Raw genomic sequence first — 57,671 nt, forward strand, 5'->3', positions numbered from 1 at the left:
AAAAAAGATTTTTACACCTTGATTCAGGAAGAGTTTGATATAACCTATGATAAAACAGGAAAACCTTTCAGAATGGTTACAAATTACTCTAATCGTAAAAAGAAAATAATTAATACGGAAAAACCGAGAAAGAAAGAAGTTTACGAATCTGAAAGAGATTTTGCTAAATCGGTTGTTATGGAGATTTTTTATAGTAGTTCTAAATCAACTGTTTCAGAGATAAAAATTTTCAAAGATAAATTTCCAAGTGTGTTCAAGATTATGAGTTACATAAAAAATGAATGTGTTGAGCTTTATACGTTATTAAGCCATATAGAAGCCTGTTGTCTATTAGATTGTGTTGCATTACGATTCAGCAAAAAATATCCTGATATTCCTTTATGGAGCATTCACGACAGCTTGGTAACAACAGAGAATTACCTACCTCTATTGAAAGAAGAAATAGAAAGACTGTTGTATGATATAACAACTTTAAAAGTAAATACTAAAATGGAATATTGGTAACAATAATAATAATAATAATAATAATAATAATAATAATAATAAGGAGTACCTGTAAAGAATATACTTGTATAGTATATACTATTATATAATAATCCTTTTACCCCCTAATGTTGCAGTTTTTCAAAATTAGGAGAAATTTTAAAATGCTAAATATTGATAATCAGTATTTAGCATTTTTTATTTTGTAACAACTTCGATGAGGTAGCAAGTAAAGGTGCTAAAGCAATTTGCCGTAACCTAAATGGAAAAAATATATCAGACAGCTGTTTTATAAATAGTTTTTGGAGAAGATTTCAAGACACTACAAAGGTTGTTTTGTCAATAAGAGTATTGTTGTTTCACAAGAGCAGAAAACGGCTAAAAACAAATCAATTGAGGTTGGTCAAGTTACTGTTTCTGAAAGACAATCATTAACTCACGTTTATCTTTCAAGAGCTGGAGATAAACAGACTATAACCGAATTTATAGAAATTTTAAAAAATACATAAATAATGAGATAGCTGATAGATACAACAATATCTAACAGTTATACGAAATACATAAGCAGTTATTGTATGTATAGATCTGAATCAGAAACTTATATTACGATTTGGAAAAACACCTTTTTGAGATTGAAGAAAATTGTTTAGTTGGTTTGGGAAGAAAAATTTTACACATTGAAACTTTGTTTTTGTTAGTGAGAACTGACATAACATGTATCAAAATTCGTAAATTTACAGAAATGATAAAAACAGAAAATATAAGTAAAAGAAAATTTTAGATAGTAAAATATAGATTAGCATTAGTTATTATCTTGTTCAGAAAACTGGTAATTTTTAGACATACAAGAATAATAAACCCAATGTTCGTGGTTTACACGGACTTGGTTTATTTGTCTTTATGTATACCAGTACCTCTGTACAGTAGGCTAAAGTACCGTGCATTTTTTGTGTTCAAAACTTTAACTTCACTTTCGGTACTGGTGAGATATGAATCAATATTATGACAAGAAAAAAAATCACAATTTTTATTATACTTTGCTTTTCATACTCTTATTCCCAAAATTTATCAGTATTAGAAGAAAAGAATGGATTTAAAAATATAAAACTTGGACAGAAAGTAGATAACTATAACTTCTTAATAGAAGAAGAATATTTCTCCAAAGCTTATAAAATGACAATAGGTGGTAAAGACTACACATTTAACACAGGAAATAGCCACATAGCTGATTTCCAAAAAGAAATTACTCTAAGAAGTATAGGGGATTTTCAAGTTTTTAGAGTTTTTGTTGGAACAATAGATAATTATATTTACAAGATTCAGATAATAACAGAATATAACAGAAAGCTATATGAATATTTGTGTGTTATTTTCGGAGAACCAACTTATAAATCATTTGGGAAGAATCAAGATACTTTATCTTGGTGGGAAACAGAAAATTTACAACTTACAATTTCTGCAAATAATTTATTAAATGATTACGCTACCTATTATAGCCTAACATATACAGACAAAACTCTAGAGTTAAGATATAAAAAAGCAAGAGAAGAATCTATAAGAAAAGAAAGTGAAATAAAAAAAATCAAAGATGATTTATAATTTACCTTATTATAAGGAATTTAGATTATCAATAAAGTTCTTAAGTAAATTCATAAAACATACTCAAACAGTAACATCAAAATTAAATAAAAATGAAAACAGTTAATCTATTTTTAGCTTACTAATAACCTTATTAACAATCACAGCCTATTCAAGTGATGATAATAACACAAACAACGAAAACAGCCTAATTGTAGGTATTTGGTCAGAACATAGATAAAAAGCGAGTGACTTTAACAATCAGAACTGACACCTTACCGAACATTTCAGTCAAAAGGAACGCTTATAGACCGTTACAATGGAGTTGTTGAAGCAATTGGCACTTGGTCAATTTTAGAAAACCCTCTTACAGAGAATTGAGAAGATGAAGCAATATAATCTGAAATCCTGATTTTGAATGAAACTACTCTTCAAGTGAAAAAAAATTTGATGACGAAGAATGGCAAATTTACGAATATGTAAAATAATAATATAATGACAGATATTTCCAAAACTCTAAAGTTAGTTTATCAATCTTATTTTTACTCTGTTTATTAGACTGGAGTTACGGATATTATCAGTTTGTCCGTTTTGTAGGTGTGGTTGGCTTATCAGAAAAGAGGTAAAAAAGATAAGACTTGGCTTGTGATTTGGTTGGTTTCTGCTTTACTTATCAATCCGTTTGTTAAAGTAGTATTAGGAAGAACGATTTGGAACATTATAGATGTTATATGGGCTGTTTTACTAGCATTTTCGACATACAAGAATAGAGAAGCTTCAAAACCCAAATAAAAACCCTTCAAATAAAAGATAAAATCGACTTCAAGAATACAACTTACAAGATTTTTATCAGTTTATTGTCTTCTATTAGATAAGTTTTAGTTGTTTTAAGCATAATTCTGCTAAAGATGAAGAAGTATATAATACAACAATAGATGAGGAGCCAACGTTTCTAAATCTTCAAAATTCATTTACTAAAAATTATAATGATTTTGTCAATGCTGATTATTCAAAGTTTGAAACAAATACTTTGTTCACTATCATTTAATACGGAGATAAGCAATAATAACCACGGGGTCAAGAGCTGTAAAAAAGTTTGGAGATTGAAAAGATAAAGTTTTATGAATTTAATAATGATATAAATACAGAGCAGATTGAAATTTGCGATAAGGAAAGGATTAACTCATTAGGGATTTTATATTGGTCAAAAATTGAGTAAATGAAAGACAAAGGGGTAGGTGTGAAATCTACGCCCCTTTTTATTAGAAACAAATTCAATTTTTTTTATGGGGTGGCGGGCTTGCAAAAGACTTTTACAGATATATTTTTCAACTTCTTTCTCTGCTCAACTTGTTCAGGTAACTCTGTAAGGTGTTATATACCTATATATGAAATTACCCTTATTTTGGTTGATTGTCATCAGACAAAGAGGAAGAAGAACCTAATCAGAAAGAGGGTTAATAAACAACATCAGAATAATACAACTGGACAAAGGTTTAGTAAGAATGTTTTTAGCTATATATCCTTGTTTTTTATTGAGTGTTGGATAATTCGTTGGACAATAAAAACGATTATAAAAAATAAACCTCAGCAAATCAATGACTTACTGAGGTTATTTGCTCCCCCTCTTGGGCTCGAACCAAGGACCCTCTGATTAACAGTCAGATGCTCTAACCAACTGAGCTAAGGAGGAAGGTATCTTACCTTAAATGCAGTGCAAATATAACATCATTTTTTATTTCTGCAACTACATTCGCTTTATTTTTTATTTACTGAATATCGCTTTGTAAATATCATTTCCATTGGCAAACAATAACAACCCTATAAGTATAAAGAAACCAACCATTTGCGCATTTTCCAAGAATTTATCACTTGGTTTTCTACCTGAAATCATTTCATACAACAAGAACATCACATGACCTCCATCTAAGGCAGGAATCGGCAATAAGTTCATTACTCCTAACATGATTGACAATAAAGCAGTAATATTCCAGAAGTATTCCCAGCTCCATACTGATGGAAAAATATCATAGATGGCCTTAAATCCACCTACTCCTTTATAGGCTCCTGTTTCCGGTTTAATAATTTTCTTTAATTGCTGGAAGTAGCCTGCTACTTTTTCCGTTCCTTTACTTAATCCAACAGAAAAAGATTCTCCTAGTGTATACTTTACTTGGCTGATATTATATAATCCCATTTGCTTAATGGTGTCGATTGACAATCCTCCAGCTGGCGCTATGCCAGCAACGCCATCTGCATTGATCTGCAATTGAACGGTAACGTCTTTTCCGTCACGCTCAACAACAACGGGAACAGTCTGCCCTTTTAATCCAACGATTGCAGGCTGTACTTGATCCATAAACGGTGTTGCAATACCATTGATGCTCTTGATAACATCTTTTGCTTGAAATACTTCTGCCGCATTAGACCCTTGAATATCCTCCACAAACCCCATAATAACAAAGGGAATACGCAAGGAAATCCACCCTTCTTTTTTAGCTCCATCGCTCAATTGCCCGAGTAAGTTTACAGGTAAGTCAATATTTTCTATCACCCCATTGCGCTCAATTTCAATCTGATGCCCCATCATAACCTCATAACCAACATCGTTGAAACGCTCAATTTCCTTCCCATCAACCGCAACAATTTTATCTCCGGTTTTTAATCCTGCTTCTTGTAGGATAGGCGATTGCACCCAAACGCCATGATCCATATCTTTATTCGAAATATATAAATCACCATAAGCATAGGTCATCCCAATATAAATCACAAAAGCTAAGATGAAGTTTACCGTTACCCCACCTAACATAATGATTAAACGCTGCCAAGCTGGTTTTGAACGAAATTCCCACGGCTGTGGCTCACTTTTCAATTGCTCTGTATCCATGCTTTCATTCACCATTCCAGAGATCTTAACATATCCTCCTAAAGGCAACCAACCAATTCCATACACTGTATCGCCTATTTTCTTTTTAAATAGAGAGAACTTTACATCAAAGAAGAGATAGAATTTCTCCACACGCGTTTTAAATAATTTAGCTGGGATAAAATGTCCTAACTCATGTAGGATAATCAAGAAGGATAAGCTCAATAAGAATTGAGAAAGTTTAATCAATATTTCCATTGTACTAATTTCGTTTCAAATCTGAATAATAAGCAAAAATAAAATATTAGTTGAACTATCAACTATATTTTAGCAAACTATTATTGATAAAGATGCAAGCCTAGACGAATTCGCTAAATGTAAATCACTCATGCCGCTATATTTCGTTTTTTTTGTTGTTGTTGCTGTTGCAACAAAGCGAAAGGGGGCATAATTATGGGATAAAAGGCGATTTAACGTTACGTTCTCCTTTTTATAAGCGAGTAATCCGATGAAAAACAACAAAAAGACGAATAATAAAAAAGTATTTTCTAACTTTGTTATCTTAAACTATTATTTATACTATGTTACAGATAGCTTTTATTAGAGAGAATCAAGAACAAGTGATTAAAGGCTTGGCAAAAAGAAATCTTGATGTTACGGAGGTGCTAAACGAAGTGATTGCTTTAGATGAGAAAAGAAGAGCAACACAAGTTGAATTAGACAATGTCTTAGCGGAATCCAACAAGCTATCCAAAAGTATTGGAGAGTTAATGAAGAGTGGAGAGAAAGCAAAGGCAGAACTCATCAAAGAAAAGACATCAAATTTACGTGAGCAAAGTAAAGACTTGACGGAACAGTTAAATCAAATTTCAGCTGCGCTTACCGAGAAGTTATATACGATTCCCAACGTTCCAGCGGATATAGTTCCCACAGGAAAAGATGCTGAAGACAACATTACTGTTCACCAACACGGAGAGATCCCTACCTTACACGAAGGGGCATTACCACACTGGGAATTGGCTAAGAAATACGATTTAATCGACTTCGAATTAGGGAATAAAATTACGGGTGCTGGATTTCCTGTATACAAAGGTAAAGGAGCTCGCTTACAACGCGCTTTAATTTCTTACTTTTTAGATAAGAATACAGCAGCAGGCTATAGAGAATACCAAGTTCCTCACGTTATTAATGAGGCTTCAGGATTTGGAACAGGGCAATTACCAGACAAAGAAGGACAGATGTATCACATTGGCGTGGATGATTTGTATTTAATTCCAACAGCGGAAGTGCCAATTACGAATATGTTTAGAGATGTAATCCTTCAAGAAAGTGATTTCCCAGTGCTTTGTACAGGCTATACCCCATGTTTCCGCAGAGAAGCAGGATCGTATGGTGCACATGTTAGAGGGTTAAACCGCTTACACCAATTTGACAAAGTGGAAATTGTACGCATCGAACATCCTGACAATTCATATCAAGCCCTTGATGGAATGGTCGAGCATGTTCAAGAATTGTTACACGAATTAAAACTGCCGTATCGAATCTTGAGATTGTGTGGTGGAGATATGGGATTCACTTCTGCGTTGACCTACGATTTCGAAGTGTTTTCAACTGCCCAAAACAGATGGTTAGAAATCAGTTCGGTATCTAACTTTGAAACTTTCCAAGCCAATCGTTTGAAACTGCGTTTTAAAGATAAAACGGGCAAAAGCCAATTGGCTCATACATTAAACGGTAGTTCACTAGCGTTACCTCGTGTATTGGCTGGAATTTTAGAAAATTATCAAACGCCAGAAGGAATTGTGATACCTGAGGTCTTAAGACCGTACACAGGATTTGATATTATTGATTAATTTTACACGATAAATACTCGCATATGAAAAGCACCAAATCCGATAAAGTCATTTGGTGCTTTTTTTATCTTTGTACAACCCAAATATACCGCAGATGATTATTTACAATATAACGATAAACATCCATGAAAGTGTACACGATACATGGATGGCATGGACCAAAGAGTTTTACATTCCTGGCATGCTCAATACAAAAAAATTCAATAAAGCCCGTATGGTGAAAGTTCTTGTAGAGGAAGACATGGGTGGAATTACGTACTCCCTTCAATTTGAAGCGCCCAACGCAGAGGTATTGAACCAATTTTACCGCGAAGACGCCGATTTCTTTGAAAGTGAATCGCGCAAAAAGTTTGGCGAATTAATGCTTACCTTCAAAACAGAACTAGAGCTAATTAGCGAACACTAAACCAATTTACCATGGATAAAGTAAGAGCAAAAAAACACTTGGGGCAACACTTCTTAACGGATGAAAATGTTGCGATGCGAATCGCAGATACGCTTACCTTAGAAGGGTATAAAAAAGTATTGGAGATTGGTCCTGGAATGGGCGTGTTGACCAAGTATATCTTGGACAAGCCCATTGAAACTTTTGTGGTAGAGATCGACACGGAATCTGTTGACTATTTACACAAACACTATCCTAAATTACAGGATCATATTTTTGCACAAGATTTTTTAAAATTCAATATCGTACAGGCATTTAACCAAGAACCTTTTGCCGTTATAGGAAACTTTCCCTATAACATATCCACGCAGATTGTTTTTCGCGTTTTGGAGCTTCGCGATTTTGTACCTGAATTTTCAGGTATGTTTCAAAAAGAAGTTGCCGAACGCATATGTGAGAAGAAAGGCAGCAAAGCCTATGGTATTCTCTCTGTGCTAACTCAAGCATTTTATGACACTGAATACTTATTTACGGTGTCTGAACATGTTTTTAATCCACCACCCAAAGTCAAATCTGGGGTTATGCGCATGCGCAGAAAAGAGAATTACTCCTTGCCATGCAATGAAAAATTATTTTTTACCGTCGTAAAAACTGCTTTTAATCAACGTCGAAAGACCTTGAGAAATAGTTTAAAGAGTTTCAATTTACCCGATGACATCCGAGAGGAGGCGATTTTTAACATGCGTCCAGAACAATTAGGAGTAGAAGAATTTATTGATCTTACAAAAAAAATAGAACTACATGGAGTTTAAAATCAGTGATGGAACTATCCAACAAATCGAAGAACTTATTGCTACAGGCCAAGAAGCCGAATTATTAGCACTCCTAAAGGATATTCACGCTGTGGATATTGCTGAGATTATGAATGAGCTTCATTCTGAAGAAGCCATTTATATCTTCGATATATTAAATAGTGAAGTCACTGCAGAAATATTACTTGATTTAGATGAAGATTTACGGGAAAAGATATTAAAGAGTCTTTCTCCCAAAGAGATTGCAGAAGAGTTAGATGAGCTTGATACCGATGATGCGGCAGATATTATTGCCGAATTATCAGAAAAGAGAAAAGAAGAGGTTCTCTTAGAGCTTGAAGACTTAGAACACGCCAAGGACATTGTGGAGCTTTTGCGCTATGATGAAGATACCGCAGGGGGATTAATGGCCAAGGAGTTTGTATCAGTCAATGAAAATTGGTCGATTCTTACCTGTGTCAAGGAAATGCGCAAGCAAGCAGAACACGTCTCACGTGTGCATTCTATTTATGTAGTGGATGATGAAGGACGTTTAAAAGGACGTTTATCTCTTAAAGATTTACTTACTTCTTCTACTACTACACACATTAGCGATGTCTATATTCCAAAAGTAGACTATGTTAAAGTGGACACGGAAGACACGGAAGTTGCGCGCATCATGCAGAAATACGATTTAGAAGCTATTCCCGTTGTCGATGAAATGGGTAGGCTCGTTGGACGCATTACCATTGATGATATTGTCGATGTAATCAAAGATGAAGCAGATAAAGATTATCAGTTGGCTGCGGGTATTTCACAAGATGTAGATACCAATGACAGCATTTTAACCCTAACCAAAGCGCGTTTACCCTGGTTGATTCTCGCTATGATTGGAGGTTTTGTTGCTGTAAATGTTTCGAGAAGTTTTGAAGGAGCAATGGAGAAATTTGGTGTTTTGTTCTTTTTCACTCCTTTAATTGCCGCTATGGCGGGTAATGTAGGAGTTCAATCTTCGGCGATTATCGTGCAAGGCCTTGCCAACAATACCATTTCGGGCTCCATATGGAAAAGACTGGGTAAAGAAGTTTCCCTAAGCCTATTAAACGGCTTTTTGTTGGCTATCCTTTTAATGATCGGAAGTCATGTGCTTTTGGGCGTGGATTACATCATTGGAATTACGGTGTCTATTGCGCTAATTAGCGTGATCATCATTGCGAGCTTAATCGGTACGTTTGTGCCTATCTTTTTAAACAAATATGGTATAGATCCAGCTTTAGCAACAGGTCCTTTTATTACAACAAGCAACGATATTTTTGGAATTTTAATTTACTTTTCCATTGCAAAAGTGATACTTGGTTTTTAAATCTTAGGTTATGGCAAAAAAAATATTACATCTAGATAGCAACCACCCTTTAATGCTAGAACAACTAGCCGCTATGGGATATACCAATGTAGAGGATTACACTTCTAGCAAAGAAGAAATAGAGCAAAGTATACACGAATACGAGGGAATTATACTGCGCAGTCGATTTAAGATTGACGCTTCTTTTTTGGAAAAAGCAACACAACTAAAGTTCATTGGTCGTGTTGGAGCAGGAGTAGAAAATATAGATGGTGAATATGCGGCGTCAAAAGGCATTGCCCTTATTGCTGCTCCTGAGGGAAACCAAACAGCTGTAGGTGAACATGCCTTGGGCATGTTGTTGACCCTATTCAATAAGTTACATTTAGTAGATCAAGAGGTTCGACAAGGCATTTGGATTCGAGAAGGCAATAGAGGGGTTGAAATCGAAGGAAAAACTGTTGGAATCATTGGCTACGGTCACATGGGAAATGCGTTTGCAAAACGCCTACAGGGCTTTGATTGTGAGGTGATCTTTTATGATATTCGAAATAATTTAGAAAACCAATACGCTAAGCAAGTATCGTTAGCCGAATTGCAAGAGCGAGCAGATATTCTTAGTTTACACCTACCACAAACACCTGAAACAATTCACCTCATTAATGCTTCCTTTATTCAACATATGGCAAAGCCCTTTTGGCTTATCAATACCGCAAGAGGTAAAGCAGTACACACCCCTGATTTAGTTGACGCTTTAGAAAGTGGAAAAATACGAGGTGCAGCACTAGACGTGTTAGAATATGAGAAATCGTCTTTTGAAAATATGTTTGCTGAAGCAAACCTACCACAACCTTTACAATACTTAATTCAAAGCAAAAGAGTGCTACTATCCCCCCACATCGCTGGGTGGACCATAGAAAGCAAAGAAAAATTAGCCCAAATTATTGTCAATAAAATACGTCAACTGTTTCATTAACACTGAACTTATATAATAAAAAAAACAGCCAAATGGCTGTTTTTTTTATTATATCGATTTTTTTAGAAACCTAGTTCTACTAAAATATCTTTTCCAGTTCCTATTTTGTGCATCACAATTTCTTCTTCTCGTTTCACTGTAACATTTACCTCACCATATGTTTCTCCTTCATTACCTTTTACAATAATACTAATATACTCTTCACTATTTTTGGTATAACTCTTTTCCCATTTCAACTTTCTTGGAGGAAGTGGTGTTCCTGGAGTCACTGCTACTGGAATACCATCATCTTTAAATATTACATCTGTAGTAACTTTCGTTCCATTTGATTTATATACAATAATATGATCAAGACCTACTGACTCTGTAATTTCTACTGTAATATCATAGGTTTCACTTTTCAATGGAAGTTTAGGGTCACTACCATCATCACTACTACAACTTGCAACTCCTAATGCAAGACCTGCGCAAACTAAAAAATATTTAACTTTCTTGAACATTGTTTTCACTTTTATTTAACAACTCAAAAATAGCATATTTTTCATATAAAACAATCAATTGCTTAAAAAAATAGTAATTAAAACAAAATACAACCAAATAAAAAACAAGTTTCCATTAGCGTCAATAAAAAGTATAAAAAAAACACCTATTACTAGGTGTTTTTTAAAGTTTAATTATATTTATTGGCTTCCTCTTGTATTTTTCGTTCCAGTTCTGCTTCGAACTCTTCCATGACAGGTTTCACCGTACTTTCTGGTAGATCTGCAATTTTGATATACATCAACCCATCAATAGCATTGTTGAAGAGTGGATCTACATTAAAAGCTATTACTTTAGCATTTTGTTTGATGTACTTCTTGATCAACACGGGAACTCTCAATTTTGCTGGTTCAACGTCTTCAATGATCTTATCAAATTTATTCAAATCCGATTCGGTTTCATTAAAAATTAAATCTTTATCTGCATCCTTCAAATTCACCTTATATTCCATTTTTGGCGTAACATATTGTGCAATAAAAGGATCAAAATAATGGCTACGCATAAATTCGATCATCAGCGATTTGGAAAAATCTGAAAACTGATTGCTGATACTCACTCCTCCGATTAGGTATTGATGTTCTGGGAAGCGCAAGGTAGTATGTACGATACCCTTCCACAATAAGAACAAAGGCATAGGCTTTTGTTGGTAATCTTTGACAATAAATGCACGCCCCATTTCGATGGATTGCGCCATCATCGGATAGAGTTCAGATTCAAATCGGAACAATTCATTCAAGTAAAATCCGTTGATTCCGTATTTTTTATAGATTTCAGATCCCAATCCCATGCGATAGGCCCCGCAAATTTGTTCTGCTTCGCTATCCCATAAAAACATATGGTGATAGTATTTATCGTATTGATCCAGATCTAATTCGTTATTTGTTCCCTCGCCTACCTCTCTAAAAGTAACCTCTCTAAGTCGGCCAAGCTCCAACAATATTGTTGGAATTAAGTCTGATTTACACAAGAAAACCTCATAGTTTTTACTTTGAAGTAATCGAAAGTCTTTTTCGCGTAAAACTTCTATTTCTTGTTTAATTCGATCTAGGGGTTGTGGAGGGACGATGTCCTTTACCATCTTTGGAAATTTAAAATTAAAAGAGGGAACTTTTATCCATTTACGAGAGTCCTCATCTTTATAAGCGTTTGACAACAGATACGTTTTAAAGCGCAAAAAGTTTCCATAATCGCTTAAATCGTAATGTTCGTTTTGTTCTTCAACAGAGATTGGGCGTCCGATGCGTATTTTGATTACGCGATCTTTTTGCGTCAACAATTCTGAAGGCAATTTTGCCGTACGTAAAGTTGGGTTTATCTGGGATAAAAAGTAAAATAACTTACTATTTTTTGCGTGAAAATAGATTGGCACAACAGGCACATTGGCCTTTTTAATCAATTTAATAGCTCCTTCTTCCCATGGTTTATCAACAACCAAACGATCGTCTTTATAGGTAGAAACCTCTCCTGCGGGAAATATTCCCAAAGGTTTGCCGTCACTTAAATGCCTCAACGTCTCTTTTAATCCCAAAACACTTGATTTAACATCTTTGTTATTTTCAAATGGATTCACAGGCATTATATAAGGCTTTAAAGGCTCTATGCGGTGCAAGATAAAATTGGCAATGATCTTGAAATTAGGATCATGCTCTAACATCAATTTCAACAATAATATACCGTCAATTCCTCCTAATGGATGGTTTGATATTGTGATATATGGCCCTTTTTTAGGTAGGCGTTTTAATTCTTCTGGATCAATTTGGAATTCAATCTGAAACTCCTCTAAGATAGCGTTCAAAAACTCTAACTCTTCTAAATGTTTATTCCTGTCGTAAATCTTATTCAAGGTAGTAACCTTAAGCGTCTTCATAAGCAACCACCCCGTAAAAGTACCAAAGATACCATACTTGTCCACGTTAATCGCTTTCGCTACTTCCTTAGCTGTTACTAACCCCATCAATTTCAAAATTTAAGTAAGACAAATATACTAAATTCTTTAGGTATTCTATTTTATTTTCTCATCCTTGCACGGATATCACTAGTCTTATTGATGTTAAAAACTTAAATATCTGATTAAAAAAAAGATACCTCAGTACAATTTTGTCAGCGCCATTAGCAGGAAAAAACAAAATGCTCGAGCTTATTCCCTCTATACCCTTGTTTATTCTTCGGCAAATTTCCACTTCGACAGCACGGACAACTACTTGTTAACCTCCCATTTATCAATGCAACAACAGAATGCTAATTAAAGATTAAAAAACACGTCAATACGGCTCTTTTGAGCCGGAATAACACATATTTTTTCTACTTTTGATTTTCATACAAAAATCAGCCATAATGAAAAAAATAATATCCTATAACGTGAATGGGATTCGCGCAGCGATAAAAAAAGGACTATTAGATTGGATGCAGGAGGAAAATGCAGATATAATTTGCATACAAGAAACCAAAGCAAAAGAAAATCAAATTCCTACCGATGAAATTACGTTAGCAGGATACCCCTATCAGTACTATTTTTCGGCAGAAAAAGCTGGATATAGCGGCGTAGCTATTTTTTGTAAGGAAAAACCTAACCACATTACTTACGGAACGGGCATTGACTATATGGATTTTGAAGGTAGAAATCTACGTGTCGATTTTGACACCTTTTCTGTGATGTCGTTATATCTTCCTTCGGCTTCGAATATCGATCGATTGGATTTTAAATACCAATACATGGACGACTTTTTCAACTATATTCAAGCGTTGAAACAAGAAATTCCCAACTTAATTATTTGTGGCGACTACAACATCTGTCATAAAGCCATTGACATTCACGATCCGGTACGCAACGCAAAGGTTTCTGGTTTTTTACCTGAAGAACGCGCATGGGTAGACAAATTTGTGGCACATGGATTTATCGATAGCTTCCGTTTGTTCCATCCAGAACCACACCAATACAGCTGGTGGACCTATCGCGCCAATGCCCGAAACAACAACAAAGGTTGGAGAATCGACTACCATATGGTGGCCGAATCGATGCAAGATCGCATCCTAAGTGCTTCTATTTTACAGGAAGTAAAACATTCGGATCACTGTCCAATTGTCGTTGAAATAAAAGCTTAATCCCAAACTAAAAACCCAAAAAACTACATGATTAAAAAATGCGCTTTTGGCTTACTTGCCCTAACTCTACTCTCCTCTTGTGTGACAAGAAGGTTATATAATGAACTCGATGCCAATTTTCAAAGTATTCTTGATGAAAATGAACAATTGGCGAATGATTTAGCGACTTTAAACAGTTCGATGACTGACTTAGAGCTCGCTAAAAAACAGTTAGCTCAACAGTTGAAAGATTTACAACAAGAAAGACAGAACCTAAACGCGGAAATTGCTGCTGCTCAACATCGACTACAAGAATTGCAACATTCCTATACTAATCTCGAAAAACACAGTGAAGAATCACTTCAAGCGGAAGCTGCGCGATTGGCAAAATCACAAGCAGAATTGGATTTAAAATCGCAACGCATTCAGGAGTTAGAAGGAATTCTAGCGGCGAACGACAAGTCGATGAAAGCACTGAGAGATAACTTATCACAGGCCTTGAATGTCTTTGAAGGAAAAGGGTTAACCATCGAACAAAAAAACGGAAAAGTATATGTTTCCATGGAAAATAAACTGTTATTCAAATCTGGTAGTTGGACGGTAAATGACGACGGACGTCGAGCAGTGGTGGAATTGGGAAAAGTGCTCGCCAGCAATCCTGACATTTCTGTACTCATTGAAGGACATACTGACAACGATAAAGTTTTGGGTAATTTAGGAGAGGGAGTACAAAATAACTGGGACTTATCGACCAAGCGCGCCTTGGCCATAGTTTCCATCTTATCTGAGAATAACGCCATCGACAAAAAGAATCTTACAGCTGCAGGACGAGGTGAATACGCTCCTTTAATGAGCAATACCTCAAATGAGGGAAAAGCAAAAAACAGACGTATCGAAGTTATCCTTACCCCTAATTTAGACAAGATTAATGAAATGTTGAATCAATTATAAAAATCACAACACCCTTTAAAAAAAAGTGCTATAACTACTAAATTATAGCACTTTTTTTAAATATTTTCTTGTCTTTATACTTGTTTTCCCACTTCATTAACACAGAAACCCATTTATATTGCTTATCTTGCAATTCCAAAACTAAAAAACAAATTACATGTTTCTTTCCACCCTTAATCAACAGAACATACAAGAAATTATGGACTTTAGTGAACTAAATGTCATCTACAAATGGTTCTTTGATTACCTGCGTTTTTTACAATTGAATGAACACGAAACCCACGTTGTAACGACAATCGCATTATTACTTGCGTTTTCACTCGTTATGTATACGTTAGATTATATTTTAAAAAACATATTCATCGTCATTGCTCGAAAATACGCATCCCGAAGTAAGACAAAACTCGATGATCTGATTATCAACAATAAAGTGTTACACAATATTACTCACTTTATTCCTGTTGCATTAGCACGTATTTTATTCCCCATCTTTTTTATGGGGTTCCCAGGGGTAATAAAGGCGGTATTAACGATAACAAATCTCTTATTTGTCATCGTTATTACCTTGCTTTGTCGTTCGATCATTCGAACCGTTAGAGATTATGCCAAAACGAAACCTCGTTTAGCGGATAAGCCGATCGACAGCTATAGCCAAGTAGCGAGCATCTTCCTCTACTTCTTTGCTGGTGTGATTATCTTTTCGACTATTACAGGCAAAGATCCTGTGACCTTTCTAGTATCCTTAGGAGCTGCCTCGGCTATCTTGATGCTCGTTTTCAAAGATACCATTATGGGATTTGTTGCCAGTATACAAGTATCTACCAATGATATGGTTCGCGTGGGAGACTGGATTGAAATGGCAAAATTCGGCGCGGATGGAACAGTATTGGAAATTAACCTAAGTACTGTAAAAGTGCAGAACTTCGACAAAACCATTACAACAATCCCTACTTATTTGCTCATCAGTGATTCCTTTAAGAATTACCGTGGCATGCAGGTATCTGGTGGACGAAGAATCAAGCGAAGCATCAACATCAAAATGTCGTCTATTCGCTTTTTAGAACCTGCTGAAATTAATGAGCTAAAGAAAATTCAGCTCTTAAAGCCCTATATTGAAGAAAGACAAAAAGAAATTGACGAATACAATCACAATACCAATGCCGATCAATCCATGCCAATCAACGGACGCCGCATGACTAATATTGGTTTATTTCGAGCATATGTATTGCGTTATACTCAACAAAATCCAAACATACACAAGGAATATCACCTAATGGTCCGCCATTTGCAACCCACAGAACACGGTTTGCCCATCGAATTGTATATGTTTACCAACAGTACTGTTTGGGCCTTTTACGAAACTGTAATGGCGGATATATTTGATCACGTCTTGGCCGCTATTGACTATTTCCATTTAGAAGTATTTGAACTTCCTTCATCAGATGATGTAAGACAGTTTATTGCCAATAGCCAAGATCCAACTAAGTATTCAAACTAATATACCCAATAAAAAAGGTTCGGAACTATTTCCGAACCTTTTTTATTGCTCCAATTTGTGTATAATCTTCTCTATTTTCTCTTCTGTGGCCATTAATTTCTTCTTGCAAAAGACAATCAACTGAGAAGCGCGTTCCACCTTTTCAGCTAGTTCATCCACAGTAACTTCGTCGTTTTTTAGGGCAGTTAGAATTTGATCTAATTCGTCTGCTGCTCGTTCATAAGTAAGTTTTTCCATTGTTCAATTTCTTCTATGCTTCCTATCACTATGCGATAGGTTTTGTTATATATCATTACATCCACTGTATCTCCAGTTGACAAGGGCGTACTAGCGTGCAGCACTTTCCCTTGATGGCGAACCACAGCAAATCCTTTTTTCAACAGATGCTCAAGATTGTAAAGGGATAAAATTTCTTCCATCTGCACAAGCGTTGCTTTTGATTGGGCGAGTTTATAGCGCAAACGAGCGACAATCATCTCTTGTGTACTACCCATTTTTTGTTGTTCCAGTCCTAGGTTTTGCTTTGCCCATAGCGCCAAGCGAGTTGATCGGTCTTTGAGTTCGTTTTTTCGTTTCTTTACCTGTGTATGTACCTCGGTTTCAATTGCCAATTCAACAAAGCGCAAGTCACTGGCTGACCGTTGTATCAGTTGTTTAATCACATAGTCTAGTTCCGTTGTCTGCCCATCTAAATAAGATTGACTTTCACTTATTCTAAATTTGCTGATTCGACCGACATTATCTTCTAGTTGTGCCAATTTGGAGGTATGCTGTTTCAGAATACGCGCAGTATAATCAAGTAAAGCCTGTGTGCCTTGTGCAATTGACATGGCAAACTCAAAGGCCAAAGAAAGAATAAAAGAAGCCACAGCACTTGGCGTTTTAAAAGCAGTATGCGCGACATCATCAGCCACGGTACGATCGGTTTCATGTCCAATACCCGTAAAAACGGCAAAGGGCATTTGCGCTATTTTTTCAGCAACCTGAATAGCGTTAAAAACATCCAAATCAAATTTAGATCCGCCTCCACGAATAATGACTACCGCATCAAAATCACCTTTAGAAACAACCTCCAACTGTCGCAGTAAACTAGTCACAGCGCCTTCTCCTTGTACTTGGGTATCGTAACAGGTCAACACAAACGAAAAATGATGTGGATTTTGCTCCAAATGCTGTACAAAATCCTCGTATCCCGAAGTGCCTACTGAAGCGACTACCGCAATATGTTGAATGACCAACGGATGGGATCGACCCTTATTGAGTGAAAGCAATCCTCTTTGGTCCAACTGCAGTAAGGTTTGTTGCTTTTTTCGTTCAATTTCCCCTAAACTAAATGCATAATCTACGTGAATCACCTGCAGAGAGAATCCGTAAACAGGATGAAAAATCGCTTCGCCATAGCATAAGATTTCTGCACCTTCTTTGACTACTTTTTCTAAATCCTCTCCTCCTTCGATGACACAGCGCTCAACATGCCTGCTCCAAATTGTCGCCCGACATTTTGCCAATACCTGATCCTCAACTTGTTCTACTAATTCTAAATAATAGTGTCCCTTGCGATCCTTGTTTACTTTGAGCACTTCTACTTTTACCCAAAAGAATTTCCCTAGCATGAGTTCATCAAAAACCTGCTGTACTCGATTGAGAATCGCGTGTAAGGAAAATATTTTTCGGTTGTCTTGCATAAGGGAAATAAAAACGAAAGTACAAAATTTTATAGGACTTAACTTCCTTTTTACAATTTCCTTGGCCAATAACCAAGTGCTTTTATTCGGCCAATCTTAGGTGGAAAACTCACTCATCACAAGCTAATTGTCAGAACAAACCGTTATCTTTGTCGCCATATTTTTAATACTATTTTTATGACAGCAGTAAAAATTATAAATAAATCAAACCACGCTTTGCCTCATTATGAAACTTCACAATCGGCTGGTATGGACCTACGAGCGAATCTGTCGGCACCCATAACGCTGAACAGTTTGGAGAGAGCAATCGTGCCGACTGGACTTTTTATTGAATTACCTGAGGGATACGAAGCACAAATTAGGCCTCGAAGTGGTTTAGCTGCAAAGAAGGGAATTACTTTATTGAATTCTCCTGGAACAATTGATGCAGATTACCGAGGAGAAATTGGTATTATTCTCGTAAATTTATCAAATGAGCCTTTTGTTATTGAAAATGGAGAGCGCATAGCGCAGATGGTCATAGCAAAATACGAGCAAATCCAATGGGAAAACACGGAAGTTCTTTCTGAAACAGAACGTGGCGCTGGTGGATTTGGCAGTACTGGAATAAAATAAGAATAAATTAAGCTTGATATAAACAAAATGAGAATCATTGTACCTATGGCTGGACGTGGATCACGTTTACGCCCCCATACCCTTACTACGCCTAAACCTTTAATTCCGATCGCAGGAAAACCAATCGTACACCGCTTGGTGGAAGATATTGCGAAAGTACTACAAGATAAAATTGAAGAAATTGCATTCATCATACACGAAAGCTTTGGTAAGCAAACTGAAAAAGACCTGATTGCCATCGCTGAAAAATTAGGTGCAAAAGGAACTATATGCTATCAAAATGAGGCTTTGGGAACCGCACACGCCATTTTATGTGCGAAGGAAAGTATGACAGGACCTATCGTCGTGGCTTATGCTGATACCTTATTCCGCGCTGATTTTAATCTAGACAAGACTGCAGATAGCGTTATTTGGGTGAAACAAGTGGAAGATCCTAGTGCGTTTGGCGTGGTACAATTAAACGACAAAAATGAAATCGTCGATTTCGTAGAAAAACCAGCTACTTTTGTTTCCGATCTTGCTATTATTGGGATTTACTACTTTAAAAGCGGAGAAACCTTGCGCAAAGAATTGGAATATTTGTTGGATAACAACATTATTAAAGGAGGTGAATATCAATTAACCGATGCCTTAGAGAATATGAAACAAAAAGGCATGCGCTTTGTTCCAGGTACCGTAGCAGAGTGGATGGACTGCGGAAACAAAGACGTAACAGTTGATACCAACAATAGAATGTTGAACTTCTTAGAAGCTGAAAACGCCAACTATGTGTCGGCTTCAGTTCAATTGGAAAACAGTACAATTATCCCACCTTGCTATATTGGTGATCACGTTGTATTAAAAAATGCAACCATAGGCCCCAATGTTTCCTTAGGCGATCATTCTGTAGTTGAACACGCAACAATAAAAAATAGCTTGATCCAAACAAATGCCTACATTGCTCATGCAAACTTAGACAATGCCATGATTGGTAATCACGCAAAATACAATGGCAATCACACCAATATTAGCCTTGGAGATTATTCCGTTTTAGACTAAAAAATATTAAATCCGTTTTAAATTTCTTTAAAACGGATTTTTTTTATCTATATTCGATTAACAAATCACAAGACTTACAGATAATATGAGAAAAATTGCATTGATATTCCTAACGAGTATACTGTTTATCGGTTGTAAAAAAGGAGGCGAAGGATTTCTCTTGCGTGAAGCAGATGCGAAAAAGGAAAAAACAGCTTTAGTGGTCTTGAACGATCACGCAAAAAATGCACAACAATTCCAAACTGCCTTTCTTCAAGGAAGCGCGCAATATAAAGATCGTTACGAAAATAGAAAAGTGGGGATTGAAGTATTAATCGAAAAAGACAAGCAGATTCAGATCAATATTCGCTACGCGGATATTCTGATTTTCAAATCACTGATTACCCCAGAACAGGTACAGTACTACAACAAACTAGATGAAACGGCATTCCAAGGCGGATTTGATGTTTTAACGCGATTTGTAGGAACAGATATCAATTTTAATCGCTTACAAAACTTGCTCTTAGGTCAAGTCTTAGACAGTCAAGAAAGCAAAGCATTTATTGCAACAATTGAGGATGGTCTACACAAATTGAGCACTTTAGAACAAGAAGAACTCCAGTCTACTTACTTTTTCGAGGACGAAAATAGTTTACTGAAGAAGGAGGCGATTGAAGAACGCGATTCAAATCGAAAAGTAACAATTTCCTATCCAGGATATCAAAAAATCAAGCAATTTATTGTACCTACGGAAGTAAATATTTTAGCAGAAGAAGGAGAAAAAACCATAAATTTGGATATTCGTTATAGAAAAGTTTCATTTAACGAAGATTTACATCTAAATTATAGTGTTCCAAAAGGATACAAAATGATTAAATTGTAAAAAAATCCGTAATATTGTATGGCTTAAGAAGTACACCGCTATGAAGAAAACCTACTGCTCTATATTGTTCATTTTAATGGCATTACCTATGTGTGCCCAGCAGAAAGAGACGCAAGAACAGTTAGAGCGCAGAAAACAACAGATTATCATTGAGATTAAGTCTGTTCAGCAACTCCTTCATAGAGAGCAGACCAAGGAGCGCAATATTTTGGCGGAAATTGAAGAGATCAATCGCAAGGTTACCTTAAACAAGCAATTGATCAACAACGTGCGCAAGCAGATTAACATCACCAACAATACCATAGCCATCAATCAAAAAGAAGCAAATGCCTTAGCAAAAGAGCTAGAGCAATTGAAAAAAGATTATGCGCAAACCATTGTAAAAGCGTACAAGAGTCGTTCGAATCAAAGTAAAATGATGTTTATTCTGTCGTCTGAAAACTTTTTTCAGGCGTACAAACGCGTGCAGTACCTCAAGCAATACGCAGATTTCAGAAAACAACAAGGAGAAGAACTCAAGGAAAAAACAGTTCTTTTAAAAGAAGCCTTAGCTAAGTTAGAAGTTGAAAAAGAAAAACAACGCAAGCTTTTAGCAGAACAACAAGCCAACGAAAAGGCCCTTCAACAAGATTTAACTGCACAACAAGATCTTGTGTCCATAGTTAAAAAGGATCAGAAAAAGTTCAATGAACAGATCAAGAAAAAACAAGACGAGACAAAAGCGATTGATCGCAAAATAAAACAGTTGATTCGCGAAGCGATTGAGGAGGCGAACCGCAAAGCGAGAGAAGCTGCGGCAAAAGCAGGTAAATCTACAACAAAATCTACAGCAACAACGGCTGCCGCTGCTACCTTCGAACTAACACCAGAGGGTAAATTAGTAGCTGATAACTTCAAAGCCAATCGCGGTAAACTACCTTGGCCTGTAGAAAAAGGATATATTTCTTTGGCTTATGGCGACCAGCCTCACCCTGTGCAAACTCATTTGACGATTCACAACAGTGGAGTGGAAATTACCACAGAATCTAACGCAAAAGCGAGAGCTATTTTCGAAGGCGAAGTCCTACAAGTACAAGTGTTGTCCGGCGGAAATAAAGCAGTCTTAATTCAACATGGGGATTATATAACAGTTTACCAAAATTTGCGTGATGTAACGGTACAGAAAGGAGATAAAGTAAGTCTCAAGCAAACGATCGGAACAATTAACACCAACAGCACTGGAAAAACTGTTTTAAAATTCTTACTTTCGCACAACTCCAATATTGACAACCCTCAAAATTGGTTGAGTAGAAGTAACTAAACGCATTTTTATCCTATGAGTAATGCCGTAGCCTTTAATCTTTTACAGTGGGTCAGCGAAAATAAAGACCTACTGAAACCACCTGTATCCAATAAAAGTCTCTTTGTCGATGCCAAAGACTATATCATCATGGTGGTTGGAGGACCTAACAACCGAAAAGATTTCCACTACAATGAGAATGAGGAATTTTTCTTTCAACTGGAAGGAACGATCTATATTGACATTCAAGAAGATGGAGAGAGAAAGCGCATTACCTTAAATCCGGGTGACATTTTTTTATTGCCAGCCAAAATGCCCCATTCTCCCATTCGAACAGCTAATTCCGTAGGTTTAGTTGTAGAGACCAAACGCAAAGATCCTCATGCAAAAGATGGCTTGATTTGGTATTGTGAAAACTGCAACGAGAAATTATACGAAGTATACTTTGAATTGACCGATATAGAAAAAGATTTTTTACCCCATTTTAAAGCGTTTTACAGTTCAGAAGAACTGCGCACATGCGCCCATTGCGCCTGTGTAATGGACCCCGTTTCATAGGGGCTATATCCCTCGTAAAAACGACAAAAAAACAGTCGCTTTTTTTTTGGTAAGCGAATCTTTTCCCTTAAACTAACAACCTAATTAGATTTTCACAATTAGCACAAAATAAAAGTTGCATTTATTTCAAATATTTGTCAACAACTTAATAATATAGCAAAATGAAGTGTTTTTATTAACACCTCTTTGCTAAAATTATTTTTATATCTTAGCGAAGAACTATCTTATAAACTATAAAAGAAGAATAATGGCAACAACAAATGACCAATTTGGAATTTTGGATGCGATGAAGCATTTAGGACTTGAAGAGGTAAACAACGGAACTTCAACAGGTTTAAACTCATTTTCTAACGGAAGAATTATCGAATCATACTCGCCTGCAACTGGTGAATTAATAGGAAAAGTAAAGGCTACAACGGCAGAAGATTACGAAAAAGTAATGCAAACAGCACAAGAGGCTTATAAATCTTGGAAATTAGTTCCTGCACCGAAAAGAGGAGAAATCGTTCGTCAAATCGGAGAAGAATTACGCAACAATAAAGAACACCTTGGAAAACTTGTTTCTTATGAAATGGGTAAAAGTTTACAAGAAGGTTTAGGTGAGGTTCAAGAAATGATCGATATCTGTGATTTCGCAGTGGGATTATCACGTCAGTTATACGGTTTAACAATGCACTCTGAAAGACCAATGCACAGAATGTATGAGCAATGGCATCCAATTGGAATTGTAGGTATTATTTCTGCTTTCAACTTCCCTGTGGCTGTATGGAGCTGGAATACAATGATTGCTTGGGTTTGTGGAGATGTATGTGTATGGAAACCAAGTTCAAAAACACCTTTATGTGCCGTGGCTTGTCAAAACATCATTGCTAAAGTGTTCAAAGCAAACGATATACAAGAAGGAGTTTGTAACTTAGTAATTGGAAATGAATGTGGAGATTTAATGAATAACGACCACAGAATTCCATTAGTATCTTTCACAGGATCAACGCGTATTGGACGTCACGTATCTAAAACAGTGGCTGAGCGTTTCGGAAATACGATCTTAGAATTAGGAGGAAACAACGCAATCATCGTTTCTGAACATGCAGACATCAACATGGTATTAGTTGGAGCTGTATTCGGAGCAGTTGGTACTGCAGGACAACGTTGTACGTCTACTCGTCGTTTAATTATACACGAAAGTGTATACGATAAAACAATCCAAGTATTGCAAAGCGCATACGCTCAATTGAAAATTGGAAACCCATTAGACGCTACAAATCACGTAGGTCCACTTATCGATAAAGGAGCTGTTCAAGATTACTTAAACGCAATTGAGCAAGCTAAAAAAGAAGGTGGAAAAATCATCGTGGAAGGTGGTGTAGTAGAAGGAGCTGGATATGAGAGTGGTTGTTATGTAAAACCGTGTATTATTGAAGCAAAAAATGAATTTGATATCGTTCAAGCAGAGACATTCGCTCCTATTTTATACGTGATGAAATACAGCACAATCGAAGAAGCAATTGACATGCAAAATGGCGTGCCTCAAGGACTGTCTTCTTCAATCTTTACAAACAGCATGCGCGAAATGGAATTATTCCTTTCTCATGCAGGTTCTGATTGTGGAATTGCTAACGTTAATATTGGTACTTCAGGTGCTGAAATTGGTGGAGCTTTTGGAGGTGAAAAAGAAACAGGTGGAGGACGTGAGTCTGGATCTGATGCTTGGAAAGCTTACATGAGAAGACAAACCAATACAATTAACTACGGAAGTCAACTTCCATTAGCTCAAGGCATTAAATTTGATTTTTAATCTAATATAGCTACAAAAAAAAGACGTCAAATTGACGTCTTTTTTTTATATATTTTCTTTGATCTGCTTAAAAGCGATACCCAATCATCACACCTGCATTGAATTCAATAGCAGAAAAACGATCGTTAACTTCGCTACTAAAGTTTCTGGCAATATTTGCAAAAGGCTCAATCGCAAAAGAATCACCCATTGTCCATTTGTATCCTACTCCGATTCCCACAATAAAGCTGTTCATATCTGTTTTTACACGACGAACATCATCCAACTCCGCAACATACTTATCTTCTTTAAAATTACCAAAGCGGTACTTTAAAAAAGGGGAAACGGAATATCCACTTCCATTGGCACCATTATTCCCGCCAAAGTAATATTTATAATTCAAGGCTACACTTGTCGTATTGAACTTTTGGTCTTTAGCTTTGCTCTCGTGGTAATAAGAAAAGCGATCCATAAAGTGAACATCTACCCCTATGGACTGATTGAGATCAATAAAATGTTCATATCCCACTTCTACAGAAGGGACAACAATCGTATTAAGAATATTGATCTTTACTTCATTCACAGCTTGTGCTTTTGCACCGAGTATTCCACCGATTAAAAAAGCAATTGCGACTATTTTTTTCATTTGTTCTAAACTTTTACTTGCAAATATATAATATTTTACCCTATTTGTGATTTCGTCCTTCCTCCATTGGATATAAATCTGCGAGGCGATCACTTTGCCAATAGGCTTTGGTGTCTACATCCATAAGGCTGATTTTACCAAAGAAAGCAGCGCCAGTGTCTATATTCCATACGTTAGCGAAATTAACAGGCACATCAAACCCAAAATGCGTAACTGGGGTATGACCGATAAAAATTTCGTTGTGAAATTGCAATCGCCTAGGGTATAGTGGATGATCTTTATCTAGGTTGGGATCCATGGCCATGACCATTTCCCACAAGGTGCGATCCCAGTAGAGGTATTCTTCAAAAAACTCAGCTTCTATTCCTCTAGGGTTGGTAAAACCAGCATGGACAAACAAGCGATTTTCCTGGTCGATATAATAATTTTGAAGGCGCTGAAAAAAAGCCAGGTGGAGTTCCAATTTTTCCGCTGTAAGTTGCTTATATGCTTTTACAGACGAATCTCCTCCATTTTTAAACCACTGAGGATTCTCCTGTCTAGTCAGCATCCATTGGGTCAGTAAACTCTCGTGATTTCCCCTTAAAAAAATACAGCTATGCGTTTGCTCTAACTGAAGCAAAAAATCGACTACTTTATCGGGTTCAGACCATCCATCTACATAATCACCTAAAAAAATTAACTGATCCGCTGTTGTTACGTTAGCTCGCTCAAAAAGTTGGATTAACCCTTTATAACCCCCGTGTATATCACCAACAACCAATGTTCTACTCATAAGATTCTGTTTCGTATTTAAGCTTTCGCAAGATACGCATAACTTGTTTAAAGCCGATAAACAACTCGGGGTCATTCGCGAACTTTAAATAATCTTTAACCTCAATTAGTTGCTCCTTCGCTTGCTCGAAACCATTGAGGTAACAGAGCATCATATTGTAACACAATTTGTTCAAAACGCGTTCCTCTTTATTGGTTAATCGCTCGCCTTGCTTTAATTTATTCATTACTTTGACACTATTTCGGTAGATATGTCCTAGAATATTTTCATTGTACTTCGGCGGTTCAAAGAGCATTTTACTCTCCATATCATAGCTGCCATTGTCGTAAAAAACCAAGCGCACCTCCTCGAATGGATAATAACTCGTGCCGTCGTTTAACCCCAAATTGAGATACTCTGTGAGCACAAAGGATTCGGTGTCGTAAAATAGGGTTACTACATCTAAAGAGGAGTAAAACAGTTTAATTTGCTCATTGACAAATTCAATATCCATACGCGAGTAAAAAGGAATCCCGCGAATAGTTGTTTTTTTGCCTACCCAACAGATTACAAATTGCTCTTTAAACACTTTGTAATTGGCATGCATTTCTTTAGATGACTGCATCATATAGCGCACCACACTGTCGAGAACGTCTTTTAAATTATTTTGGGAGCTTTTTTCAATACTCTCCACATCGCTCTTATTGCCGTTGTAAATAAGTACATCATTAGGTACTGAAGTACTGCCAACGCGCGAGAAATACGTGCCTTCTACAATCTCTCCTATACTTCGCTTGAAGGTTGTTAGCGCTGCATTTGGCGATATTGTCACTAAGCCAATTACCTTGTCCTCCGCCAAATCAGTAAATGTCACATTGTCGTAGGTAATACTCGGTGGATTGGCAAAATACGCATTGACTAAGTTTTGAATTTTGCTATCATCATAAAAATCAACTCCAACCAATTCATTGGCATTATCTTCCACACCAACGATAATAAAGGAATTATTTTCGGGATTTGAGTTAGATAAAGCACAAATATGCTTCAAAAATTTTGCTTTCCCCGATTTGGTATGTAAATTTAGCTGCCGTTTCTTATCATAGAAACTATTCTCATCATATTGGGCTAATAGGTTTTTAATAAGTAATCGCTTATTAATCATAGCAAATTATTTTTTGTTCTTAAAATTATAAAAAGAAACCCATAAATCATGCCCAAATATGGAACACCCACTTTAGATTTAACCATCTATTAACAACTTTGTAGCGAATATTTTTTGAATTTGCATGAATAATTAAATGAGCGATATTTTCAGACAAAACTTTTATTATGGAAACACCCGGATCAAATTACGATATTCGAGAATTAAATGAACTAATAGAAAGAGAAAGTGCCTTTATTGACATCTTGACGATGGAGATGAACAAAGCGATTGTAGGTCAAAAGCACATGATTGATCGATTACTAATTGGATTACTAGGACAAGGACACATTTTACTTGAAGGTGTACCAGGGTTAGCTAAAACACTCGCGATAAACACTTTATCTAAGGCAGTAGATGGATCGTTTAATCGAATTCAGTTTACGCCAGATTTACTCCCTGCCGATGTCATAGGTACGATGATTTATAACGTAAAAGAAAACGACTTTTCCATTCGAAAAGGTCCAATTTTCGCGAATTTCATCTTAGCGGATGAGATCAACCGTGCTCCGGCAAAAGTACAATCTGCGCTTTTAGAGGCGATGCAGGAAAAACAAGTGACCATTAGTGATACGACGTATCCCTTGGACAAACCGTTCTTGGTTATGGCCACACAAAACCCCGTAGAACAAGAGGGAACCTACCCATTACCGGAGGCTCAAATGGACCGTTTCATGCTAAAAACGGTTATCGATTATCCAAAGTTGGAGGAAGAACGCCTTGTAATTCGCCAAAACTTAGCTGGAGAAAGACAAACGATTCATCCCGTAGTTACTTTGGATCAGATTAAGCGCGCGCAAGATGCAGTGAAAAAGGTGTATATGGATGAAAAAATCGAAAAATATATACTCGATATTATTTTTGCAACGCGATACCCAGAACAATTCAAATTGGAGAAACTAAAACCATTGATCAGTTTTGGTGCATCTCCACGTGGAAGTATCAACTTAGCTACTGCAGCGAAGTGCTATGCATTTATCAAACGCAGAGGTTATGTGATTCCTGAAGATGTTCGTGCCGTAGTTATTGACGTATTGCGTCACCGTATTGGAGTGACTTACGAAGCAGAAGCAGAAAGTATTACCTCTGTAGATATCATCAATCAAATTGTAAACGAAATAGAAGTGCCATAGTGGATTTCCACTGTCAGTCGATCCCTATTATGGAGGGATTATTCCCTTTTGGGCACTAATTATTTTTGAATAATTCTTTTACAATGGAAACCAAAGAGATTTTAAAAAAGGTAAAAAAGATTGAGATCAAAACCAAGCGTTTAAGTGATCATATTTTTTCTGGGGAGTACCACACTTCCTTTAAGGGACGTGGTATGACTTTTTCTGAAGTGCGACAGTATCAATTTGGCGACGATGTTCGCGCCATCGATTGGAATGTTACTGCGCGCTATAACGAGCCTTATATCAAAGTTTTTGAAGAAGAACGAGAACTGACACTCATGCTTTTAGTGGATATCAGCGGATCGGGAAATTTTGGTTCAACAGATACGTTCAAACAAGAAATAATCACAGAAATAGCTGCAACATTGGCTTTTTCGGCAACCCAAAATAACGATAAGATTGGCCTTATTCTGTTTTCGGATCAAATTGAATTATTCGTTCCTCCTAAAAAAGGAAAAACGCATGTTTTGCGCATTATTAGAGAACTCATTGAGTTCAAACCCAAGAGTCAACAGACCGATCTTGCCATGGCCTTGTCGTATCTGTCTAAAGTAATCAAGAAAAAAGCCATTGTTTTTGTCTTGTCTGATTTTATTACGCCTCCTTACGAGAGCACCTTAAAAATATCAGCCAAGAAACACGACATTACAGGCATTCGCTTGTATGATGAACGAGAAAAAGAACTCCCTAATGTTGGGTTAATCAATGTGTATGATGCAGAGAGCAAACAAGAACAGATGATTAATACAGGCAGCAAAGAGGTGAGACAACAGTATACGGCTCATTTCCTCAAGCAAGAGGATCAATTCAAGAAAACCTTCTTAAAATGTGGTGCTGGTGTAATCAACATGCGTGTTGATGAGAGTTATGTAAAAAAATTATTAGGGTATTTCAAAGCTAGATAAAATGACACTGAATAAAACAACATACAATCTTTTAAGCGTCCTTATTCTTTTGTTATCTCCATCGTTGATGTTCGCTCAGTCACCGCTTGAAGCAAAAGTTGACACAACAAGTATCAAAATTGGAGAGCCTATACAATATACCATTCGAGCAATGGCATCAAAGCACAGCAAGGTGTTATTTCCCGAAACGAAAACACTCGGTCCATTAGAGATCTTAGACTCATATCCCGTTGATACCGTTGCAAAAGATGATGTAGTAACCTTGACCAAAAGATATGAATTGACGCAATTTGATGAGGGTAGTTTTACTATTCCTCAACTCCCTGTAATTATAGATGCAAAACTGTTTCAAACAGACTCTATTCGCATAGAAGTACAAAATGTAGCGGTTGACACCTTAAAAACACCGCTATACGACATTAAATCGATTTCCAAAAATGGCGCTGCACCTTCTACAAATTGGTACTACTTGGCCTTTTTAATTTTATCCATTATTATAGGAGTAATAGCCTATATCTTCATCAAGAGAAGACAGGACAAAAACCTAACAGAAGACGATAAATACAGTACGCCATTTGAAAAAGCGGTGACCAAGTTAAAAGAATTAGAAGAAAAACAGAACTGGACCCGAGGGAATGCTAAACCTTATTACTCTGAGATGACGGATATTGCGCGTGCTTTTATCGAAGACACTTTTGATATCTCTGCTCGTGAGTTAACGACTTTTGAAACAATTTCAATTTTAAAAAATACCTTGCGCGACAAGGATATTAAAATTGATCCAAAAATTATAAAAGAATTTAAACGCGTTTTAGATACAGCGGATTTAGTAAAGTTCGCAAAATCACAACCTGCAGACAATGAAATTGTAGCAGACACGTCAAATACGCAAAAAATCATCAACGAGATCAATGCTGCTTATCCTATTTCTGCAGCCACACAAACGGAGCGCATTCGATTAAGAGAAGAGCGTAAAAGAAAGAGAAAAAGACTGCGTTTGGGGATTCCCCTTATGCTTTCCGGAGCATTGATGTTGGTTATTGGTATTGTTTACCTTGTAAATAGTACGAGTGAGCGAAACCTAAACGTATTCACGTTCAACTCAAGTAAGCGTTTATTAAACCAAGAATGGATTACTAGTACCTATGGAAGTGGTGTTGGTTTAACCGTAAGCACTCCAGAAGTATTGATTCGTAAAAATGACCCAACGGTTGGCGATAGTGGAATTGACGGTATTGAAAGCATTCAACAATTCAAAGGAGGTGACCTAGGTGATCCTATCTTTATTACCTTGAGTACTATTCAAACTGGAAAAGACTTCAAATATTCTGAAGAAGAAATCATGGATCACTCACTCAAGTTAATCATTAAAAACCATACGGTAGATGGCATCGAAATTACCCATGAAAAATTCGAAAATGCCTCTGGATTAACAGGATTAAAGGCAAAAGGAAGCTTATTGCTCAAGTCGGAGAAAGGAAAAGACCAAAAGATTACTTTTGAAAGTGTATTGACGCATGAAAGTAAAACCGTACTGAATCAACTGTGGATTTTCCACAAAACAGAGGATCAATATGCAGATGCAATTAGCGAGAAGGTATTTGATTCCATGCAATACAAACAAGATAAGTAACTATGAGAAACGCAACCTTTTTAAACCCTGAATTCTTTTGGTTGTTTCTACTTTTACCTCTTGTTATTTTCATTTGGTATAGAAACAAAAAGAAACAAAAGCCAACACTAAAGTTAAGTTCAACGGCTCCTTTTCTGGGGCATTCGACTGTTTTAGTTCGCTTATTGCCTTTGTCTATTGTATTGAGAACACTGGCATTAAGTGCCCTAATTGTTGCTTTAGCTCGACCACAAGTCATTAGTGTTGACCATCAAATACATGCAACACATGGGATTGACATTGTTATGGCCATGGATATTTCCGGAAGTATGTTGGCGAAAGATTTAAAGCCTAACCGATTAGAAGCCCTAAAACACGTTGCTGGAGACTTCGTAGCTCAGCGCGTAGCGGATCGTATTGGCATTGTGATCTACGCAGCGGAGGCTTACACAAAGACACCCGTAACCAGTGACAAAACCCTATTGTTAAATTCATTGAGAGATATAAAGTATTCGGATGATTTACGAGATGGAACTGCCATTGGAGTTGGGTTAACAACGGCTATAAACCGCATTAAAACCAGTCCTGCCAAAAGTAAAGTAATCATTCTATTAACAGATGGTGTCAACAATACAGGAACCGTGGATCCTCTTATGGCCACGCAGATTGCGAAAGAATTTAAAATTAAAATATACACCATTGGTATAGGAACAAACGGATTGGCGGAATCGCCTGTGGGTATTCGTCCAAATGGCGAAATCATTTATGAAAAAATCCCTGTTGAACTCGATGAAGCACTAATGAAGACGATCGCTAAAGAAACGGGTGGTCAATATTTTAGAGCAACCAATACTGAAAGTCTTAAAAAAATATACGAGGAAATCAATCAACTAGAAAAGACCAAAATTGACGAGCAGAAGTACGTAAACACAGAGGAGAAATTCCGATTATTTGCCCTTCTAGCTTTTATTTTACTGGCATTAGATTTTATTCTAGGTAAAACCCTTTTTAGAGGATTTATTTAACAGCATTATGTGGGAATTAGATGACAAAAAATATTTTCTATTACTAATTGCAATTGCCGCTATTGCATTGCTCATTGTATGGGAAATACTGTGGAAGAAGAAAGTGCAAAAAACATTTGCAACGACTAAGGCCTTGCAAATACTAGCGCCAAATAGATCTGCGAACAAACCTATACTCAAAGCCTGTTTATACTTTGCCGCACTCATATGCCTAGTAATAGGATTAGTTAATCCTAAAATAGGCACGCGTGTTGTTACGGTAAAACGACAAGGGGTTGATATTGTATTTACCCTAGACGTATCTAAAAGTATGTTGGCACAAGATATGGCACCTGATCGCTTGGCGAAGATGAAGCAATTGACTTCGCAAATTATCAATAGCTTAGGCCCCGATCGAATTGGTATTGTTGGCTATGCAGGAAGCGCTTTTCCCATGCTTCCCATTACAACAGATCACTATGCCGCTAAAATGTATCTACAATCCATGAATACGGACATGGTTTCCTCTCAAGGAACCGCATTAGAGGATGCAATTCACGTGGCTAGTAACTACTTTGACAACCCGCGAACCAGCAAAGTGATGATCCTGATTTCCGATGGAGAAGATCACGGCGAGAATATCGATGCTGCAATTCAAATTGCCAAAGACAAAAACATTAAAATTATCACTATTGGGGTAGGAACGGAAAAAGGAGGACCAATTCCGATCCGCACAGCCAAAGGAATCGAATATAAACGAGATTGGGACAATGAAATTGTCATTACCAAATTAGATCCTTCTACCCTAAAACACATTGCTGATGCAACGGGTGGAAAGTATTTTTACGGATCAAACACACAAGAAATCGTAGACCTAATAACCAATGAACTCAATAAAATTGAGAAAACAGATTTCGAATCCCAACAAATTGCAGAATTTCAATCGCAATTTCAATGGTTTTTAGCCTTGGCCTTTCTATTAATTCTAATTGATTTATTTATTCTTGAACGTAAAACGAGTTGGATGAAGAAGTTAAATCTCTTCAATGAAAAAGAATAATGTTTATAGCTTGTACAAAATGAAAAATATATCTCTTACTTTCCTATTTCTATTTTTTGCTAGTTTGCCCTCATTTGGTCAATCTGCAGGTCGTGCTTTAACCGTAGGTAATGAATCCTATGAGCACAAGCAGTACAATCAATCGGAAGCTGCCTATCGCATTGCTTCTTCTAAGAGTGAAAAAAAGCAAACAGCAACCTATAATTTAGGTAATAGTTTACTTCGTCAAAAGCAGTATAAAGAAGCGATCTCTGCCTATAGCAGAGCCAGTAAAGAAGCCACAACAAAAGAGGCAAGACACAGCGCCTATCACAATTTAGGCAATGCCTATATGGCTGAAAAGAATTATAAAGCAGCAGAAGAAGCCTTTAAAAACGCCTTGAGAAACAATCCAAAAGATGATGAAACACGCTATAATTATGCCGTGGCTAAAAAATTAAATGAAGAAAATCCTCAAAACGACCAAAATCAGGATAATCAAGACAACAAGGATAATCAAGACAACAAGGATAATCAAGACAATAAGGATAATCAAGACAATAAGGATAATCAAGACAACAAGGATAACCAAGATCAGCAAAATAAAGATCAAAACCAGGATCAAAATAAAGACAACAAAGGAGATGATCAGCAAGATGACAACAAAGATCAAGGAGACAATAAAGAGAATAAGGATCAACAACAAAAGCCTACACCTCAACAGCAACAGAGTAAGGAGCAGATGGAGCGAATTTTAGATGCTGTGAATCGCGATGAGCAGGCTGTTCAACAACGATTAATCGACAAGAATAAAAAAGGCGACAAAAAAGCGGAGGCACAAGGAGTATCTTCACAACGCAAAAAAGACTGGTAAGCTTGATATTATGAGAACATTATACTTTTATATTGTATTAATTGGTGTCCTCTTCACCCAATCGTTAACGGCTCAAGTGAACTTCGAAGCGAGTGTGAACAAAGAACAAGTGCCTTTAAATGATGTGGTTCAGATTGAATTCACCATGAATAGTGATGGTGATAACTTTGCTCCACCGTCTTTTGATGCGTTTACTGTGGTTGGTGGTCCTAGTAGTTCGGTGAGTTATTCTTGGATTAATGGAAAGAAATCGTTTAAAAAATCATATTCCTATTTGTTACAGCCTAAGAAGAAAGGAAAATTCACCATTGGCAAAGCGAGCATTCAAATTGAAGGGGAAACGATAACAACAACTCCGATTACAATAACGGTAACTGATGCAGTAGAGCGACAAGATCCACGTCAACGCATGAGTCAAGTGCAACAAGGATCATTGGACAAGGTTCACTTGGTTGCTGAAGTATCCAAATCAAAACCTTTTATCAACGAACCGATTACCATTGTCTATAAGCTGTATTTTAATACTTCAGTTGGCGGTTATAGGGGGAATGAAATTCCGACCTATGACAAGTTCTGGACCTATAGTGTGGACATGCCACAACGCCCAGAATTGAAACAAGGAAAATACAAAGGGGAGCTTTATAACTATGTAGTCTTGAAGCAAGATATTATCATGGCTCAAGAAGTGGGAAAACAGGTCATCAAGCCTTTGTCATTAACAGTACAAGTTGAAGTGCCTACGGGTCGCAGAGATTTCTTTGGCTTTCCTGAATACGGTTTAATTGAAAAAGACTACACTACCCAAGCCATCACCATTGATGCGCAAGATTTACCACAAAAGGACAGACCTGCTAATTTCTCAGGTGGGGTGGGTGATTTTTCACTTAAAGTAACGCCCTCAACTCAAGAGCTCAAAGCAGGTGAACCATTATACCTAACAGTGGCCGTATCAGGTAAAGGAAATTTAAATCTCCTTACCCTTCCTACCCCACTTGCTCATTCTGCTTTAGAAGTATACGATCCCCAATATTCGGAAAAACTAACGCCAACCGCCTTGGGGTTACAGGGAAATCGCACCAACAAATACACGATTATACCGCAATATAAAGGCGAATACAACATCGAACCGATGGAGTTTTCATACTTTGATTTAGCGTCAAAACAATATAAAACGATCAAAACAGACACGATAAAAATCAATGTGCTGGAAGGACCTACTCTACCCACGCACAAAGAAATAGCTGGTGTAGATAGCTCGGATGATCAGGAGTTTTTCCAAAAAAACAAAACGGCATTGACTTTTGTAGAGCAAGAAAAAACGACGTATTGGAACACCTCATTATTTTATTTCTTCTTGTGTGCACCCCTAGTGGCAATTCCGCTATTTGTTCTGAGTAGTCGCATAGGTGCTGCCCGAGCAAATGACGTAGAAGGAAACCGATTGAGAAGAAATAATCGCTTAGCGAAGAAATACTTAGGTGAAGCGAAGAAACACCTGAATGACAAGGCGTTGTTCTATGAAGCGTTAGAGCGTTGTTTACACAACTTCTTGAAGGCCAAATTGAAAATGGAGACCAGCGAAATGAGCAATGATAACATTACGGAAATTTTGCAGGAAAAAGCCATTACACCAGAGGCTATTCAGTCGTTTATGAGCCTTAAAAACGCTTGTGAATGGGCGCGTTACACCCCAACAGAACAAGTGAATATTGCAAAAGATTACGAAACGGCAATTGATGTAATTGATCAATTGGAAAAACAATTTAAGTCCTAATGAGAAAGTTAACTTTATATCTTGTATTTGCTTTGTTTGGCCTAGGCACCTATGCACAAACAACGGATTGGCAAAAAGCTTTTGACAAAGTGAATGAAACTTTTCAAAAGGAACACTTTAAAGAAGCCATTGAAGGATACTTGACCCTAGCGAATTCATATGAAAACTCGCCAGAGTTGTACTATAACCTCGCCAATGCCTATTATAAATCGGGAGCTTATGTCGACGCAATCTATTACTATGAAAAGGCCTTACAATTGGCACCTAATATGCAAGAAGCCAAGACAAACCTCAATTTTGCGAAAGAGCACTTAGAAGACGATATCACTATCATTGAAGAATACGACAAAAAAGATATCGCCCATCAGACGTTGGGCAAACTATCCGTTGATGGTTGGGCCATTATAGCGACGTTGAGTAGTATAGCGTTATTGCTGTTCTTTATCGTGTATTACAAGACACACAACAGCAGGAGTAAGCGCATCCTATTCGTTGCTATGTTGCTAAGTGTTATAGTGGGTATTTCGAGTATATACGCTGCTGTTTTTGAAACGAATTATACAAAAAACGCCGAAATAGGCCTTGTATATTCAGCCAAAACAGCGCTAAAAGAAGACGCTAAAACTACCTCAACAACAGTCAGAGAACTCCACAAAGGAACCAAAGTCTATATGCTGGATCGCAAAGGGCTATGGATTAAGGTTCGCTTAGAAAATCAAGAAACGGGTTGGATAGACAAAGAAGCTATTCGCGAAATTTAAATAGACTCAGGCGTAGGTGTTTGCAAAACATCTACGCTTTTTTCAAATAAATAGGCAACCATTTGGAATAAACTAGGAAAAATATGCTCAGAAACAAACAAGTAGATTTGATAACTTTTTGCTTGATTCAAGGTTTCAGGCGATACGAGAATAAAAAAACTATTGATCTGATCAACGAGTGCATAGAGTAGGCTCATCACTAGAATAACGACGAATAGCTGAAAAATTGCTCCCAGCAAGCGATTGAACAAGCCTAAAAAAGCGGCCTCAAAAACTTTAGTTGCAATTTGCGCCGCTAACCGAACTACTAAAATTGCGAGGATAAAAGCGATCACAAAAGAAAAGACTGGTAAAAAACTAGATTCCCAACCCCATTGTTGCTGTAAAAAATCTTTCACTACATTGGAAAACTTTAAAGCCCCTATCGTCCCTATCAAAAGCGATAAAAAAGCAACAACGGACACAAAAAAACCCTTTTGTACTCCTTTAAACACACCAAAAGCCAGGGCTAAAACAACTAAAATATCTAATAGCATATCATCCACATTTAATAGTTCACTAAATTATTATTTTTTCTATAAAACTGCATCATTAGGAAATTGTATCTTTGTTTACTCAAACAAACAACAATATGGCAAGAGATGAACAATTAAAAAAGCGATGGGAAGATGTGGTACAAAAAATATCTACTCGCTTTGGCGATGGCGAAGTCCTCGACTTAGAATCAATCATCTATCTTATTGGAGTTCAGGAATTAGGTAAAATTAAAAAACGATATAAAAAAGACGAAAAAGTTAATTTAATGCATATCGCAATATGTCGCCTACTTGAGCCCTATGGATATTATGAATTCGATCACTATGACGACGATGGTTGGCCCCATTACAACGTGAAAGAACAATTACCTGCACTTCGCGCAGGGGAACAAAGTGTACTGATGAAGGAGGCCATCGTTCAGTACTTCTTAGAGTTAAAATATATTGATTAAAATGCGCATATATAAAAATTTAGCATGCTTTAAATTTTATGTCTAAATGAAAAGCAGTAAATTTGCCTTTTACTTTACTTAAAATGATAGATAAAATAAAAGAATACATCGGTGAGGCAGAACATTTCCATACTGATAACAAAGAACAACTAGAAGCTTTTAGAATTAAATTCCTTTCAAAAAAGGGAATTTTAAATGAATTATTTGCCTACTTCAAAACCGTTCCTAACGAGCAAAAAAAGGAATTCGGTCAGGCGATTAATACACTAAAAAGCGCCATTGAAACTAAAGTAAAAACCATCCAAGAGGAATTAGAATCTAAGAATGTACAAGGATTATATGGCGATTTAACTCGTCCTGGTTATCCGACACTAATTGGATCAAGACACCCAATTTCCCTTGTGAAGAATCAGATTGTTGATATTTTTAACAGCATAGGTTTTACTATTTCTGAAGGTCCAGAAATTGAAGACGATTGGCATAACTTCTCTGCATTGAACTTTCCTGACTATCACCCAGCACGTGATATGCAAGATTCCTTCTTTGTTCAATCGAATCCTCAACACTTATTGCGTACTCACACTTCATCAGTGCAAGCGCGCTATATGGAGGATCACAAACCGCCATTGCGAACAATTTCTCCTGGACGCGTATTTAGAAATGAGGATATTTCATCTCGCTCTCACTGTATTTTCCATCAAGTAGAAGGATTGTACATTGATAAAGATGTGTCTTTTGCTGATCTAAAACAAACCTTATTGTACTTTACAAAAGAGATGTTTGGAAAATCAAAGATTCGCTTGCGTCCTTCTTATTTCCCGTTTACGGAGCCAAGTGCAGAAGTAGATATCTATTGGGGGTTAAAAACAGAAGTAGACTATCGAATTACAAAAGGAACGGGTTGGCTAGAAATCATGGGATGTGGAATGGTTGATCCAAACGTTTTAACCAACTGTAACATCGATGCAAATGAATATAGTGGATTTGCTTTTGGGATGGGAATCGAGCGTATTGCTATGTTATTATACCAAATCAGCGATATTCGCATGTTCTACGAAAATGATGTGCGCTTCTTAGAGCAATTCAAATCAAACTTTTAATCGCATTTTATACAATACAAAAGCCCGATACAGTGTATCGGGCTTTTTTTTGGGAAGTATGTAAAATAAACTAAATTCAGGTCTCCCCCCAATATATCAAACGACTTTTAAAAGTCTTTTTTAAATCCAAACAGTAAGCCATCCTTGAAGAATGCACTACCTTGATAGGCGCGTACATAATCTACTCGAAACCCTTTCATGCTGCGAATACCGATATTGGACAATCCAACGGTAAACTCTTGGTAAGCTTTCATGTCTGATGTTGTAGCATTGTGATAACCCGCCACTACATTCCATCCCGTCCATTTAAGCAAAGGCAAACGATTCATAATAAATCCCTTGAAGTTATACTCAAGATGTGTTTCCACGTAGGATTTATTCGTACTCAAGCTGTAATATGGCAACAAATTAAAAGAACTCATGCGATCATTTTCAATAGTTAAATGCGTCTGATTCCCTGAAAAGTGTTTGCGATCCACATACGAAATATCATCTCCATCAAAGAAGTGCCCTCCTTTTATGTGATAGGACAACTCCCCCTTATTGCTGAAGGAAAGATCCTGCTTCACTCCAGCCACAACTAAGTCGTAATTATAGCCTTTTAGGTTGCCACTAAATGCTTTTTCATAGCCAATATTAATTTTTGGATAAGTGGTATTGGGAATATACCAACGCTTGTCTGGATAAGACACGTATTTCATCCCCAAATTGAGTGTTAGTCCTAGCTTAAACTTATACAGGTGATGCAATTCAATAGGAGCGCTTAAGGCATTTAAAGGCGCTGTAGGATCGTTGGAGGTATAAGCCCTACTTCCGGTATAAAAAGATCCATTGGCATTGTTAAACAACGGCTTTCGCTGTTCATATCCCAACTCTGTGCCAAGTGATACTGCTTGATCGAAGAATTTTCCGTTATAGCCGACATAGACCTCTTCGTTGTTGTAATACTTGGCGAAGTTTTTCCTAAATAGCAAGGAGAATAGACTATTAAACTGCTCACTGATATTATCCGGATGGAACTGTTTTATTTTAGTTCCCCCTCTGACATACATCAACGATTGATGTAGATCATTCAAGCGATGACTTAGCGTACCATAAGCGCGGAAACGCTCAGAGGCGAACCCATAATCAAAAGAAGCCTTAGCACTTGTATACGATATCTTGTCCTTTCCATAGAATTGAGCAGATACACCTGAACCCATATAGAAGCCCTGAACGGTATTAAAACCAATGGTTTCTAAATTAATCAATCCATCGTAAGCAAATCGAAAACGCTCTTCTTTGCTTTTGTAGTTGTATCCCAAAAGAGGAGAAGTCAGCGTAAATTTATTATAAACTACCCGAAGGCTATCTCTATAAGCTGGCGATTCCTTGCGTTCACGTATGCTATCTTTAAAGTGGTAATCTTGCGCTTCTTCTGCCGTTAAGGGGTACAAACGATGATTGATCCAAAACTCATCTTCCTTTTTATTGGCATCTTTGGCAAAAGATAAAACTTCCTTACCAAAATCCGCTCTAGTAAAATTTGGCGCGAAATCGTAGTTGTTGAATACGCTCAAGAACACCCCTTGTCCTTTAAAGCCAAATAAGCTAATCAATATATCCAAGGTTTGTGAACGCTTGACCCATGTGTTATTCGCTTGGTTATAAAAGAAATTTTGACTTATTGTGATTGATTCGAGAAAGGGTTGTTGTAAACTAATCCCTGTTACTGTAAGATCTACTCCATATAAAGCCGCCGAATCATCGACAATATAAATATCTCCGTAGAAAACAGGCTGATTCTTAACTTTAGGAGTTACTTTGATTTTATTAATCAATACGCCATTGTCTTTGAAAGTTGCCTCTAAATTAAATCGATAAAAAGAAAATGCTTGATTAGCCAAAGGAGAAATCAGTTGTAGATCAAAATCTGCGACGCGAAATTGATTGTCATAGAAATCGTACATCGACTCATCGGCTGTATTAAAACTATAGCCGTTGTTGTTTCCACTAACCTTAGAAGCAATTATGTGTTCTTTTAACTGATTTGGTTTTTGATATTTTAATTGGGAGACAGTTTCTGACAAGTAAAGAATCCCTTGGCCTAAGGAATCTAATCCGTTAGCTTTGTCTTGGCCAACATAGACTTTGTCTTGGACAAATTTGGGTATTTTTAAGCTCTTAATCATACCCTTAGAGTAAAAGTCGGCCGTAAAAGAAGCGACTCCCTGTGTATTTTTTGCTTTGTTGGCAATCGCACGACGAATAATCTCATCTGCCGGATTTTTTCCTACATTAATGACAATATCGTCCAATTGGAATTCTTCTTCTTGAAGGACAATATTCAGCGTCAAGGGACGTCCATCGTATTGCACGCTTTTTCTCTCGGTTTTATAGCCTAAGAACTGAAAGACAAGAGTAGCATTGCCCGTTGATTTTGGCAAAATTTCATATTCTCCTTTGTCGTTACTGATAACTCCTTGTTGTGTTTGCTCTAAAATAACAGTTGCATAACTAATGGGTATTCCTGCTTGATCAACAAGTGTTCCCCTGACCTGAGCAAAGGAAAACAGGGAAAAGGAACACACCAATAAGGTGATTATTTTTTTCATGTAGTAGATGTTGGTTGATACAACATAAGACGTCACCTTAGCTTTTATGTTACATTCCTTTAAGAAAATCTTTCATTTTCAATCATTTATCATATAATAAAAGCGACTTATTTCCGTCGCTCAACTATTTTATTTATCTGTTTTCTCTTGTTATTCCGCAACTATTTTCTTCTTTTGTTCTAGTAAGTCAGCCTCAACTTGAGGAACGACAACTCTTTTTAGAATATAGAGGTAAAGGACGGTCAAGGTCAGCAGTAAAGATGAAAAAACAACAGAGGATGTCGCGAATACAGGATTGTCTTGTACTGAAAATCGATGCATTGCAAAGCGAATGACCCAAAAAGTGATTACATAATAGGGCCAAATTTCTAAATTATACAAAACTGAATGCAACAACCACAAAGCTTCCCCTCTTTTTTTTCGACCTTGTTTTTGACGGTATAAGTGCCACAATTGATAGAACAAGAAAGAAGTACCCAAAAAGAGCAACCCCAATTGTATACTTTCATACGTATCGACATTTACCTGATTTATTAGCGCGAACAGCACTAAAAAAAGAGCTAGGGTAACCACAATTTTGGGAACTGTAAAAAAAGACTTCAACAGCGCAAAGCTTTTTTTGTAATAGGCATTAGTCAGCTGCTTTATTTTCTGCTCGACCACATCGCTGAACCCAAAAACGCCGAACTTTTTAAAAGCAACCTCAAGTGCCTGTTCAAAAGACAGTTGAGTATCCTTTTGCCACTGCGTTTCGATATCGTTGGCTAAATGATCGACCAATTCCAACTCAACATCGTAAAACTCAACATAGTGTTGACGGACAAAGCGGTGAAGTTCTTCTATTTCTTGAAGTGTAATTTTTCTCTCCATAGTTTTTCTATTTACAGTAATTGCCATTTGATTTGGTATATTTTTTCTTTTTTGTAGTCAATTCGCCAATGAATCATATAAAATAACATCACCAATCCGATGAAAATGTAGAAGTAAAAAAACCAATCACCGCTCGCAATGAATTTCATTTGAGTGAGTAGCGGCAGCATAACAAATATGCTTTGTACCCATCCGAGTCGTTTAAATTCCACTCGCAAGAACGCACCTGTTGCGGTGTACAACGGAATATCTTTCATCAAACTACGATTGAATATATAAAATATTCCAATACTTATATAAAGGGCAAGTAGTGTCCCTAATCCCCATACGATATCCGCATCTAAGTCTATAAAACGATAAAAAAAGCTACCGATCCCTAAAGTGGTTAACGCACCAAAGAAACAAGCTTTCGCTCCCCGTCTTAACCGCTCTTTATTCCACTGCTGAGCAATAAATTTCGGAATGCCTCTAAAGAAAAAAGAAGCAGGTTTCAACAACTCATCCCATTTTGCAATCACCAAGACAAAAGCTTCATCATAGCGCTTTGCGTTATGGAGTTCTTTCTCTATATCTGCTGCAATATGATCGACTACTTCGGCGCGAATATCCATGTAATACAAGCGATAGTGTTCTAATAAAAATTGGTCAATATGTTGAAGTTGATGTGGTGTAAGTGTTTGCATTCGTGTTCCTATTTAGATTATATAGATTGAGTGTTCACATGGCGATACTGTTGCATCACTTGACTAGCAAAAAAGACATTCAAGATCAACAAGTGAACAGCTACAACAAGTAGATGATACGGAGACAATAAAACATCTGCTGCAACGTCCTTTCTCAGGTGAAACATCGCAACGGTTAACGAGATAATATTCACCAACATCACACTGCCTAAGGCGTGCATGTAGAACTTCATTTCATAACTCTTTTGCTTAAAAAAGCGCTTTTGTACCACCACGGGAATAAAAAATCCGAGTAAGATACAGCCAAAACTAATCCAAGGGCTAGGGGTTAATTCCATAACCTGAAAATGTCCAAGGAACCAACTAGTCAAAAACAAAAGAGCAAAAAAGAAGTAAAATACCGCATCTTTACGACACAATTGCTTTACAATACACGTTGGAATACCTTGTTGTCCCAGCACAGGTTTTAATTCAAAATGCCATTTTCTCAGCACCTGCTTTTTTGCTTGTGCGTACTCAACCCCTTGCTCAAGGTAGTCCTCAATTTCACAGGCGATATGGTCCACAACCTCATCGCGAAATGCTTTGAACTCTAAGTGATACACTTGAAGTAAAAAGGCATCTATTTCTTCTATTTGATTGATATTCAGTTTTTTCATTTTACACAAACTCAGAGATTAAACATAGTACAAAACACCGTTTTACCGTCTTTTGTTCAAGGTATTGGTTATTTGACTACCTTGTATTTTTGATATTTACAGTATTTTCTAAATCGATAGAACAAAAAAGAGTTGAAAATCATATAGTAAACAACAAAAAAACTAAAAGTAAACTGCTGTTGCATGTCCCTCCAGATAAGATAAAAAACAGTCTCCACAGTTATAAACATAGCACTCGTCATCAAAACGTTCCTTGCTTTGCCTCTAAAAAAATCATAGCGATAATCTTGTACTTGTTTTGATTCTTTATATATAACAAAAACACCATAGGCATTCGCAATGAACAAACAACTCATCAAAGCCACCTGATTAAATTGTACATACCACACTGCCAATAGCAAGGGAATAGATAAAATCCCAGCAATCAGTAGAGATTGAAGCGCTACTATATTGTATTCCCTATTCAATTGATTTAAAATAAAATGGGGAATACCCTTGTATACGCCTTTATCATTGGCTATCAATCGAACATTCCAAGTTCTAAAAACAAGTGTGGTTGCTTCTTCATAGGTTTCTCCCTGATTCATTAGCTCTTCTATCTCACAAGCGATGTGATCGAGCACTTCATTGCGAATGTCATCCTGTTGCAACCTGTATTTTTGCAGTAAGCGCTTCTCAATATCCTGCACTTGTTCAAGGGAAATTTTTATTGTTTGTTCCATAATACCGTAATTTATTCAATAGTTAGGTCAATTTCAGGTTTACGATATTTTGCATATTGCGAATGAAACTTTCTAACTCTTCCATTTTATTATCCGTTTCCTTAACACCACTTTCGGTTAGCTTATAGTATTTTCTTACCCTTCCATCGACGCGTTCCATATCTACATCTAAAAACCCTTCAGCCTCTAACTTGTGTAGCGCTGGATAAAGTGCTCCTTCGGTTAAACTCATCTCCCCTGTGGTAATTTCCTTTACTTTTTGGGTGATTTCATAGCCATACATGCGGCCATTTTCAGCCAGTAACTTCATGATAATAGTATTTAAGCTACCCTTGTATAATTGTTGTTGCTTTGCCATATATAAGAATCTTAGGTATACAAATATAGTACTTTTTTAATACCTATAACTTATAGGTATAATAATTTTCGCTAATCTGAGTTCTAAAAACTTCCTTTTACTCCACGGGTTTTGTATTTTTGCCCAAAATAAACAGAACTAAACCATGTCAAGATTCAACAATTTAACGGTAAAAGAGATTCGAAGAGAAACTCCACATGCGGTATCTATTGCATTGGATGTTCCGGCATCCTTTCAACAGGAGTATACCTTTGTTGCTGGGCAATATCTCAATATTAGCTATGAACATAACGGCAAAGAGATAAGACGAGCTTATTCGATCTGTTCGACCCCGCAAAGTGGAGAGATTCGCATTGTGGTAAAAAAAGTAGAGCAAGGTGTGTTTTCCACCTATGCTAATGAAGAGTTGAAAGTTGGTGATCAATTAGCAGTAGAGGCTCCAGAAGGGCGTTTTACATTTACCCCCAATCCAGAGGTAACGGCTAATTATGCGGCTTTTGCTGCTGGTAGTGGTATTACGCCTGTTATGTCCATTTTGCAAAGTGTCTTAACCCAGGAGCCAAACAGCACCTTTGTTTTAGTCTACGGAAATAAATCAAGAGAAGAGACCATTTTCCACGAACAATTACACAAGCTTCAGGAGCAATACCCTGAAAGGCTTTACGTTCACTTCGTATATTCGAGGATGCGAGAAGGGGATTCGCTTTTCGGTCGCATTGACAAAGCAGCGATCAATTTTGTAGTTAACAACAAACACCAAGACAAAACTTTTTCGAGCTTTTTCTTGTGTGGGCCAGAAGATATGATTGACCTGGTAAGTGAAACCCTTCAATCGAAAGGCGTGGAGAAGGACAACATTTTATTTGAGATTTTCACTCCTAATACCGATGGAAATAATCCTATAGAATCCCAAGGAGGTAGCACAAGAGTTACGGTTATTGTTGACGATGAAGAATCGAGCTTTGAAATGCCGAAAAGTCAAGCGCTATTACATGGTGTATTAGAAGCAGGCATAGATGCGCCATACTCTTGTCAAGGTGGAATTTGCAGCTCTTGTATGTGTCGAGTGACCAAAGGATCTGCAACGATGAAGCGCAATAGTATTCTTACAGATGATGAAGTTGCTGAAGGATTAATTTTGTCGTGTCAGGCAATTGTCACTTCAGATGAAATTCACATCAACTACGATGATATTTAATAAAAAATGCTGAGATTCTCTCAGCATTTTTTATTACAATCCTAGACTATTTATCTGATCTTCGAAGATAGATATACACCTTTTTCATCCCTCCTGGACGTGTATAATGAGACAATTGGTCTTCTATTCGAAGATAGCCCGCTTGAAAGCCAATTTCTAATTCTCCTTTATACTTTTTTGATTGTGTAGTCGGAGCTTCTATTTTACCTCCCGTTAGCGGGTCAATAACAAAACCTCCAATTAAATTTAAATTTGTAAACAGATAACCCGGTCTAACGATGTTGTTTTGTACCATGTGAATCTCTGCGAAACCACCCACACATTTTTTTTCGTGTCGTCTATACTCTAAACGAACAAAATTATCATGCTCATCGTAGATAGGTGTCAACATATCTTCTTTCAAACAACTGTCTGAATCACTAGGCAAGAACCCTACGTTTCTACCTTCTATTTTAATTCCCGCATAAAAATAACTAGCTTTTCCCAGTTCAGAAAGATCCGTCAAAGGAGTATATTCGGAATTGAAAACAGCATCATACCCTTGTGAGTCCTCATCTGAGGAGCAACTAGCAATAAAAGGGATTATTAATAACAAGATGAAAATTCTTATATGTCTCATATTCTAACTATTTAACATAAAATTAAATTAAAAAAGAATATAAACCTAATTCAAAAAAAAATTACAATACCAAACGCATTAATTTATCTTTTATGCCTTTGAAGTCAAAGGCATTCACTACCCATTCAAATTCATTTTTAATTTCGTCATTCATCAAATGTCCAATACTACCTTGATGGGTATGCTCAACCTTTTTAACGGGTTGATAGGTACCTTCTTCAATTGCTAATCCAATTTGTTTGTAGGCTTCTCTAAAGGGTATTCCTTTTAAGACCAAATCATTCACTACCTCAACACTAAAAAGGTAATCGTACTTCGCATCTGCTAGAATTGTTGGATTTACTTGCAGGTGTTCCAACATCAATTGTGTCATGGCTAGACATTCTTTTAACGAAGTAAACGCTGGGAAAAGATTTTCCTTGAGCAATTGCAGATCACGGTGATAACCTGAGGGTAAATTGGTTGTCATAAAGGCAATTTCATTGGGTAGGGCTTGTATTTTATTGCAACGCGAGCGAATCAATTCCAATACATCGGGATTCTTTTTATGTGGCATAATGCTCGAGCCTGTGGTTAGTTGATCTGGAAAGGCGATAAAATTATAATTCTGGCTCATATACAAGCAACAATCCATTGCCCACTTACTAAGCGTAGCAGCAATAGCCCCCAGTGCTTGTGCTACTAATCGTTCGCTTTTTCCTCTTCCCATTTGTGCGTAAACGACGTTGTAATTCATACATTGGAAGCCCAGGAGTTCTGTCGTCAATTGTCGATCTAGGGGAAAAGAAGAACCATAGCCCGCTGCTGAACCTAAAGGGTTTTTATTGACCACCTTCCAAGCGGCTAACATCATTTCTAAATCATCGACTAAACTCTCGGCATATGCCCCAAACCACAGTCCAAAAGAAGAAGGCATTGCCACCTGCAAATGAGTATAGCCTGGCATTAACACCGCTTTATGTTGATTGCTCAATTGTTGAAACGTTTCAAAAACACCTTTCACCTGTTGCACCACACTTTCAATTTCATGGCGGAAATACAACTTCAAATCGACCAAAACCTGATCATTTCTAGAACGCCCTGCATGTATTTTTTTTCCTGCCTCGCCGATTCTTCTCGTCAAAAGCAATTCGACTTGGGAGTGAATATCCTCCACATCTTCTTCAATCTGAAAAGTTCCCGCTACGATCTCATGATAAATAGCCTTTAACTCTTTCTGAATAGTGGCTAATTCAGTTGCCGACAGCAACCCTATTTGTTGTAACATCTGGGTATGCGCCAAAGACCCTAGCACATCAAAAGAGGCTAAATTCATGTCCAACGTTCTATCTTGACCAACAGTAAATGCTTCAACCGCTTGATCTACTGCTGTGTTTTTTTGCCATAATTTCATTTTACTTCACAATTTGATTCAACATTTCAATATACAGGCTTATGCCCTGTTCTATCTCCTCGATATACACATATTCATCCGCCGTATGCGACCGTGCAGAATGACCAGGGCCACACTTTAAAGAAGGAATAGCTAACAAAGCTTGATCACTAGTTGTGGGAGAACCATAGGTATTACGTCCCAATTGAATACCCGCTTGTACAATCGGATGTTCTTTAGCTATAGAGGAGGGTTTTAAACGCGTTGAACGCGCATCCACCTCACAATCCACCTGTTGTTGTACGATTTCCAATACCTCCTCATTTGTATAGGCATCGGTGACGCGAATATCCACTACAAATGAACAAGTAGCAGGAATAACATTGTGTTGGGTTCCAGCCTGAATCATAGTCACACTCATCTTAATTGGTCCAAATTCTTCTGATACTTTAGGAAACTGGTAGGTATTAAACCAATTGATAGCTTCAATAGCCTTGAAAATAGCATTTTCGCCTTCATTTCGCGCGGCGTGACCAGAGCGTCCCCTCGCAACACAGTCCAATACCATCAACCCACGTTCTGCTATTGCCAAATGCATCTGTGTAGGTTCGCCCACAATGGCAAAATCCAAGTTTCCTAACTTGGGAAGAACGTACTCCAAACCAGCTGTCCCAGAGATTTCCTCTTCAGCAGTAGCGGCAATACAAAAATTGTATTTCAAATTTTCTTGCTTGTGAAAGTGGAGAAAAGTAGCCAACAACGAGACTAAACAGCCCCCTGCATCATTGCTCCCCAATCCGTATAATTTACCCTCACTGTGCGTAGGCATGAAGGGATCTCGGGTGTAATCCTGATTTGGACGTACCGTATCGTGGTGAGAATTCAACAGAATTGTCGGTTTACTCGCATCGTACTGTTGATTAAACGCCCAAACATTATTGAGTTCGCGATGTACTTCCACCCCCTGATCTGTTAAAAATTTAGCCAATAGCGTCGCCGTTTGATCTTCTTCTTTACTAAAAGAGGGAGTTGCAATTAATTTCTCTAGCAGTTTTATTGCTTGTATACTTCTTTCGTTTTTCATTTTTTTAGTTAATAGTGGCTAATCGTTGTTCCTGCCATGGGATCTAGAAGATCTTGTGCTTGTTTAATGCAAACGCGATACACCTCTCGTTCAACAGCCGCAAGCGCATTGGCAATCTTGGGCACCATCCCTGTTGCTATTACCCCCTCCTCTTTTAGTTGATTAAAAATAAGCGGGTTAATCGTATGAATTACAGATGAATCATCGTGTATATCTCGTAATACTCCTTTGCGTTCAAAACAGTAAACCAAATCAACTTGATAATGTCTTGCCAAGGCAATTGCTAAATTTGAGGCAATTGTATCCGCATTTGTATTCAATAGTTGTCCTTGTTGATCCGCTGTTATCGCCGAAAAAACAGGGCAAAGTTCTAGTTCTAGCAATTGTTTCAAACGTTTGCCATTGACCTCTTCAGGGGTAAAATCACCAACAAAACCATAATCTATGGTCGTTACAGGACGTCTTTGACTAGTAATCAACTGAGCATCCGAGCCTGAAACACCAAGGGCATCACAGTTTCTTGTTTGCAATTGGGCGACAATTTGCTTGTTAATCCATCCTGCATAAACCATAACAGTAACCGCTAACATGTCTTCGGAAGTAATGCGTCTACCCTCTACCATTTCAGTAGGAATACCCAGGGAATCCGCCAATTTAGTCGCTATTTTTCCTCCTCCATGTACTAAAATTTTTAGTGTATCCAATTGAGCAAAAGCAGTTAAAAAATCGCTTAATGCTTTTGCATCATCTACAATATTTCCACCTATCTTAATTACTGTTAGTTTTTGCATCTTTATTTATTTTTCAACATTTCTTGTAAAACCACTTGTGCAGCCCATACTCTATTCCCCGCTTCTTCCACAACAAGTGAATGTGGGCTATCCAAGACTTCCGCAGCGAGAACCAAATCGCGTCTGACAGGTAAACAGTGCATTACTTTTGCTTGATTAGTGGCTTTCAAATGTTCCAAGGTCAACATCCACGAAGGATCCGTACACGTAATCTGCCCATAATTTTCATAGCTAGACCAATTTTTAACGTAAACAAAGTCAGCTTCTTCCAAGGCTTCCTCTTGATTGGTTGTACAAGTTGCACTTTGAGTGAATTCTCCTTTTAGGGCATAGCCCTCCGGATGGGTGATAACGAAGTCAATTAATCCTTCTTTTTCCGCTTGTAACATCCATTCAGCGAATGAATTGGGTACTGCTTGTGGCAGAGATTTAACGTGAGGGGCCCAAGTTAAAACGACCTTTGGTCTCTTTTTCAATGGAACGTATTTCTTTGTCACTTCGTCATACTGGAAATTGCCGTGCTCGACAATAGTGATTAAGTCAGTAAAACTCTGTAAAGGGTGTCTTGTTGCTGCTTCTAAGCTCACTACAGGCTTGCCACAGTATTGTACAAATTTGTGAAAAAGAGCTTCACTATAATCTTCTTCAGCATTTTGTAACCCTGGAAAAGAGCGCAAACCTAGAATATCACAATATTGTCCCATTACAGCAGCGGCCTCTTTGATGTGCTCTGCCGTATTTCCATTCATGACAACACCGTCGTTTGTTTCCAGCGCCCAACCCTCAGAGGTCATATTCATTACCATCACGTCCATGCCGAGATTCATAGCCGCTCTTTGTGTACTCATACGTGTACGCAAACTCGGATTTAAAAACACCAACCCCAAGACTTTGCGTTTTCCCAAATGTTCATTTTGAAACGGATTAGCCTTGCATGCCATTGCGCTGTGTATTGCCTCAGATAAGGAAGGTAGATCGTGTATTGAAAAAAACTGTTTCATCGGTTCTCCTATTAATATTGTTGTATTCTCTTACTGAATTTGGTTAAAAATAGGTCTGCATCGCCTTTGGTAAGATTCAAAGCCGGCAGTAAACGAATGACGTTAGGACTTGCATTTCCAGTAAAAATGTGGTCTTTAAACAGCAAATCTTGGCGCATATTATTTAGTTCAACAGGGAGGTCGATGCCTATCATTAGTCCTTTTCCTCTCACAGCTTGAATTCTATCAAAAGAGCTGAGCTCATTCAACAAATAATTCCCTATTGTTTTGGCTTGTTGCAGTAATTGTTCTTGTTGCATCACTTCCAAAACGGCCAATGCAGCTGCACAAGCCAAGTGATTCCCACCAAAGGTAGTACCCAATTGGCCGTGCCACGGTTTGAACTCAGGTGAAATTGCTAAGGCGCCAATAGGAAAACCGTTGCCCATCCCCTTGGCCATGGTATATATATCCGCTTGAACACCCGCATCATGGACGGCGTAAAAAGACCCCGTTCTACCGTATCCACATTGAATCTCATCAGCAATAAAAACAGCGCCATACTGCGTGGTTAAGGCCCTAATCTTCTGTAAAAATGCCGGTGTAGCAACTTGAATACCTCCTACACCTTGAATACCTTCAATTATGACAGCCGTAACCTCCTCTCCATAGGAGGCAAATGCAGACTCTAGTGCTTGTTCATCATTAAATGGTAGGAATATCACTTGGTCCGTTTCATTTATTGGTGCACTTAGCTTGGGGTTAGCCGTGGTAGCAACTGCTAGAGAGGTTCGTCCGTGAAATGCAGCTGTAAAGGCAATTACCTTTTTTCTTCCATTGTGAAACGAAGCGAGCTTTAGTGCATTTTCATTGGCTTCTGCTCCTGAATTACACAAAAACAATTGATAAGCGGCAATCCCTCCTACCTCTCCCAATAGGGTAGCTAATTGTTGTTGAAGAGGAATCTCAATCGAATTGGAGTAAAATCCTACCAAGTCCAATTGCGCTTTTAGAGCCTTTACATAGTGAGGATGTGTATGTCCAATGGATATAACCGCATGACCTCCATAGAGATCCAAATAGGCTTGTCCGTTTGCATCGAAGACATAACTTCCCTGTCCTTTAACAATTTCAATTGGGTGTAAAGGATATACATCATATAATTTCATCATAATGGGTCGATTTTTTAAAAAGCAGACGCTTTTAGCATTAAACCTGTTTTTTCGTCTAATCCGAATAATAGATTCATATTTTGAACGGCTTGTCCAGAAGCTCCTTTCAATAAATTGTCGATGGCGCTGGTAATCAACACATCATTTTGGTGTTTTTCAATCGAAATCAAGCATTTATTGGTGTTTATTACTTGTTTCAGGTGAATTCCTTCCGCACTAAAATGAGTAAAAGGATGAGACGCATAGTAATTTGCATACAGCATTTGCAGCTCGCTTAACTCCAAAGAAGAGCTGAGCACCACACGTGCAAAAATTCCTCTTGTAAAATCCCCTCGTTCTGGAATAAACTTAATTGAAGGTATTCCCTTGTGTTGCAGCTGTGTTAAACTAGCACCTATTTCTGCCAAATGTTGATGGGTGAAAGCTTTATAGACTGAGGTATTATTGGCTCTCCAACTAAAATGAGAGGTAGAGGCTAAGCCTTGACCTGCACCTGTTGAACCCGTAACGGCCTGTATGTAAATAGAATCAGACAACATTTGTTGTTGCGCCAGAGGGAGCAAAGCCAATTGAATTGCCGTTGCAAAACAACCTGGATTAGCGACATATTGTGCTACTTTTAGCTGGGTTCGATTTAACTCAGGCAAGCCATATACAAAGGGGTTCTCCTGCGACTTTAGCCTAAAATCCTGACTTAGGTCGATAATTTTCACCTCTTTGCCAAAGGGGTGTTTTTGCAAAAATGCCATAGCATCCCCATGTCCTACACACAGAAAAACGACGTCAACAGTTGCTGATAGTTCATTGGTAAACAGCAGATCCGTATCGCCAAACAAGTCAGTATGTACGCTGTGAATGGGTTGATTGGCATGGCTATTCGAATGCACAAAAGCTAGTTCTACAAAGGGATGCAACAGCAATAAACGCAAAAGCTCACCGCCTGTATAGCCTGCACCACCTACAATGCCAACTGTAATTTTGTCTTTACTCATCGTCTTGTGTATTTACTTTGTGCCAAATCATCACTTGATTACCAAATATTTTTGAAAATCCCTTTACATCTTCCCCTGTCCAAGAATTATTCATCTCGCCGTAGCTACCGAAGTCATTAGACATTAAATCGTGTTTTGATTCAATTCCTTGAACGACAAAACGATGAGGATAAAGTGCAACCCAGACTTTACCGCTAACGGTTTTTTGCGTACTCAACAAAAAAGCTTCCATGTCGCGCATAATGGGATCGTGGAACTGTCCTTCGTGTAAGAAGTTGCCATAACTTGAACTTAGTTGTTCTTTCCAACTCAACTGCCACTTGGTTAAGGTATGTTTTTCAAGGGTGTGATGCGCCTTGACTAAGATTAGAGGAGCGGCAGCTTCAAAACCTACTCTGCCCTTAATTCCGATAATGGTATCCCCCACGTGAATATCACGTCCTATGCCAAAGGGCTGGGCTAAGGCTTGTAGTTGTTGGATCACTTCAGTAGGATTCATGGTAACACCATTCAGTGCTACTGGCTCTCCGTGATCAAACACAATCTCAACAACCTCCTCGGTTGTCTTGGTCACTGGAGTTGGCCAGGCTTCTTCTGGTAAATATAGGTTAGAAGTTAACGTTTCCTTTCCACCTACTGAAGTTCCCCACAACCCTTGGTTAATAGAATATTTTGCTTTTTCTGCATTTATTGTTACGCCCTGTTTCTCTAAGTAGGCGATCTCTTCCTCTCGGCTTAGTTTTAAATCTCGAATCGGAGTAACAATCGTCACATCGGGCAATAAAATATTGAAAATCATATCAAATCGAACCTGATCATTTCCTGCACCTGTACTTCCGTGAGCAATCGCATTGGCCTTCATTTGTTTGGCATACTGTGCAATTGCAGTCGCTTGACATACGCGTTCTGCACTAACAGACAGTGGATATGCTGCATTTTTCAATACATTGCCAAAAATCAAGTACTTGACACAGTTGTTGTAATACGCTTGCGTCTGGTCAATTGTCGTATGAGAGGCAACTCCTAACGCATAAGCTTTGGCTTCGATTGTCTGTAATTCTTCGGGGGAAAAACCACCTGTATTGACGAGGACTGAGTGTACCTCGTACCCTAATTCTTCTTTTAAATAAAGGACACAGAAACTAGTATCAAGGCCACCGCTAAAAGCTAAAACTATTTTTTTGTTCATCTTGTTCATTGTTACATTTAAAATAGGTGTGTTTTTTTCACCGTTTGTTTAATCTTCATCTGCAATCTTTTCAGTAGCGAATACTTCTTTTGCATTTCCTTTAATCGTTCTTTTGCTTTTGTCTTTTGATCGATTTTTGATCGCAATTCTCTTTCTTTTTCGACAGGATCCCACAACATGGAAGTACAGAGGCAGTTTTTTCGTTCTTTGCTTTGTAGAATTGAAAAGTTGATACAACTTTCACATCCTTTCCAAAACGACTCATCCTGTGTAAGTTCGGAGTAGGGAACAGGTTCATAGCCTAGATCAGAATTAATTTTCATTACGGCGAGACCTGTGGTTAATCCAAAAATTTTTGCCTGTGGATACGTGGATCGGGACAGTTCAAAAATGCGTTTTTTAATCGCTTTGGCTAAGCCTTCCTTTCGAAATACGGGGTTGACTATCAAACCAGAATTGGCAACGTAATCGCCATGACTCCAGGTCTCGATATAACAAAATCCTGCCCAAGTTCCATCTTGATGTAAAGCAATCACAGCTTTGCCTTCGAGCATTTTGTTCGCCACATATTCGGGTTGCCTTCTAGCAATTCCCGTACCGCGAGCTTGAGCAGAAAGAGCCATTTCCTCGCAAATTTGTGCAGCATAACCAACGTGTGTTTCATTCGCTGGTATAACGATAAACTGATTTGAATTCATCTCAAAAACAGACAGTTAGAATTCAACAAAGCCAATAGAAAAAACCGCCAAACGCATGAATTCTCCCTTTCAATCTCGTTGAAATACATTAAAAATTGGATAGATTTATTGAGTTGGGAGACCGTGAGGCGCCCAAAGATAAAGGATGCTTAAAAAATTAAGCCCGTGACCGCGATGACCGCGAAGTAGATAACAAGAAAATCCCAGCAGTAGCAGGAGCTATGCTGTGTGCCAAAAACGTAATATGTTGTACTGTTTTTTTCATTTCTCGTCTATACCCTGATGGGTTGGTACAAAGTTTTCTAATAATAATTTTAATATGCAAGCATTTTTAAAAAAAATAATATTTAATTTTCAAAACACTCATTGTCAATACATTATTTCATTATAGCGCAATATAAAACACTAAAAAATAAATGATAGATCCTGTTGAACAAAAACCAAGCCAAAAAAAAAGACTACTTCGAGAGTAGCCTTTCTTTCCATGCTGAGTTAGCATTGATTTATTTTTTGATTGTTATCGTCTTGTACGTATACACTTTACTATTTCCTATAAGCGCTTTATTATTCTTGTAATAACTTATTGCTTTAGTTGGATAACCTTGTGAATTAAATTCGTATTCCGTAACCCACTCAACACCTTCATACTCCTTAAAGGTAACAACATTGTTTTTTCCAATTTTTGACAGGGTTAACGGGTAGGTAGATTCATAATTGTCATATAGCAAACTAATATTCATATTTGCATATGGATTCAATTTATCATCATAAGTGAAAAATTCTTGTTCTCCATTGTCAGCCGGATTAAAAGCATGGATTATATTTCCATTGCTGTCGTATTCGTAGTTTATCGTATGCTGGCTGTTATCCATACTAGTCGTAATCGTGCTAATTTTGTTTTCTGCATTATAGCCGTAGGTTTTCAGTTCACCTTCGGTTACTTCAAAAGATTTCGTAAGCAATCCTTGGTTGTTATACTCAAAAGTTTCATCGTACCAGGACTCATTATTACTAATATCTACTACATGTAATCTTGTGATCAAATTAGCATCGTTGTATGTAATAGTAGATTTTGTTTTATTCAGGTATCCTCCATCAAAAGGAATCTCATCTAACTGATTGCTCTCAATTGCAGTCACTTGATTCTTTTGATTATAGGAAAACACATGTGTTGTCTGGCTAAAAAGTTCCGTTTTTATCAGCTCTCCACTCATGTAATGAGAAGAATACTCCGTTTCTTCCACGCGGTCCAATACAAATAGCGTTTCTTCATCAGGTTTCTCCTCTCCGGGTTTCTCCTCCCCTGGTTTTTCCTCTCCTGGTTTTTGCTTGCCCATTGAATTATCATCAGACGTACAATTGAAGGCAAGACAAGCAATAAAGCAAAGCCCTACCATTTTAAAAATCTTTTTCATGCTGTTTTAATTAAATTTAGCACAAAAATAACTTCTTTTTCCAATCGAAATTATCCCCATATAATTTTTATCGCAAATGATAAAAACACTCTTTATATCCAAAAAAAATCGATTAGTATCTGATTACAATTGCAACAAAAGTATTAAACAGTTCCTTTCGATATAAATTTGCTATCTTCTATTTTTACTATAAACCAGTTTTTTTACAATTTAATTCATTGATACGAGAAAAAAAAGGATGTCTTTCGACATCCTTTTTTTTTATATTCACTGAGAAATTAATTTTCAATTAGTATTGCAATAAGCTTTTTACATCATAGGGTTTTAATTTATCACGCCCGTGTAAAAACGACAGTTCCATTAAGAAATTTACTTGTACAATTTCTCCACCTAGTCGTTCTACCAATCGGCATACAGCTTCAGCAGTACCTCCTGTAGCTAAAACGTCATCGTGAATCAACACTTTTTCTCCAGGTTTAATGGCATCGGCGTGAATTTCCAAGATGTCGGTACCGTACTCTAACTGATATTCTTGGGCAAGGGTATCAAACGGCAATTTACCCGGTTTACGAACGGGTACAAATCCGGCATGTAGTTCTTTAGCTAACAAGGTGGCAAAGAAAAACCCTCGGCTTTCCATACCGACAACGCGATCTATTTTTTTATTGCCGACCAATGCTAAAAGCTGTTTCGTAGCAGCTTCCATTGCTGATGCATCATTTAAAAGTGGCGTAATATCTTTAAAACCAATTCCTTCTTTTGGGAAATCTTGAATATCTCTAATATAATGCTCTATCTTCATAATTTACTGTATTCGCGCTTTGTACGACTTGATTACTTATTTACTTTGTGCTACGGACATTACCTTGCTACACACCTGAATAGGGTCGATGGTACGCATTGCATTTTCATACCCTTCCACCACTTTATTGCCGTACACTGAGGTGGGCAACAACGGGTATTTTTGGCGATCTGCTGTAAGGCAATACGACATGGGCTGATTGAATGGTGCAAAACCCGCATAGGGATGTGTAGCGCCCCACAAAGTTACGACTTTTACCCCTAACATAGCCGCAATGTGTGCATTTCCAGAATCCATAGACAACATTACATCTAAGTGTTGAATCAGGTTCATCTCCACCTCTAACTTGACTTTACCTGCCATTACAATGACATTGTAATTATCGCGTTTCAATTGATTTAACAAGGCAATTTCTTTCTCTCCCCCACCAAAGAGAAAAATAACGCAATTCTCTTGTTCAGCTAGTTCATCCACTACTTTTTGCATTAAATCTAGCGGATAAACCTTGCTGTCATACTGTGCAAAAGGAGCAATCCCAATCCAAGTTTTGCCTTCTTCTTGGCAGAACTCTTTTAGCTCTGGAGCTAATTTGGGAACAACGGGAAAAGTAGGAGTATGCATTTCAACAGTAAATCCAAGTTTACCCAAGGTTTGAACGTGATTTTCAACCATCGTTTGTACAGGTTGAAACACTTTATTTTCAGCGCGAGTCAACGCTTTTTTGGCTGCTCTACCTTTGTCTAATGCCGCAGTCTGTATGCCGGAAAACTTGCATAGGGTACGCACAATTTGCGCGCGTAATACATTGTGAAAATCCGCAAAATAATCGGGTTTCATTTTTTTTATATCTCGATACAAGCGAATCAAACCCAAAAGTCCTTTGTGCTTTTTCTTGACATCTACAGAGAAGAAATCTACGCGCTGAATACCCTTGAAAAAAGGTTTAAAAAAAGGACGGGAAACAACAGTAACCCGAAGGTTAGGATGTTGCTCAACTAGAGCGCGAATCACTGGAACAGTCATGGCAACATCGCCCATAGCTGATAATCTAAAAATAACAATATGTTCTACCCCTTTCACTAAACTATGATTTTATTTGGAACAAGAAAAGCGTGATTATCCACGCTTTAACAAACAAAAGTAATTTTTTTTACTGATACAAAAAAAAGATATTTTACCCTGGGTTCTTTTCTTCATTTTCACCCTACAAGCACAGCCGAAGTAGAAACATAAAAAAAGGGAGTACACTTATACTCCCTTTTTTGGTTATTTTTTATTTTGATACAATACCGGATTTAATTCCTCGTCGTTGTACATTTTCATTTGTTTGTACACTTTCATGTATTTATCTCCGTTGGCGATATCGTTGAGTAGATCGTCGATTGCCGTAGACAAATCTTGTTTTTGCTCTAATAAAACGTCTAATTTCTCTTGACATTTTGCACGGTGCTCTGGCGTAGCTTCTGGTCTAGTTGCCTCTTCGCG

Annotated in this window: 56 protein-coding genes, 1 tRNA gene and 1 pseudogene (1 of these 58 running past the window's edge); 29 read left to right on the plus strand and 29 right to left on the minus strand. The window is 37.4% G+C overall.

Annotated features, from left to right (window positions below):
* The 4 genes and pseudogenes from H4K35_RS12505 to H4K35_RS15945 form a co-directional block, all read left to right on the plus strand.
* Positions 1–504: hypothetical protein (locus H4K35_RS12505; protein ID WP_182628305.1), on the plus strand; the 504-nt coding region annotated here is incomplete at its 5' end.
* 281 nt (positions 505–785) lie between these two features.
* Entirely contained in the window at positions 786–992 is a 207-nt protein-coding gene (locus H4K35_RS12510; RefSeq protein ID WP_158961768.1) for a hypothetical protein, read from the plus strand.
* 493 nt (positions 993–1,485) lie between these two features.
* Complete coding sequence (locus H4K35_RS12515) at positions 1,486–2,082, plus strand: hypothetical protein (RefSeq protein ID WP_182628306.1); 597 nt, start codon at positions 1,486–1,488, stop codon at positions 2,080–2,082.
* A gap of 512 nt (positions 2,083–2,594) precedes the next feature.
* Positions 2,595–2,853, plus strand: a pseudogene (locus tag H4K35_RS15945) (DUF6804 family protein).
* A gap of 827 nt (positions 2,854–3,680) precedes the next feature.
* On the opposite strand, the gene H4K35_RS12520 reads toward H4K35_RS15945, so the two are convergent.
* Both H4K35_RS12520 and rseP read right to left on the minus strand, forming a co-directional pair.
* A tRNA-Asn gene (locus H4K35_RS12520) sits at positions 3,681–3,754 on the minus strand.
* 72 nt (positions 3,755–3,826) lie between these two features.
* Positions 3,827–5,185 (minus strand): RIP metalloprotease RseP, encoded by a 1,359-nt coding sequence (rseP, locus tag H4K35_RS12525; protein ID WP_182628307.1) that lies wholly within the window; start codon positions 5,183–5,185, stop codon positions 3,827–3,829.
* A gap of 323 nt (positions 5,186–5,508) precedes the next feature.
* Between rseP and serS the strand changes: the two genes are divergently transcribed.
* From serS to H4K35_RS12550, 5 genes are all read left to right on the plus strand, one after another.
* Positions 5,509–6,780 carry a serine--tRNA ligase gene (gene serS, locus H4K35_RS12530; protein WP_182628308.1) on the plus strand — a complete coding sequence of 424 codons (1,272 nt, stop codon included), beginning with the start codon at positions 5,509–5,511 and terminating at the stop codon, positions 6,778–6,780.
* A 94-nt stretch (positions 6,781–6,874) separates the two neighbouring features.
* The gene (locus H4K35_RS12535; protein WP_182628309.1) at positions 6,875–7,186 is read left to right on the plus strand and encodes a DUF4286 family protein; all 312 of its coding nucleotides are present in this window, start codon (positions 6,875–6,877) and stop codon (positions 7,184–7,186) included.
* Positions 7,187–7,197: 11 nt separating this feature from the next.
* Complete coding sequence (rsmA, locus tag H4K35_RS12540; protein WP_182628310.1) at positions 7,198–7,977, plus strand: 16S rRNA (adenine(1518)-N(6)/adenine(1519)-N(6))-dimethyltransferase RsmA; 780 nt, start codon at positions 7,198–7,200, stop codon at positions 7,975–7,977.
* Complete coding sequence (gene mgtE / locus H4K35_RS12545; RefSeq protein ID WP_182628311.1) at positions 7,967–9,319, plus strand: magnesium transporter; 1,353 nt, start codon at positions 7,967–7,969, stop codon at positions 9,317–9,319. The genes rsmA and mgtE overlap by 11 nt, the downstream gene beginning before the upstream one ends.
* A 10-nt stretch (positions 9,320–9,329) precedes the next feature.
* On the plus strand, positions 9,330–10,274 hold the full coding sequence (locus tag H4K35_RS12550) for a 2-hydroxyacid dehydrogenase (RefSeq protein ID WP_182628312.1): 945 nt from the start codon (positions 9,330–9,332) through the stop codon (positions 10,272–10,274).
* A 62-nt stretch (positions 10,275–10,336) separates the two neighbouring features.
* Here H4K35_RS12550 and H4K35_RS12555 read toward each other — a convergent pair whose 3' ends face one another.
* Complete coding sequence (locus H4K35_RS12555; protein WP_182628313.1) at positions 10,337–10,774, minus strand: hypothetical protein; 438 nt, start codon at positions 10,772–10,774, stop codon at positions 10,337–10,339.
* Between the two features lie 170 nt (positions 10,775–10,944).
* Complete coding sequence (locus H4K35_RS12560) at positions 10,945–12,768, minus strand: lysophospholipid acyltransferase family protein (protein WP_182628314.1); 1,824 nt, start codon at positions 12,766–12,768, stop codon at positions 10,945–10,947.
* Between the two features lie 380 nt (positions 12,769–13,148).
* Here H4K35_RS12560 and H4K35_RS12565 point away from each other — a divergent pair, with 380 nt between their 5' ends.
* The 3 genes from H4K35_RS12565 (at position 13,149) to H4K35_RS12575 (ending at position 16,344) form a co-directional block, all read left to right on the plus strand.
* The gene (locus tag H4K35_RS12565) at positions 13,149–13,916 is read left to right on the plus strand and encodes an exodeoxyribonuclease III (protein ID WP_182628315.1); all 768 of its coding nucleotides are present in this window, start codon (positions 13,149–13,151) and stop codon (positions 13,914–13,916) included.
* 27 nt (positions 13,917–13,943) lie between these two features.
* Entirely contained in the window at positions 13,944–14,846 is a 903-nt protein-coding gene (locus tag H4K35_RS12570) for an OmpA family protein (RefSeq protein WP_182628316.1), read from the plus strand.
* Between the two features lie 157 nt (positions 14,847–15,003).
* Positions 15,004–16,344: a mechanosensitive ion channel family protein gene (locus H4K35_RS12575; protein ID WP_182628317.1), complete on the plus strand. Its 1,341-nt coding sequence runs from the start codon at positions 15,004–15,006 to the stop codon at positions 16,342–16,344.
* A gap of 42 nt (positions 16,345–16,386) precedes the next feature.
* Here the strand turns inward: H4K35_RS12575 and xseB are convergent, their stop codons facing one another.
* Complete coding sequence (gene xseB, locus H4K35_RS12580) at positions 16,387–16,581, minus strand: exodeoxyribonuclease VII small subunit (protein ID WP_182628318.1); 195 nt, start codon at positions 16,579–16,581, stop codon at positions 16,387–16,389.
* A complete protein-coding gene (gene xseA / locus H4K35_RS12585) occupies positions 16,542–18,029 on the minus strand; it encodes an exodeoxyribonuclease VII large subunit (RefSeq protein WP_182628319.1) in 1,488 nt (495 codons plus the stop codon). The genes xseB and xseA overlap by 40 nt, the downstream gene beginning before the upstream one ends.
* Positions 18,030–18,206: 177 nt before the next feature.
* Here xseA and dut point away from each other — a divergent pair, with 177 nt between their 5' ends.
* From dut to H4K35_RS12615, 6 genes are all read left to right on the plus strand, one after another.
* Positions 18,207–18,644 carry a dUTP diphosphatase gene (gene dut, locus H4K35_RS12590; RefSeq protein WP_182628320.1) on the plus strand — a complete coding sequence of 146 codons (438 nt, stop codon included), beginning with the start codon at positions 18,207–18,209 and terminating at the stop codon, positions 18,642–18,644.
* Positions 18,645–18,671: 27 nt separating this feature from the next.
* The gene (locus tag H4K35_RS12595) at positions 18,672–19,682 is read left to right on the plus strand and encodes a sugar phosphate nucleotidyltransferase (RefSeq protein ID WP_182628321.1); all 1,011 of its coding nucleotides are present in this window, start codon (positions 18,672–18,674) and stop codon (positions 19,680–19,682) included.
* 85 nt (positions 19,683–19,767) lie between these two features.
* Positions 19,768–20,544 carry a DUF4292 domain-containing protein gene (locus H4K35_RS12600; protein WP_182628322.1) on the plus strand — a complete coding sequence of 259 codons (777 nt, stop codon included), beginning with the start codon at positions 19,768–19,770 and terminating at the stop codon, positions 20,542–20,544.
* A gap of 40 nt (positions 20,545–20,584) precedes the next feature.
* Positions 20,585–21,844, plus strand: coding sequence for a murein hydrolase activator EnvC (locus H4K35_RS12605; RefSeq protein WP_182628323.1), 1,260 nt, complete (start codon positions 20,585–20,587; stop codon positions 21,842–21,844).
* Between the two features lie 15 nt (positions 21,845–21,859).
* Positions 21,860–22,381, plus strand: a complete 522-nt coding sequence (locus H4K35_RS12610; RefSeq protein WP_182628324.1) for a 3-hydroxyanthranilate 3,4-dioxygenase — start codon at positions 21,860–21,862, stop codon at positions 22,379–22,381.
* Positions 22,382–22,628: 247 nt separating this feature from the next.
* A complete protein-coding gene (locus tag H4K35_RS12615) occupies positions 22,629–24,176 on the plus strand; it encodes an aldehyde dehydrogenase family protein (protein WP_182628325.1) in 1,548 nt (515 codons plus the stop codon).
* A gap of 67 nt (positions 24,177–24,243) precedes the next feature.
* Here the strand turns inward: H4K35_RS12615 and H4K35_RS12620 are convergent, their stop codons facing one another.
* From H4K35_RS12620 to H4K35_RS12630, 3 genes are read right to left on the minus strand one after another with little or no spacing between them, the layout of a single operon-like run.
* Positions 24,244–24,801: a DUF3575 domain-containing protein gene (locus H4K35_RS12620; RefSeq protein WP_182628326.1), complete on the minus strand. Its 558-nt coding sequence runs from the start codon at positions 24,799–24,801 to the stop codon at positions 24,244–24,246.
* A 40-nt stretch (positions 24,802–24,841) separates the two neighbouring features.
* A complete protein-coding gene (locus H4K35_RS12625; RefSeq protein ID WP_182628327.1) occupies positions 24,842–25,576 on the minus strand; it encodes a metallophosphoesterase family protein in 735 nt (244 codons plus the stop codon).
* Complete coding sequence (locus tag H4K35_RS12630; RefSeq protein WP_182628328.1) at positions 25,569–26,717, minus strand: DUF5929 domain-containing protein; 1,149 nt, start codon at positions 26,715–26,717, stop codon at positions 25,569–25,571. The genes H4K35_RS12625 and H4K35_RS12630 overlap by 8 nt, the downstream gene beginning before the upstream one ends.
* Before the next feature lie 167 nt (positions 26,718–26,884).
* Between H4K35_RS12630 and H4K35_RS12635 the strand changes: the two genes are divergently transcribed.
* The 8 genes from H4K35_RS12635 to H4K35_RS12670 all read left to right on the plus strand — a co-directional run bounded on the left by H4K35_RS12635 (position 26,885) and on the right by H4K35_RS12670 (position 35,900).
* On the plus strand, positions 26,885–27,889 hold the full coding sequence (locus H4K35_RS12635; RefSeq protein ID WP_182628329.1) for a MoxR family ATPase: 1,005 nt from the start codon (positions 26,885–26,887) through the stop codon (positions 27,887–27,889).
* 83 nt (positions 27,890–27,972) lie between these two features.
* Positions 27,973–28,836, plus strand: coding sequence for a DUF58 domain-containing protein (locus H4K35_RS12640; RefSeq protein ID WP_182628330.1), 864 nt, complete (start codon positions 27,973–27,975; stop codon positions 28,834–28,836).
* Position 28,837: 1 nt separating this feature from the next.
* Positions 28,838–30,469: a hypothetical protein gene (locus H4K35_RS12645; RefSeq protein ID WP_182628331.1), complete on the plus strand. Its 1,632-nt coding sequence runs from the start codon at positions 28,838–28,840 to the stop codon at positions 30,467–30,469.
* A gap of 2 nt (positions 30,470–30,471) precedes the next feature.
* Complete coding sequence (locus H4K35_RS12650; protein WP_182628332.1) at positions 30,472–31,473, plus strand: VWA domain-containing protein; 1,002 nt, start codon at positions 30,472–30,474, stop codon at positions 31,471–31,473.
* Between the two features lie 7 nt (positions 31,474–31,480).
* On the plus strand, positions 31,481–32,512 hold the full coding sequence (locus H4K35_RS12655; protein WP_182628333.1) for a VWA domain-containing protein: 1,032 nt from the start codon (positions 31,481–31,483) through the stop codon (positions 32,510–32,512).
* The gene (locus H4K35_RS12660; protein WP_255492467.1) at positions 32,499–33,365 is read left to right on the plus strand and encodes a tetratricopeptide repeat protein; all 867 of its coding nucleotides are present in this window, start codon (positions 32,499–32,501) and stop codon (positions 33,363–33,365) included. The genes H4K35_RS12655 and H4K35_RS12660 overlap by 14 nt, the downstream gene beginning before the upstream one ends.
* Before the next feature lie 10 nt (positions 33,366–33,375).
* Positions 33,376–35,139 (plus strand): BatD family protein, encoded by a 1,764-nt coding sequence (locus H4K35_RS12665; protein WP_182628334.1) that lies wholly within the window; start codon positions 33,376–33,378, stop codon positions 35,137–35,139.
* Positions 35,139–35,900 (plus strand): tetratricopeptide repeat protein, encoded by a 762-nt coding sequence (locus H4K35_RS12670; RefSeq protein ID WP_182628335.1) that lies wholly within the window; start codon positions 35,139–35,141, stop codon positions 35,898–35,900. The genes H4K35_RS12665 and H4K35_RS12670 overlap by 1 nt, the downstream gene beginning before the upstream one ends.
* Here H4K35_RS12670 and H4K35_RS12675 read toward each other — a convergent pair.
* Positions 35,897–36,436, minus strand: a complete 540-nt coding sequence (locus H4K35_RS12675) for a CvpA family protein (protein ID WP_182628336.1) — start codon at positions 36,434–36,436, stop codon at positions 35,897–35,899. The two genes, H4K35_RS12670 and H4K35_RS12675, sit on opposite strands and share 4 nt — an antisense overlap.
* A gap of 95 nt (positions 36,437–36,531) precedes the next feature.
* On the opposite strand from H4K35_RS12675, the gene H4K35_RS12680 reads away from it, so the two are divergent.
* Both H4K35_RS12680 and pheS read left to right on the plus strand, forming a co-directional pair.
* The gene (locus H4K35_RS12680) at positions 36,532–36,888 is read left to right on the plus strand and encodes a hypothetical protein (protein WP_182628337.1); all 357 of its coding nucleotides are present in this window, start codon (positions 36,532–36,534) and stop codon (positions 36,886–36,888) included.
* An 83-nt stretch (positions 36,889–36,971) separates the two neighbouring features.
* Positions 36,972–37,988, plus strand: coding sequence for a phenylalanine--tRNA ligase subunit alpha (pheS, locus tag H4K35_RS12685; protein ID WP_182628338.1), 1,017 nt, complete (start codon positions 36,972–36,974; stop codon positions 37,986–37,988).
* Between the two features lie 107 nt (positions 37,989–38,095).
* Here pheS and H4K35_RS12690 read toward each other — a convergent pair whose 3' ends face one another.
* The 6 genes from H4K35_RS12690 to H4K35_RS12715 form a co-directional block, all read right to left on the minus strand.
* Positions 38,096–40,582, minus strand: coding sequence for a DUF5686 and carboxypeptidase regulatory-like domain-containing protein (locus H4K35_RS12690; RefSeq protein ID WP_182628339.1), 2,487 nt, complete (start codon positions 40,580–40,582; stop codon positions 38,096–38,098).
* A gap of 150 nt (positions 40,583–40,732) precedes the next feature.
* The gene (locus H4K35_RS12695; protein WP_182628340.1) at positions 40,733–41,452 is read right to left on the minus strand and encodes a hypothetical protein; all 720 of its coding nucleotides are present in this window, start codon (positions 41,450–41,452) and stop codon (positions 40,733–40,735) included.
* Between the two features lie 11 nt (positions 41,453–41,463).
* Complete coding sequence (locus tag H4K35_RS12700; protein ID WP_182628341.1) at positions 41,464–42,135, minus strand: hypothetical protein; 672 nt, start codon at positions 42,133–42,135, stop codon at positions 41,464–41,466.
* A 17-nt stretch (positions 42,136–42,152) separates the two neighbouring features.
* Positions 42,153–42,794 carry a hypothetical protein gene (locus H4K35_RS12705; RefSeq protein WP_182628342.1) on the minus strand — a complete coding sequence of 214 codons (642 nt, stop codon included), beginning with the start codon at positions 42,792–42,794 and terminating at the stop codon, positions 42,153–42,155.
* A 68-nt stretch (positions 42,795–42,862) separates the two neighbouring features.
* Positions 42,863–43,516, minus strand: a complete 654-nt coding sequence (locus tag H4K35_RS12710) for a hypothetical protein (protein ID WP_182628343.1) — start codon at positions 43,514–43,516, stop codon at positions 42,863–42,865.
* 22 nt (positions 43,517–43,538) lie between these two features.
* Complete coding sequence (locus H4K35_RS12715) at positions 43,539–43,874, minus strand: PadR family transcriptional regulator (RefSeq protein ID WP_182628344.1); 336 nt, start codon at positions 43,872–43,874, stop codon at positions 43,539–43,541.
* Positions 43,875–44,019: 145 nt separating this feature from the next.
* On the opposite strand from H4K35_RS12715, the gene H4K35_RS12720 reads away from it, so the two are divergent.
* A complete protein-coding gene (locus H4K35_RS12720) occupies positions 44,020–45,072 on the plus strand; it encodes a ferredoxin--NADP reductase (protein WP_182628345.1) in 1,053 nt (350 codons plus the stop codon).
* 46 nt (positions 45,073–45,118) lie between these two features.
* On the opposite strand, the gene H4K35_RS12725 is transcribed toward H4K35_RS12720, so the two are convergent.
* The 13 genes from H4K35_RS12725 to H4K35_RS12785 all read right to left on the minus strand — a co-directional run.
* On the minus strand, positions 45,119–45,691 hold the full coding sequence (locus H4K35_RS12725) for a hypothetical protein (protein ID WP_182628346.1): 573 nt from the start codon (positions 45,689–45,691) through the stop codon (positions 45,119–45,121).
* A 61-nt stretch (positions 45,692–45,752) separates the two neighbouring features.
* Positions 45,753–47,084 carry an argininosuccinate lyase gene (argH, locus tag H4K35_RS12730; protein ID WP_182628347.1) on the minus strand — a complete coding sequence of 444 codons (1,332 nt, stop codon included), beginning with the start codon at positions 47,082–47,084 and terminating at the stop codon, positions 45,753–45,755.
* Position 47,085: 1 nt separating this feature from the next.
* Entirely contained in the window at positions 47,086–48,147 is a 1,062-nt protein-coding gene (locus H4K35_RS12735; RefSeq protein ID WP_182628348.1) for a M20 family metallo-hydrolase, read from the minus strand.
* Between the two features lie 8 nt (positions 48,148–48,155).
* Positions 48,156–48,938, minus strand: a complete 783-nt coding sequence (gene argB, locus H4K35_RS12740; RefSeq protein WP_182628349.1) for an acetylglutamate kinase — start codon at positions 48,936–48,938, stop codon at positions 48,156–48,158.
* Between the two features lie 2 nt (positions 48,939–48,940).
* A complete protein-coding gene (locus H4K35_RS12745) occupies positions 48,941–49,939 on the minus strand; it encodes an acetylornithine carbamoyltransferase (protein ID WP_182628350.1) in 999 nt (332 codons plus the stop codon).
* Between the two features lie 11 nt (positions 49,940–49,950).
* Positions 49,951–51,090, minus strand: coding sequence for an aspartate aminotransferase family protein (locus tag H4K35_RS12750; RefSeq protein WP_182628351.1), 1,140 nt, complete (start codon positions 51,088–51,090; stop codon positions 49,951–49,953).
* A 14-nt stretch (positions 51,091–51,104) separates the two neighbouring features.
* Positions 51,105–52,082: an N-acetyl-gamma-glutamyl-phosphate reductase gene (gene argC / locus H4K35_RS12755; RefSeq protein ID WP_182628352.1), complete on the minus strand. Its 978-nt coding sequence runs from the start codon at positions 52,080–52,082 to the stop codon at positions 51,105–51,107.
* Positions 52,075–53,280: an argininosuccinate synthase gene (gene argG, locus H4K35_RS12760; protein WP_182628353.1), complete on the minus strand. Its 1,206-nt coding sequence runs from the start codon at positions 53,278–53,280 to the stop codon at positions 52,075–52,077. Before argG ends, argC begins: the two co-directional genes overlap by 8 nt.
* A gap of 8 nt (positions 53,281–53,288) precedes the next feature.
* On the minus strand, positions 53,289–53,969 hold the full coding sequence (locus H4K35_RS12765) for a GNAT family N-acetyltransferase (protein ID WP_182628354.1): 681 nt from the start codon (positions 53,967–53,969) through the stop codon (positions 53,289–53,291).
* Positions 53,970–54,472: 503 nt separating this feature from the next.
* Positions 54,473–55,384 carry a hypothetical protein gene (locus tag H4K35_RS12770; RefSeq protein WP_182628355.1) on the minus strand — a complete coding sequence of 304 codons (912 nt, stop codon included), beginning with the start codon at positions 55,382–55,384 and terminating at the stop codon, positions 54,473–54,475.
* A gap of 289 nt (positions 55,385–55,673) precedes the next feature.
* Positions 55,674–56,186: an adenine phosphoribosyltransferase gene (locus tag H4K35_RS12775; RefSeq protein ID WP_182628356.1), complete on the minus strand. Its 513-nt coding sequence runs from the start codon at positions 56,184–56,186 to the stop codon at positions 55,674–55,676.
* A gap of 36 nt (positions 56,187–56,222) precedes the next feature.
* Positions 56,223–57,266 carry a glycosyltransferase family 9 protein gene (locus tag H4K35_RS12780; protein WP_182628357.1) on the minus strand — a complete coding sequence of 348 codons (1,044 nt, stop codon included), beginning with the start codon at positions 57,264–57,266 and terminating at the stop codon, positions 56,223–56,225.
* 186 nt (positions 57,267–57,452) lie between these two features.
* Positions 57,453–57,671 carry the final stretch of a DUF4254 domain-containing protein gene (locus tag H4K35_RS12785; RefSeq protein ID WP_182628358.1) on the minus strand. Its footprint extends 387 nt past the window's final position, so only the last 219 of its 606 coding nucleotides appear in the window; the start codon falls outside the window, past its right edge; its stop codon occupies positions 57,453–57,455.

The sequence above is a fragment of the Myroides sp. NP-2 genome (genome assembly GCF_014145665.1).
Taxonomy (GTDB): domain Bacteria; phylum Bacteroidota; class Bacteroidia; order Flavobacteriales; family Flavobacteriaceae; genus Flavobacterium.

Excerpts from the sequence above, each read along its gene's own strand:
- H4K35_RS12575 (WP_182628317.1), top strand. The coding sequence starts at position 15,004 with ATGTTTCTTTCCACCCTTAATCAACAGAACATACAAGAAATTATGGAC.
- H4K35_RS12655 (WP_182628333.1), top strand. The coding sequence starts at position 31,481 with ATGTGGGAATTAGATGACAAAAAATATTTTCTATTACTAATTGCAATT.
- argB (WP_182628349.1), bottom strand. The coding sequence starts at position 48,938 with ATGCAAAAACTAACAGTAATTAAGATAGGTGGAAATATTGTAGATGAT.
- H4K35_RS12570 (WP_182628316.1), top strand. The coding sequence starts at position 13,944 with ATGATTAAAAAATGCGCTTTTGGCTTACTTGCCCTAACTCTACTCTCC.
- H4K35_RS12650 (WP_182628332.1), top strand. The coding sequence starts at position 30,472 with ATGAGAAACGCAACCTTTTTAAACCCTGAATTCTTTTGGTTGTTTCTA.
- H4K35_RS12700 (WP_182628341.1), bottom strand. The coding sequence starts at position 42,135 with ATGCAAACACTTACACCACATCAACTTCAACATATTGACCAATTTTTA.
- H4K35_RS12765 (WP_182628354.1), bottom strand. The coding sequence starts at position 53,969 with ATGAATTCAAATCAGTTTATCGTTATACCAGCGAATGAAACACACGTT.
- H4K35_RS12675 (WP_182628336.1), bottom strand. The coding sequence starts at position 36,436 with ATGCTATTAGATATTTTAGTTGTTTTAGCCCTGGCTTTTGGTGTGTTT.
- H4K35_RS12605 (WP_182628323.1), top strand. The coding sequence starts at position 20,585 with ATGAAGAAAACCTACTGCTCTATATTGTTCATTTTAATGGCATTACCT.
- H4K35_RS12630 (WP_182628328.1), bottom strand. The coding sequence starts at position 26,717 with ATGATTAATAAGCGATTACTTATTAAAAACCTATTAGCCCAATATGAT.
- dut (WP_182628320.1), top strand. The coding sequence starts at position 18,207 with ATGACAGCAGTAAAAATTATAAATAAATCAAACCACGCTTTGCCTCAT.
- H4K35_RS12690 (WP_182628339.1), bottom strand. The coding sequence starts at position 40,582 with ATGAAAAAAATAATCACCTTATTGGTGTGTTCCTTTTCCCTGTTTTCC.
- H4K35_RS12600 (WP_182628322.1), top strand. The coding sequence starts at position 19,768 with ATGAGAAAAATTGCATTGATATTCCTAACGAGTATACTGTTTATCGGT.
- H4K35_RS12735 (WP_182628348.1), bottom strand. The coding sequence starts at position 48,147 with ATGAAAAACGAAAGAAGTATACAAGCAATAAAACTGCTAGAGAAATTA.
- argC (WP_182628352.1), bottom strand. The coding sequence starts at position 52,082 with ATGAGTAAAGACAAAATTACAGTTGGCATTGTAGGTGGTGCAGGCTAT.
- H4K35_RS12775 (WP_182628356.1), bottom strand. The coding sequence starts at position 56,186 with ATGAAGATAGAGCATTATATTAGAGATATTCAAGATTTCCCAAAAGAA.
- H4K35_RS12725 (WP_182628346.1), bottom strand. The coding sequence starts at position 45,691 with ATGAGACATATAAGAATTTTCATCTTGTTATTAATAATCCCTTTTATT.
- mgtE (WP_182628311.1), top strand. The coding sequence starts at position 7,967 with ATGGAGTTTAAAATCAGTGATGGAACTATCCAACAAATCGAAGAACTT.
- H4K35_RS12560 (WP_182628314.1), bottom strand. The coding sequence starts at position 12,768 with ATGGGGTTAGTAACAGCTAAGGAAGTAGCGAAAGCGATTAACGTGGAC.
- H4K35_RS12535 (WP_182628309.1), top strand. The coding sequence starts at position 6,875 with ATGATTATTTACAATATAACGATAAACATCCATGAAAGTGTACACGAT.
- H4K35_RS12750 (WP_182628351.1), bottom strand. The coding sequence starts at position 51,090 with ATGATGAAATTATATGATGTATATCCTTTACACCCAATTGAAATTGTT.
- H4K35_RS12610 (WP_182628324.1), top strand. The coding sequence starts at position 21,860 with ATGAGTAATGCCGTAGCCTTTAATCTTTTACAGTGGGTCAGCGAAAAT.
- xseA (WP_182628319.1), bottom strand. The coding sequence starts at position 18,029 with ATGCAAGACAACCGAAAAATATTTTCCTTACACGCGATTCTCAATCGA.
- H4K35_RS12770 (WP_182628355.1), bottom strand. The coding sequence starts at position 55,384 with ATGAAAAAGATTTTTAAAATGGTAGGGCTTTGCTTTATTGCTTGTCTT.
- xseB (WP_182628318.1), bottom strand. The coding sequence starts at position 16,581 with ATGGAAAAACTTACTTATGAACGAGCAGCAGACGAATTAGATCAAATT.
- H4K35_RS12515 (WP_182628306.1), top strand. The coding sequence starts at position 1,486 with ATGACAAGAAAAAAAATCACAATTTTTATTATACTTTGCTTTTCATAC.
- rsmA (WP_182628310.1), top strand. The coding sequence starts at position 7,198 with ATGGATAAAGTAAGAGCAAAAAAACACTTGGGGCAACACTTCTTAACG.
- H4K35_RS12645 (WP_182628331.1), top strand. The coding sequence starts at position 28,838 with ATGACACTGAATAAAACAACATACAATCTTTTAAGCGTCCTTATTCTT.
- rseP (WP_182628307.1), bottom strand. The coding sequence starts at position 5,185 with ATGGAAATATTGATTAAACTTTCTCAATTCTTATTGAGCTTATCCTTC.
- H4K35_RS12695 (WP_182628340.1), bottom strand. The coding sequence starts at position 41,452 with ATGGAGAGAAAAATTACACTTCAAGAAATAGAAGAACTTCACCGCTTT.
- argG (WP_182628353.1), bottom strand. The coding sequence starts at position 53,280 with ATGAACAAGATGAACAAAAAAATAGTTTTAGCTTTTAGCGGTGGCCTT.
- H4K35_RS12680 (WP_182628337.1), top strand. The coding sequence starts at position 36,532 with ATGGCAAGAGATGAACAATTAAAAAAGCGATGGGAAGATGTGGTACAA.
- H4K35_RS12710 (WP_182628343.1), bottom strand. The coding sequence starts at position 43,516 with ATGGAACAAACAATAAAAATTTCCCTTGAACAAGTGCAGGATATTGAG.
- H4K35_RS12640 (WP_182628330.1), top strand. The coding sequence starts at position 27,973 with ATGGAAACCAAAGAGATTTTAAAAAAGGTAAAAAAGATTGAGATCAAA.
- H4K35_RS12670 (WP_182628335.1), top strand. The coding sequence starts at position 35,139 with ATGAGAAAGTTAACTTTATATCTTGTATTTGCTTTGTTTGGCCTAGGC.
- H4K35_RS12745 (WP_182628350.1), bottom strand. The coding sequence starts at position 49,939 with ATGAAACAGTTTTTTTCAATACACGATCTACCTTCCTTATCTGAGGCA.
- H4K35_RS12550 (WP_182628312.1), top strand. The coding sequence starts at position 9,330 with ATGGCAAAAAAAATATTACATCTAGATAGCAACCACCCTTTAATGCTA.
- H4K35_RS12620 (WP_182628326.1), bottom strand. The coding sequence starts at position 24,801 with ATGAAAAAAATAGTCGCAATTGCTTTTTTAATCGGTGGAATACTCGGT.
- H4K35_RS12565 (WP_182628315.1), top strand. The coding sequence starts at position 13,149 with ATGAAAAAAATAATATCCTATAACGTGAATGGGATTCGCGCAGCGATA.
- H4K35_RS12660 (WP_255492467.1), top strand. The coding sequence starts at position 32,499 with ATGAAAAAGAATAATGTTTATAGCTTGTACAAAATGAAAAATATATCT.
- H4K35_RS12595 (WP_182628321.1), top strand. The coding sequence starts at position 18,672 with ATGAGAATCATTGTACCTATGGCTGGACGTGGATCACGTTTACGCCCC.
- argH (WP_182628347.1), bottom strand. The coding sequence starts at position 47,084 with ATGAAATTATGGCAAAAAAACACAGCAGTAGATCAAGCGGTTGAAGCA.
- H4K35_RS12705 (WP_182628342.1), bottom strand. The coding sequence starts at position 42,794 with ATGAAAAAACTGAATATCAATCAAATAGAAGAAATAGATGCCTTTTTA.
- H4K35_RS12635 (WP_182628329.1), top strand. The coding sequence starts at position 26,885 with ATGGAAACACCCGGATCAAATTACGATATTCGAGAATTAAATGAACTA.
- H4K35_RS12555 (WP_182628313.1), bottom strand. The coding sequence starts at position 10,774 with ATGTTCAAGAAAGTTAAATATTTTTTAGTTTGCGCAGGTCTTGCATTA.
- H4K35_RS12665 (WP_182628334.1), top strand. The coding sequence starts at position 33,376 with ATGAGAACATTATACTTTTATATTGTATTAATTGGTGTCCTCTTCACC.
- H4K35_RS12625 (WP_182628327.1), bottom strand. The coding sequence starts at position 25,576 with ATGAGTAGAACATTGGTTGTTGGTGATATACACGGGGGTTATAAAGGG.
- H4K35_RS12715 (WP_182628344.1), bottom strand. The coding sequence starts at position 43,874 with ATGGCAAAGCAACAACAATTATACAAGGGTAGCTTAAATACTATTATC.
- serS (WP_182628308.1), top strand. The coding sequence starts at position 5,509 with ATGTTACAGATAGCTTTTATTAGAGAGAATCAAGAACAAGTGATTAAA.
- H4K35_RS12615 (WP_182628325.1), top strand. The coding sequence starts at position 22,629 with ATGGCAACAACAAATGACCAATTTGGAATTTTGGATGCGATGAAGCAT.
- H4K35_RS12720 (WP_182628345.1), top strand. The coding sequence starts at position 44,020 with ATGTCAAGATTCAACAATTTAACGGTAAAAGAGATTCGAAGAGAAACT.
- pheS (WP_182628338.1), top strand. The coding sequence starts at position 36,972 with ATGATAGATAAAATAAAAGAATACATCGGTGAGGCAGAACATTTCCAT.